The following is a 57,138-nucleotide window of genomic DNA, read 5'->3' on the forward strand; positions in this document are numbered from 1 at the left end:
ATAGCCGTCGTCAACCTGATCCAGGCCGTACGTTTCTGGAGCGACTGAAATGCCCAGACGCGGTTCAGCGAAACGGCCGGCAACATCGACATCATAGTTGGCGGCTTTGAGGGTATTTTTGAATGCTTCAATGGAGGGCGCGCACTCCAGCGACATCGCAACAAGTTGTTTTTCATCGATAGCTGCCGGTTTCGTGCAAAGGCCTGTCCGTTCACTGCTCGCCTGCAGCGTTGGCGTAACCAACGCAAACAGCAAGGCTATTACGCCTACGTTAAAGGGGATGTTCATCATTCTCACCTTGAGATTGGGTGTGGCGCGCTTTCTCCGCGCGCAGACAATCCGGCTGCGATAAGGCAGCCGTTTGGTGAGAAATGTTTAAATGCGGAGTCGAAGTGTCGTCAGATAGGTGCTGCGCCCACTTGGTGAATCACTTGGCTCGGGCTTGAGATAGGAAACCGCTTGGACGGCGCGGCTAGGCAACAGCGGAAGCGACGCTAGCGCAGTGGGAGGCAGCTTCAGTAAAGGCTGAATATCCAGAAATAACGCATCATAGCGGTCATCCGGGTCGCTCCCCGTCACCTGCCACTCAACGCCGAAATCGCAGCAGCCCGGCCCTGAGGACATGGCCTCCAAGTTATCGGCTTCACAACAGCAATGCTCCAAGGCGCCGCTGTGTGACTCGTCAATCTGACACGCAAACACGCCCTGTGCTTGAATCAGCAAGCTCAGAAAGAGGGATAATGTCAGTAAGAGCCGATTGCGTTTCAACTTTGCGCCTCAGTGTCCAAAGAAGTATTGATTTCTGTTTAAAGTAAACCCTTAACCTAGGTAGAGGGTCAACCCCGGAGGGCAGTAAATCGGCTTCTGGAAGTCGATGACCGCTTTGTGACTAATCCGGTCGGTCACGCTACCTCTAGGAAACGTCTTTTGCGCTTCATTATCCGAGTGCATACTCCAAAAGTCACGCTTCGTGAACCTTGTGGCAATAATGTTTTGCCGATTGGAGATGCCGACGTGCGTCAGAAGTTTAACCCGAGTGTCGATCTTTACTCGTTCGCCCACTGGATAAATGGCGAGTATCAATAAATACGTCCAGCCCTTCGTGTGGATCGACACCGAGCGCCTCGCAGTATTCTACGAACTCTGCGACGTCGATTCTTTTACGATTCTGCTCGATCTTCCCAATGATGCTGTGATGTCGATCGAGGAACCCAGCAGCCTCGCGCAACGTAATACCCTGCTCCTCACGTTTGGCCTTCAGCCATTTGCGAAGCTCGGAATACTGATTTGAGTACGACGATGGTTTCATTGTCTCGATGCTAGAGACAATGTATACTTGCGCGAAATTCGCGACAGACTCCCGCCAGCAGCACTCGTCATGAACCGTACACGTCATTTTCACCCAAGCCTGTTGAGTTGCATCCAAAACTGACCCACTAATCCCCCGGATTTGCATCGAATATTGACCCACGTATAAACCTCTCCCTGCCGATTATTTGAGCAGGGGTATTCAGGAGTGATAGACGTGGCATTAGTCAGTGTTATCCGGCGTTGGCACTTGCGCGAAGGTGTTTCCATTCGCGAAGTTGCCCGACGCACCGGTTTATCAAGAAATACCGTCCGTAAGTACCTGTCCAATCCGGGCCTTGAGCCGAGCTACCCGGTACGCAAGAGCCCGAGCAAGCTCGACGACTATGAGGAGCTGCTGACCAATTGGCTGTTCCAGGAATCGCGGCGGCACCGCAAGCAACGGCGCACGGTAAAGCGCCTGTATCGCGATCTTGTTGTACTGGGTTACACCGGTTCCTACGACCGGGTAGCAGCCTTTGCCCGGCAGTGGCGCGAGGCCCAGCAGGAGGCAAAGCTGCAGGCCAGTAAGCGCACTTATGTACCGCTAGAGTTTGCACCCGGCGAGGCCTTCCAGTTCGACTGGAGTGAGGAATGGCAACCCATCAACGGTGTGCGTACCAAACTTCAGGTTGCCCACTTCAAACTCAGTTACAGCCGCGCTCCGTACCTGCGAGCCTATCTCACCCAGACTCATGAGATGTTGTTCGATGCCCACTACCATGCCTTCTCGGCCTTTGGTGGGATTCCCGAACGCGGTATTTACGACAACATGAAGACGGCTGTCGACAAGGTCGGCCGAGGCAAGCAGCGACAGGTGAACAAGCGCTTCTATGCCATGGTGAGTCACTATCTGTATGACGCCGAGTTCTGCAATCCAGCGGCAGGCTGGGAGAAGGGCCAAGTCGAGAAAGCGGTACGTGATGCCCGGCAGGGCCTGTGGTATGACGCCCCGACCTTCAAGTCTCTACAGGAACTCAACCACTGGCTACATAACCGCTGCATCGAACTCTGGCAGGAAACCGCCCATCCGGAGTTCAAGGTGCGCTCGCTCGCGGAATGCCTGGAGGATGAACGGGCGCAGATGATGCCAGTGCCCGCCGCCTTCGATGGCTTCATCGAGACCAACAAGCGGGTAACATCCACCTGTCTGATCAGTCATGAGCACAATCGCTATAGCGTGCCGGCCAGCTTTGCCAACCGCAACGTTAGTCTGAGAGTTTATCCCGAGCGGCTAGTCATCGTGGCAGAAGCGCAGGTGGTTGCAGAGCATGTCCGTGTGTTTAGCCGCGACAAGCAGGGCCCGGGTAAAACAATCTACGACTGGCGTCATTACCTCAGCGTCGTACAACGCAAGCCCGGTTCCCTGCGCAACGGCGCGCCGTTCTCGCAGTTACCGGAAAGCTTTAAGCGTTTGCAAACCATTCTGCTCAGACGTCCCGGCGGCGACCGTGAGATGGCGGATATCCTCGCGCTGGTCTTGCTGCATGACGAACACTTGCTTGAACGCGCGATCAGTGAAGCGCTGGCGATTGGCGAGCCCTCCAAAGCCCACGTGCTCAACTGTTTGAGTCGATTGGAGCAGCCTCAGCGACCACAGCCTCTGCGGACACCGCCGGCACTGAAGCTAGTCACCGAACCGCTGGCGGATACTGCCCGCTACGATCAACTGCGGAGAGCGCGCCATGAAATCTGATGCAGTGGTCTCCACCCTCAAAACCCTGAAGCTACATGGCATGGCTGATGCGGTTAAAACCCTGGCCGAGCAATCCTCTCCAGCCTATCAGCAGGCACTGCCGATTTTAGATATCCTGCTCAAAGCAGAATCCTCAGAGCGGGATGTCCGTTCGATCAACTACCAGATGAAGGTCGCCAAGTTCCCTGTGTATCGAGACCTGACGGGCTTCGACTTCACACAGAGTCTGGTCGATGAGTCACTCGTCCGATCGCTGCACCGCTGCGAGTTTGTGGAAGATGCTCATAACGTCGTGCTGGTGGGTGGCCCCGGAACCGGCAAAACACATCTGGCGACAGCCATTGGCATCCAAGCCATACAGCACCACCGGCTGCGAGTCCGGTTTCTCGCCACTATCGAACTGGTCAATGCATTGGAGCTGGAGAAGCAGGCGGGACAACAGGGCCGCTTGGCGAATCGTTTGATCCATACCGATCTGGTGATACTCGATGAGCTTGGCTACCTGCCGTTCAGTCAGAGTGGTGGTGCCTTGCTCTTCCACCTGATCAGTAAACTCTACGAACGCACCAGCATCATCATTACCACCAACCTCAGCTTCGGCGAATGGTCGACCGTGTTTGGTGACGAGAAGATGACGACGGCTTTACTAGATCGGCTCACTCATCACTGCCACATTCTGGAAACAGGCAATGACAGCTTCCGATTACGAAACTCAACGACTCAACAGGAGGGAAACAACACAGGCAAAAAAGGAAAAGCTGCGCCATAATCTGGCGTAATCGGGTGGGTCAATTTTAAATGCAAATCCCGGGTCAGTTTTAAACGCAAATCAACAAACTGATTAATCAATGCCATGAAGGCCGGCAACTTGGCTTTGGCTCTGCTTCTGGTCAGCGTTTTGAGCAGCATAAAGCGAACCAGGCGGCCTGACGCCCGGCTTTGCCCAAACCTATATACCTTGTGTTCGTACTACCCGTTCAATCTCTGGGCCGGGTATGCCTATAATCCTCTTTACGTGGGATATCGGTAGCTCCATTAAACTTGTCATCGCAAAATCAGTCTAATGAATGCGGGTTTCTCCCTTTAAAGATTAAGAGCCATTCCCGATGCTGAAAAGCGGATCACCGAGGTGGTATAACCAGTGGTTTCCGGCAGGATTACCCTTTACCCGAGCCAGCATCGCAAGGAGGCGATATGAGCACAGATAAGCAAATTGAAATTTACCAGTCCGACGACGGCCAGACTCAGATTGAGGTGCATCTGCAGGCCGATACCGTCTGGCTAAATCGGCAGCAACTGGCTGAGCTGTTTGGCCGTGATGTGAAAACCATCGGCAAGCACGTTAATAACGTCTTCAGTGAGCGGGAGTTGGAACGTCTGGTAAATGACGCAAAATTTGCGACAGTTCAAACAGAGGGGGGAGAACGGTCGAGCGGCACGAGGAGCACTATAGCCTCGATGTGATTATCTCGGTGGGTTACCGCGTCATCTATCGGCATTTGGCATTGTTTAGCCTGACTGCGCCTGGTAAGGGCCGAGTTGTTCCGCCAAAATCTGATGAAAATCGATAATGCTGGATTCATAGGTGCCGAATAGCAGTTTCTCATTGGCGCCGGAACTCATCCCGATTTGTGCCTGTTCACAAACAAACAGATCTTCAGCCTGAAACACACCGTTTTCAATAATACTGTAGGCGCGCTCCCAGTGTGCAGCGGCTTTTTCATCCTGAGGTGGTTCTGGAATCAGGCAGCCGTGCACGCAAACGGTTTTGCTGGCGCTCTGTGGAAACAGTGTTAGGTAGCTGATGTAATCCGGGTGAACAATTAGTGTAGTGTTCGGGTACAGAAAAAAAGCGCAGCTTGCATGATGCCGTAAATCCCAGTCTTGTTCTGGCAGTGAGAGAGCATCGCTAAATTCCTGACGGGCAACTACTGAAATGATGTTGTCACCTTTGCGTTCACTTTTGGCAACGCAATCCAGAAACAACGGACCAACGGTTTTACGGTGCAGGCGAACAACGTGATAGCCGTCGAGAAAGGCCTCGATAATCAGCTTCCAATTGGCGTCTTTTGTGGTCACCGACTGTCTGAAAAAGGTATGTTCGGCTAGTCCAAAAGCGCGAAAATCTTCCTTCAGTTCGGCCATACCATTTGGTAGTGCGGCGCTGCCCGTCGGTGTGCCAGATACCAGAATCAAACCTTCAAGAATGGTGAGTGGTAATTCGGTGAGTCCAAGGCAATCTTTGTCTAATTCATCGAAACACTCATCCTTGAGTGGAATTTTATGCAGGCTACCGTCGAGATCGTAAATCCAGTTATGGTAAGGGCACACAAAAGTCGTCCGATTTTCAACCTTATCGGCGTTGCTAAGGCGAACGCCTCGATGCCGGCATACGTTTAAGAAAGCGCGTATTTTCTGATCTTTGCCGCGCACGAGCAGTATGGGCTTGCCGCTGTGATCATGCACAAGGTGGTCACCACTATTCGGCAGCATCGACACATGTCCGACGACAAGCGGCGTGTCTGCAAAAAGTTTACGTTGCTCTGCCTGAAACCAGCGTTCGTCGGTGTAAAACGCTGGGTCGGCCGTGCCCTGACGCGCTTGGGGTGGTCGCGATTCGCGAACATCGTCGAGTAGCGAAGCAAACACGCGGGTCTGTGCAGGTGGTTGCATATTAAGCCTCCAGTGCGTCGATGAACTGTTGCCAGAGTTTTCGGCCCTTGGCGTCGTAATCCACCATGGCGGCCACTAGCGCGCGACGGTTGTCGTGGTTAACCAGTTCTTCTGGCAGCAGTGGGTCCATTAAGAGGAAGCGGACGGTGTCGCTGCCCAGTTCCATGGTTTCGGAAAGCAGAGCGGGGCTAGCGCTCGTCAGGCGCTCGTTGGCGTCTCGCAATTGCACCAAGCGCTGCTGGTATTCCTTATCGAGGACGAGGCTGTCCCAAAGCGAGATAAGCTCGCGCTGGCAGCTATCGTCGGCCTGTTCAATACGGAAGCTGCCTTGAATGGCGTCTAGATCAAGTGCCTGCAGATCAATCACTAGCTGTTCCAGGCCACCGTGCAGGTTGTCGGGGCGTACCCAAATGCCCGGGCGCCAACGCTGCAGGCCACGCAATGCCAGTGCGCGTTGCTGACGACGAAAATGGGCGCTGCTGTCTGCCGCGAGGTTGCCGCAGGCGATAGCAAGCCAGTTGCCGTGCCATGGTATGAGCTGTTGCTCGAGGTGGCGCCAGCGCTGAATTTCTGTGCGCAGTCTGGCTGCGCGCTCGCTCAATTGGTAAAGGCCGCGCGAGGGCTTTTCAAGCAGGCCATCACTTACCAGGCGCGATAGAGAGACCCGCATCTGGTTGCTGGTGAAGTTGAAAACACCGCCGGCCGCTAGCAGACGACGACTGAAAGCCATGGCCTGAGGGTCGGCATCAAGTAAGTCCAATATCAGACGCTGAGGCGTCAAGCAGCTACTGGATGGCTGTATCGACAGTGATAGCATGTCAAAACATTACACGCATTGATGTAGGGGTGTCAATTTATGTAATGTTTTGTGCGGCACTAATACTGGGGTACCCCCGGGGAGTTAATTGGCCGGTTTTCAGTCCAGCGAGGCTTTTACCAAAGGCAGAACGTTTTCCAGTATTTTGCGCTGAGCCTGCTCATTGGGATGGATGCGGTCGGCCTGCATCAGGGCGGGATCAAGCGCGATGCCCTCTAGGAGGAAAGGCAGCAAGGGCACGTTCTTGGCGGCCGCGACAGTATGGAAAGTCTGGTGAAAGGCATCTGTATAGGCCTTGCCGTAATTCGGGGGAATATGCATGCCCAGCAGAATGACATCGCTGCCGGCCTTTCGGGCCAAATCAATCATTGTCTTGAGGTTCTTCTCCAGCAGGGCAGTGGGTTGGCCACGCAGGCCATCGTTGCCACCGACTTCCAGTAGAATCAGTTCTGGCTGATAGTGTGATAGCAACGCGGGAAGCCGTGCTTTTGCACCGTTGCTGGTATCACCGCTGATACTTGCATTTATGACCTTGCGAGGGGCAAGCTCCTGCTGCAGCAGGGAGACCCAATTGCGGTTTTCGGCGACGCCAAATCCGGCGCCAATGCTGTCACCCAGTACCAGTATCTGTGCTTGGGCAGCTGCGGCAATTAGCGTCAGGTACGCCAGCATTACGCGCCTTGAATATAGCGATAATCCGGTGACGAGTGCTGCGGTAAATCTGGTTTTCATCTAACGTGTTTTCCGTAAAATTTATTGGGCCTGAGGGTTGTCTGCTCGGACGTGCATCGGTCAGTCTGGTGACCGCTATAGAGTGAAACCATCAGGCTGGTTTCGAATATTACTGCATAGTGTAAGGCCGGTGCGGCGAAATCAAGGGCCTGTCGAGCACTGGCTTTGTAGCACCGCATTTGTACGGCAGTGTGTCGCTGTTATCAGGCGGGAAAATTCGGGGCCAAAGCGCGCCTTGCAGCACTGATTCGCGTATTCTTACGTAACAAAGACAATTCAGATTTTATGGGGCCGACGCTACTGCGCGGCCCAACCTTGGGGTGGTCATGATACGCGCAGAAAATGTGAGTAAACGAGTTCAGGTAGCCGATAGTGAGCTGAGTATCCTGAAAGAAGCGAATCTGACTATTGAGTCTGGTGAATCGGTTGCGATTATCGGTCCGTCGGGCTCGGGGAAATCCACCTTGCTCGGCCTGCTGGCTGGGCTGGACGAGCCTAGCAGCGGCGATATATGGCTCGGTGGTGAGCATCTCAATGGGCTCAATGAAGATGGAAGGGCGGCATTGCGGGCCCGGCTGGTGGGCTTTGTATTTCAATCTTTTCAATTGTTGCCCGGTCTGACTGCGCTGGAGAATGTGATGATGCCGCTGGAGCTGCGCGGTGATCGCAAGGCAGCGCAGGTATCTCGTGAGTATTTGGAGAAAGTGGGGTTGTCACACCGGCTGGATCACTATCCCCGTCAGCTATCTGGTGGAGAGCAGCAGAGAGTAGCACTGGCGCGCGCTTTTGCACCGCAGCCGGGCATCCTGTTTGCCGATGAGCCTACGGGGAATCTGGATGCGGCCACGGGCGCCAGTGTGAATGATTTGTTGTTTAGCCTGAATAAGGAAAGCACGACTACTCTGGTGCTGGTTACGCATGAACCTATTCTTGCCCAGCGATGCGAGCGGCGCATAACGCTGGAGGCGGGTGCGATTGTGGCTGACAGTCTGGAGCCTAGCATTGCATAACACAGTGAATGTAGCGCAATCGAATGCGAACCGTGCCCCGAAGAAACAGGCCAGCGTGAATCACCTGAAGTGGTTGGTGCGTGAATGGCGCGGTGGAGAGTTAGCGCTGCTTTTGGTGTCCCTGATTCTGGCGGTGACCATTGTCAGTGGTGTGGCGGGTTTTGCGGATCGTTTGCAGCGAGGCATCGTGGGTGAGAGCAATAAGTTCCTCGCTGCGGACCTGGTATTAAAAACGCCGCGAGCCTTGGCGCCTCAGGTGGTAAGTCGGGTGCCGGATTCGGTGTCGCAGGCACTCGTTGTTGAATTTCGCTCGATGATCGTGGCGGGTGAGTCACTGCAGCTGGCGTCGATCAAAGCGGTTTCCGCTGGCTACCCGCTCAAGGGAGAGCTGGCAATCAGTGATATGCCTTTTGGAGATGTCTATAACACCGACGCTGTTCCAGTATCCGGTGAAGCCTGGTTGGACTCCCGACTCTTTCCTCTAATGGGTCTGCAGGTAGGCGATTCGTTCCAGCTGGGTGAATTGACATTGCGCGCAACGCGGGCACTGGTATCGGAGCCAGACCGTGGCAGCAGCTTTTATGGTATGGGGCCGCGTGTGTTGATTAACGTCGACGATATGGCGCGCAGCGGCGTAGTTCAGCCCGGAAGTCTGGTGGATTATCGTTACCTGTTTGCGGGCGAGCAAAGCGCACTGGCAAGTGTCAAGGCACGGCTTGAGTCGGCGCTCACACAGAGTGATCGTTGGGAGCAGCTCGATGAGAGCCAGCCACGCATCGCCAAGACTCTGGAACGCGCAGAGCGTTTTCTGCTGCTGGCTGGCAGCTTCGGCGTTGCCCTGGCCGGTGTGGCGGTTGCGTTGACGGCGCGGCGCTACAGTCAGCGCCATCTCGATACCGTGGCCGTGATGAAGGCGTTAGGGGCGGTGAGCGCGCAGATCACCCGGCTCTATGTGGGGAATATCGTGCTGCTGGCCTTGTTAGCGACAGCGCTGGGCTGGGGGCTTGGTATGGCGGTGCAAAACACGCTATTTGCCTTGATCAAAGATTTGGTCGGTTTTACGCCACCCGCAGGAACCCTGCGGCCGCTGGTGGCGGGTGCGGTCACAGCGACCCTGTGTGTGTTGGCTTTTGCGCTGCCGCCGATTCTGCGTCTGCGTCATGTGCCGCCGCTGCGGGTACTACGGCGCGATATTGGCAATGAAAACCTCAGTGCCGGCGTCAGCGCACTGCTCGGGATTGGTGGCCTGTTTCTGTTAATGCTGTGGTACACCCAATCGCTGGTGCTGGTTAGTGCCGTGTTGGCGGGTATCGTGGTGGTGTTGGGGCTGGCAGGAGCATTGGTGCTGCGTCTGTTTTCAAATTTGCGGCGTTGGGCGGCAGGGGCCGGCGGCGTGGTGCGTCTGGCCTTGTCAGCTATGTATCGGCGGCGGCAGGCCAATGCTTTCCAGGTGGTCAGCTTGGCGCTAGCGTTGATGGTTTTGCTGTGCATCATTGCGGCGCGATCGAGCTTGCTGAAAGAGTGGGAACTGCAGTTGCCTGCGGACACGCCGAACCATTTTCTCGTGAATATAGCGCCCGATCAGGTTGAGTCTGTGGATGAGTGGTTTACCCAGCAGGGTATTCGCAGTGCCGGGCTCTACCCGATGGTGCGCGGGCGTCTGGTTGAAATTAATGGCGAGGCGCTGGAGAAGATTCCGGATATTGATGCCAATCGCAGCAGTGTAAACCGGGAAATCAACCTGAGTTGGAGCGACGCGCTGCCAGAAGACAATGAGCTGGTGGCGGGGCAATGGTGGGAGTCAGCGCCGGCTCAGCTGCCCCGGGTGTCGGTAGAAATTGAATTTGCTGAACGCCTTGGGCTTGAGCTGGGGTCTCGCGTTTTCTTCAAGATTGGCGGTCTGCCCCTGGAGGCAGAGGTAACCAGTTTGCGGAAATTAAGTTGGGACAGCATGCGGCCCAACTTTTTCTTGCTGTTTGAGCCGGGGGTGTTGGAAAACTATCCCTCGTCGTCTATCACCAGCTTTCATCTCGAGAAAGCAGACAAGGTGGTGCTGAATGATCTGTTACGCCGCTTTCCCACGATTACGCTGATCGAAATGGATGCGGTGATTGAGCAAGCCCGCACGGTAGTGGCGCAGGTTAGTGCTGCACTGGAGCTGGTGCTGACACTGATTATTGCTTGCGCGTTGCTGGTGGGGGTGGCGAATATTCAGGCCAGCCTGGACAGCCGGCTGCACGAAAATGCGATTCTGAGAACGCTTGGCGCTTCCAGGCAGTTGATACGAAGTTGCCTGCTGGCAGAATTTGCATTAATTGGCGTCAGTGCGGGTGTGTTGGCGGCAATTGGGGCGGAAATTACCTTGTATATCGTACAAACCCGATTGCTTGATATGAGCGCTAATTGGCACCCATTGTTCTGGGTGGTGGCGCCTATCGGGGCAGGTTTGGTGGTAGCTGTGTCAGGGTGGTGGTTTTGCCGGGCGGTGATAGCGTCACCGCCCTTGCAGGTATTGCGCAGGCTCTAGCGTTACGCCGCCGGAGCGGATACGGGAGGGTGATATTTCAGGCCTTCTACGATAATGCGCAGCGATTTCTCGGCTTGGCTTTCTAGGTCGTGGTAATAACCAAAGCTATCGCCGTGATCCAGGATCAGTGTAGCCACGCCGTGTACGCCCGCCCACGCTGTGTGAGCCATACTGGGGATATCGTCTTTGCCAAACACGCCCATTTTTGCGCCGCGCTCAATAATGCTCTGTACGTGATAAAACGCTTCTCGGCCAGCGGCAAACAGCTCGGTATACTGTTTTCGTGGTAGCAGCACAGGGCCGAACATCAGGCGGAAAATCTCGGTGTTTTCCTGTGCGAAATGCACATAGGCGATGCCGAGTTTCATGAGATCGTCAATTGGGTCGTCAGTGCTGGCGGAGTTCAACACCTCGAGCAGTCGGCTAAAGCCTTCTGTTGCCAACGCAGCCAGCAGGGCATTTTTGTCTTTGAAATGGCGATAGGGCGCTGTTTGGGAAACGCCTATTTCTCGTGCCAGTGCGCGCAGACTGAGTTCGTTGACGCCGCCATCTAGCAGATGTTTTTCGGCCTGCGTGAGTAATTCTTCGCGCAGGTTGCCGTGGTGATAATTTGAACTGCTGTTATTGCTCATAGTGAAATATCGGTTTCGTGTCCGTCGAATTGAGCGATGTTTTCGCTGAGTATATATGCTGGCGCTATTGCTGTCTTCAGTGTGGACGCAAGAATGGATGCCAAGCCCTTCGGCAGGCATAAAATCGAGCGTTGGTGGCTGTAATTAGCGACAAGTGCGCCATTTTTATTGAAAAGACGCCGCAAGGCAAGCAGCGTGTCAACATTGAACAGGAGAATAGTAAATGGAACTGGATTTAGCCGGAAAAACCGTCATGGTGGCGGGCGCCAGCCGAGGGCTGGGCTTTGCCATCGCCCGCTGCCTGCGCGATGAGGGAGCCAATTTGAGTATTGCCAGCAGTGATCCTGCTGCCATTGCAGAGGCTGGCACCATTCTCGGCGATTGTCTGGCCGTAAAGTGTGACGTTAAAAATCCGGTTGATATCAAAGCCTGGGTAGCGGCCACTGGAGAGCGATTCGGGGCTATTGATGCCCTGGTGGTTAATGCCGGTGGTCCGCCGCCTGGCGGTTTTGATGATTTCGATGATGAGGCTTGGCAAGCTGCTTTTGAGCTGACGCTATTGAGCGCTGTGCGACTGGTACGTGCTGCCTTGCCGGGACTGAAAAGCCGTCACGGCAATATTCTGTTTATGACATCATCATCGGTAAAGGAACCTATCGACTTTCTGTTGCTGTCAAATGTAATGCGTTCCGGTGTGGCAAGTCTGGCAAAGAGTTTGTCGCGTTCGTTGGCGCCGCAAGGTGTACGTGTCAACACCATCGTGCCCGGGATTGTTGAGACCGACAGGATTAAAGCGCTGGTTGCAAACCAGGCTAAAGGAAAAGGCATATCTGGTGACGAGCAGCGTGCACAGATGGAAGCGCAGGTTCCGATGGGGCGATTTGGTGAACCTGAAGAATTTGCCCGGGTCGCAGCGTTTCTGCTATCGCCGGCAGCGAGCTACATTAACGGTGAAACGGTCACGGTCGACGGCGGCACCATGAAAACCCTGTTTTAACAAAAATAAAACCGGGGTCGTAACGCGTATTTTATGATCGATCTGGTTAAAAAATACTCGTTACGACCCCGGTTTTTGGTGTTAGCTGGTGGTGATGCGGATTAGCCATGCCAGTAGGCGTGCGCCGAGATCGGTTACCGTGTTTTTCAACTCGGCCCACCAGCCGCGTTCCTGTCGCAGCGCGTGATCTTCATGGGCGCGCTCTATCACGTAGGCATGTACCTTTTTAACCTGTTTCTCGTCCAGTACCTCGTCAAAGCGCGGCATTCCGGCTTTTTCCATCAGGCCTTTAAGCACGACGGCTTCAAAATTTTCGTGCCAGACAGGCTCCAGATAACGCAGGTCGGGTATGGAACCATCGCCCACGACCGCAGCGCCATGGCAGCGCGCGCAGAAACGGTCAAACAGCCGGCGGCCTTCTTCAATATCGGCTTCACTCATGCCTGTTTTGGGAGGCGGCACCGGTCGCTTGGGTTGGCTCACCGGGGGTAGGGTAGCCGTAGCGTTGAGTTTGAAGGCCATGATGCGGTTGTTCGGGTTCGTTGTGGGGTAACTTTTGCCGGTATTCATGGTCAGAGCGCCACCGCGACCAACGGCGACGGCGATGTACTGTTCGCCATCGACTGCATAGCTGACCGGGCCGGGCAGAATGCTGTTCTGCGCGTGGAAGGTCCACAGCACTTCACCATTATCGGCGCGCACCGCCAAAAAACGCCCGTCTGAGGTGCCCTGAAATACCAGATTGCCAGCGGTGGCTACAATGCCGCCGTTGTGAATATTGGGATGTGGAACTTTCCAGGCAACTTTGGCCTGCTCTACATCCCACGCCAGTAAGTGGGATTTGGGCAAGTATTTCAGCAGTGCCTGGGTGAAACGTTGAGAGGCGGCATCTTGTGTAAGTTCGTAGCCGGTATTGAAGTGACGCTTGAGGTGCTTGTAGTCGGGTGCTTTGATTTCCTCAAAGGGCATCCCCATATCCAACTCCGGGATATAGAGGTATTTGGTTAGCGGGCTGTAAGCCATCGGCTGCCAGTTGTGGCCGCCGATAGCGGAAGGGTAAACCATGGCGGGTTTGCCATCGTAATCCTGGCCGTCAACTTCCACCGGGCGGCCGGTTTTCATGTCGTAGTGGCTGGCCCAGGTGACCGTGGTGAATGGCTCAGCCGACAGTAATTGTCCGTCGAGGCGGTCAATCAGGTAGACAAATCCGGCTTTGGGAGCGTGCACGATGACCTTGCGCGGCTCACCCTGCCACTGAATGTCGGCGAGGGTAATCTGTTGTGAGGCGGTGTAATCCCAATTGTCGGCGGGCACCTCCTGGTAGTGCCAGAGGTAGTCGCCGGTGTCCGGGTTGAGGGCGACAACGGAGCTTAGGTACAGGTTGTCGCCACCGCCGGGGCTACGGATGCGCCGGTTGTGGGGGGCGCCGTTACCAACACCGATATACAGTTGGTCCAGCTCGGGGTCATAGACGATGGCATCCCATACAGTGCCGCCACCGCCAAATTGCCACCATTGGCCATTCCAGGTTTTGGCGGCACGGGCCATCGCTTCATTTTCAAAGCCCTCCTCCGGATTGCCAGGAATGGTATACCAGCGCCAACGCATTTCGCCGGTATCTGCATCGTAGGCGCTGACGTAACCACGGGTGCCGAATTCACTGCCGCCGTTACCGATAAATACGAGACCTTTGGCGGCGCGGGGAGCACCCGTTATGGAGTAGGCTTGGGCGGGGTCGGTGGTTTGTGAAGACCAAAGTGGCTTGCCGGTGTGCTGGTCGAGCGCTATCAGGCGGCCGTCGACGGTGCCAAGGTAGAGCTTGTCTTCCCAGGCGGCCATGCCGCGGTTCACGACGCCACAGCAGGCGGTGATGCTTTTTTCCCTTGGTACCTCAGGGTCAAAGTGCCATAACAAAGCGCCAGTCTTGGCATCGATAGCGTAGGCGTTGCTCCAGGCGCCGGTGAAATACATCACGCCATCTATCACCAGCGGTGTGGTTTCTAACCCCAGATGTGTGTCAGTTTCGAAATACCAGGCCAAGCCGAGTTGGTCGGCATTACTGTCGTTAATTTGCTTGAGCGGTGAAAAGCGCTGCTCGTGGTAGGTGCGGCCATGGCTTAACCAGTTGTCGGCATCGCTGTCGGCGTCCAGGAGCCGCTGCTGGCTAACGGGTGCCCCATACGTAGTGTTGTTCAACGATAGCAGGGCAATCAGTGCGAGTGCGAAGCTGGCGGGGTATGTCATGGGTTGTCTGCGCTTTGTGGTTGTCATTAGGCGCCTAGTTAAGCATTTGGCTGTCCGATCGGCCAGTGAATTAATAAAATCGTAAGCATTACGGTTGGGCGGTACGCCCGCTGCCTCGGCGATAGTACAGCGCAGCACTCAAATCGGTATAATGGGCGCCCATTTTTTATGCGCTGTAGAAAACCATGCAAGTACAACAGGCCATCGAGCAGAAACTTAAAGCTTCCCTGTCGCCCAGCCTTCTCCAGGTCGAGAACGAGAGCCATATGCACTCGGTACCGCCGAATTCAGAAACCCACTTCAAAGTGGTGGCGGTTGCGCAATGTTTTGACGGCATGCGCAAAGTAGCTCGGCATCAGGCCGTTTATGGTGCGCTGCAGGTAGAACTGGCTGGTCCTGTTCATGCACTGGCGCTGCATACCTACACGCCAGAAGAGTGGTTGGCGCGCTCTGGTCAGGCGCCGGATTCACCTGATTGCTTGGGTGGCAGCAAGCGCGAGGGGCAGTAACGGTGGACAACAAGATAGTCGTTGCGGCCCTCTACCGGTTTGTGACGCTCGACGATTTCGAAGCGATACGCGAGCCGTTGCTGGAGCGCTGCCAGGCCGAGAATATCAAAGGTACCTTGCTACTCGCGAAAGAGGGCATCAACGGCACCATTGCGGGCTCTCGTGAGGGAATTGATGCGGTGATTGGGTATCTGCGCGCGGACCCGCGGATGGCTGAACTGCAGTGGAAGGAATCTTACGACGAAACACAGCCTTTCTACCGAATGAAAGTTAAGCTGAAAAAAGAAATTGTCACCATGGGAGTGGACGGTATTGATCCGAACGACGTGGTGGGAACTTATGTAAAGCCAAAAGATTGGAATGCGTTGATCGCCGATCCGGACGTGCTGCTGATTGATACCCGAAATGACTATGAGGTGGAAATCGGTTCGTTTAAAGGGGCAGTAGATCCGCGTACGAAAACCTTCCGTGAATTTCCCGAATACGTTGAGCAGAATGTCGATCCGAGTAAGCACAAAAAGGTGGCCATGTTCTGTACCGGTGGCATCCGCTGTGAAAAAGCATCGTCGTACATGAAACAGCAGGGTTTTGAAGAGGTGTACCACCTGGAAGGCGGTATTCTCAAATACCTGGAAGAAGTGTCGCCAGAAGAAAGCCTCTGGCAGGGTGAGTGTTTCGTTTTTGATAATCGGGTAACCGTAAAGCACGATCTATCAGCCGGTAGTTTCGACCAGTGCCACGGCTGCCGCCGTCCGATCAGTGATGAGGACAAGCAGAGCGAGTTTTATGAAAAAGGCGTGGCATGTCCGCATTGCTTCGACGAACTAACGGACGATCAAAAAGCCCGGTTTCGTGAGCGCCAAAAGCAGGTTGAGCTTGCCAAACAGCGCCGTGAAGCGCATATAGGTGCGCCGCCGCCTGAGCGTCAGTTGCGCGGCAAAGCATCGTCACAATCCTAGCCGTAGACGCAACCCGTCGCCACGGCGGGTTTCGGTAAATCGGTATAGCCATTCGCTTAAACTCCACTATCATAAAGTTTTGCACGAGCTTGCGAGGCGGTGGATTGAATTTCTTGCGCGGTGGGACTCACTCGATAGCGGCACGTTACAGCGCGGCGTTTTTATTCGCGGTACTGCTCTGTGCTCCTGCACATTCCTCCGAGACCGTGCAGTTATGGGTGCAATCCATCTTTGGCGCTCAGCAAACCCACAGCCATTTAAAGCCGTTTTTTGACGAATTTTTTACGGCGGTTGGCCGCAACTACCGGCCAAAGTATGGCAACAATTTTCCCGCGTTGAGCAGAACTTGCGCCAGCGAAAAGTATGATGTGGTCATGGGCAGTTACGGCACTGCCATGCGTCAGTTTGAACGCGAGTGTGGTTACCATGTGGTTGCGCTGACGGATCAGAGTATCTATTTGTACACACGCGACCGCAGTTCACTGGAAAACATACGGCGGGTAGGGGTGATCCCTGGCGTGCGTGCGTCCGAGGTTGATCTGAGAAAGGTCTTGCCGGGTGGCTTTGTGGTGATTCCCTACCGAGATCATATTCAGGCCACCGTGGCGCTGCTCGACGGCGACATAGATGGGTTGACCAGCTCGTCGGTTGCGATCAAGAGGTTGGCGCCTGTGTTGCAGGACAGCATTCATATCGCGCATACTTTTGACGAGAAAGGGCATGGTGTGGCAATGCTGTCACCGCGCTTTTACGCTACACCTGAGGGGCAGGCATTTCGTCATTTTATCCTGGCAAACGGCGAGACCAGTGTGCAAATTTACGTAGAAGAAATGGGAATCAGTCGTTGGCGTTCTCCAGATAAAGAAAAGCCCGCAACAACGGCGGGCTCTGAGTAGCTGGCGTTAGTTCAGACTTTTTTCTCGTGTCCTACCCAGTAGGGGTCACGCAGCCGTCTTTTATAGAGCTTACCATTCGGGTCTCTGGGCAGTTCGTCCAGATAATCGATGGTCCGGGGCAGTTTCATGCGTGCCAGACGCTCTTCCAGAAAGGACATAATTTCAGCGCTGAGTTCATCGGAGGCTTCAACACCGGCGATCGGCTGAACCACGGCTTTGATTTCTTCGCCCCAATCTTCATTGGGTACCCCAAAGACGGCACAGTCGTTCACCTTGTCGTGCAGGATCAGTACATTTTCGATTTCTGCCGGGTAGATGTTGGCACCGCCGGAGATGATCATGTCTATCTTGCGGTCGCTGAGAAACAGGTAGCCATCTTCGTCGAGATGGCCAACATCGCCTAGGGTGAAGAAGTTGCCGATACGGTTTTTCTTGGTTTTTTCCTTGTCACCCTTGTATTCAAAATCGCTGTTATCCATCAACTTCATGTAGATGGTGCCGGTTTCGTTCGGACCGAGCTCGTTGCCTTCGTCATCGTATATTTTTACTTCGCTGCCCATCCAGGCGCAGCCAACGGAGCCAGGGTGCGCGAGCCAGCCCTCCGGTGTGCACAGCGTACCGCCACCTTCAGTGCCGGCGTAGTATTCATAAATACTATTGCCCCACCATTCGAGCATCTGGCGTTTAATGTCGGGTGGGCAGGGGGCTGCTGCGTGAATCATATGTCGGGTAGACGACACATCGTATTTCTTGCGCACGTCCTCGGGCAGTTTCAGCATACGGGTAAATTGCGTAGGTACCATATGGCTGGTTGTTACTTTGTGTTTTTCGATCAGCGCCAGGTTTTCTTCCGGATCCCATTTGTCGACGAGTACCACGGTGTGGCCCATGTGCAGCGAGTTGCCCGAGAACTGCAAGACCGCTGTGTGGTAGAGAGGAGAGCCACAGAAATGGACGTTGCCATCTTCCGGTTGTATGCCAAACAGCATCAGGAACATGGCCATCAGACCGTAGAGATCTTCAGGTGACATGTCGGGCAAGGGGCGTTTTACGCCTTTAGGCTTGCCGGTGGTGCCTGAAGTGTAGTTCATGACCTGACCGGCACTGCGATCTTCCGGGAGGGTAGTCGGTTGTCCGTCGATCAAGTCAGCAAAGCTGCGGAAGCCGTCAATATTGCCCACGGCAAAAGCATTCGCGGTGTTAAAGCCGGCCTCGCGCGCCGCAGTGGTGGCAGCTTTTGCAACACGCTCGTGGGTGATGAAGACTTTGGATTCCGAATCTTCAAGAATGTAGGCGACTTCCGGTCCAGCCAAGTGCCAGTTGATGGGTACCATGTAAAAACCGGCCTGGGTTGCTGCCAGGTAAATGTGATAAAACTCGGCGCAGTTTGGCAGCATCATCGCAACGGCATCTCCGCGCTGCATGCCCAGTGCACGCAGGCCGTGAACCACCTGGTTGGCGGTGTTGAGCAGATCGCCACGGGTGTATTGCTTGCCGTCGGGTGCGACCAGAGCCAGTGGTGAGGGGTCTTTGCGGGCAAATGACCAGAATCCCAGTTCAGACATGCGGTTTCCTCCCTTCCTTATGGTTTGTTGGCCGAAACTATAGCACCACCATGCAGTGTCGCCATCGCCTCAAGCGGCGAGTTGCATTATCAATTCAGGTCAGCAGCAAAGCGGCGGAGTACAGAGAGAGGGACCGTATCGAGAGCTTTCTGATGGGTGCGTTGCAGAAATACCCGTGGCGCCATGTTTTGCTCGTGGGCTTCCAGCCAGCGCGCAGCGCAAAGACACCAGCGGTCGCCGGGTTGGAGACCGGGAAAGCCAAATTGCGGGGCGGGGGTGGATAAATCGTTGCCGCGAAAGCGAGAATATTCTAGAAACTCTTGGGACATTTCCACGCATACGGTATGTGAGCCCAGATCTTCAGCGCTGGTATTGCAGCAGCCGTCGCGAAAGAAACCTGTTACGGGGTCTTCGCTGCAGGGAAGCAGGGGTTCACCGAATACATTGAGTGACTCTTCCATGGCCATTGCATCACTCCATTATTGAAAGGGTGAAACCATACCCTTGCGTGGCTACAACGTGCAAGCGTCACTGCTTTTTCAGTTCGTGGAGAGCCATTGATGTTGTTCGGTCACACTGCAGGCTGGGTCGATTTTCTTCCATTTCGGGAAGCGGCGCGACCGCTTCGAAGCTGCCAAAGTAGCGATCAGTCAGATGCTGGTATTGCTCGGTGCCGTGAGTTTTCCAGCCAATTTCCTCGTTGGTCAGTGTGCGCACAATTCGCGCGGGTACGCCGGATACCAGCGTTCGAGGCGGGATTTCGAAACCGGCTTTGACAAAGGCGTTGCCGCCTACAAAAGCCTCTTCGCCTACGACCACCCCGTCCATCACTGTGGCATTGATGCCCACTAATGCATTACGTTTTACGATGCAGCCGTGAAGCACCGCGCCGTGACCGATATGGCCAAGCTCTTCCACCACGACCTTTTTTTCGGGAAAGCTGTGCAGCATGCAGTGATCCTGCACATTGGCACCGTCGTGGACTTCCACAATGCCAAAGTCGCCGCGCAGGCAGGCAAACGGGCCGATAAAACAGTGGGCGCCGATGCGTACGTCACCAATCAACACCGCTTCGGGGTGTACAAAGCTGCTGGGGTGAACGACGGGGATAACCCCTTCCAGTGCATAGACCTTAGCCATAAATACTCCCGAAGCGCGGCGGTGGGTTGCAGAATCAATTGGTGGAGACAAGCATAGCATTGCGCAATTGCGTGAAAATCGTCCGTTTGATCAGCAGGTCTCTGGCACAACACTGATTTTTCGCCTCAACTCAGACATAATGGATGGGTTAATACCATCAATTTGAGGTCAGTAGAAACCCTTCATGCGCAGAACGAAAATTGTCGCAACCATCGGCCCAGCTTCCGACAGTGTTGAAACCCTCTCAGCCCTTATCAAGGCGGGCGTTAATGTGTTTCGGCTTAATTTTTCTCACGGCCTGGCCGATGAGCAGCGCCAACGCGCTCACCGGATTCGAGAGTTGGCGGCCGAGCTGGGGCGGCACGTGGCGCTGCTGGGTGACTTGCAAGGCCCCAAGATTCGATTGCGTAAATTGCCTGACGATGCAATTGCCTTGAAAAAAGCCCAGACGCTGGTGCTCGATACCGATCTTGAGGACGGTGCCGGCGACAGCGGGCATGTTGGGGTGGATTATCCTCCTTTGCCGGAAAGTGTATCGGCCGGTGATATTCTGCTGCTTGACGATGGCCGGTTCCGGCTAGTGGTCGAGAAGGTGGAAGGCAATCGCGTGCACACCCGCTCCGAAAGCACAGGCACCCTTAAATCGCGTAAGGGGATTAACAAATTGGGCGGTGGTCTGTCAGCTCCGGCGTTAACGGCAAAAGATCTGCAGGACGTCAAAGTGGCTGCCGAGTTGGCGCTGGATTACGTGGCAATCTCATTTCCCAGCGGTGCCGCAGATATCGAATATGCTCGCAGTGAATTGACCAAGGCCGGTTGCATAGCCGACGTCATCGGCAAAGTTGAGCGGGCGGAAGCGGTGGCGGATCCAGCAACCCTTGATGCGTTAATTGAAGCCTGTGACGGCATTATGGTGGCGCGGGGAGATCTTGGTGTCGAGATTGGCGATGCTAATCTCATTGCCTATCAGAAGCTGATGATAAAGCGGGCGCGGCAGCTTAACCGGGTGGTCATCACCGCGACCCAGATGATGGAATCGATGATTTCCAGCCCGCTGCCCACTCGTGCAGAAGTGTTTGATGTGGCCAATGCCGTGCTCGATGGTACCGACGCGGTTATGCTTTCGGCTGAAACTGCTGCCGGCCAATATCCGGTAGAGACGGTCGAGGCCATGGCAAGTACTTGTGTAGGTGCGGAGCAGTCGCCATCGATAAGGCGTTCCGGTCATCGCATGGATCGTGAATTCGTCAGCGCTGAAGAGGCCGTTGCGATGGGTGCCATGTACACGGCAAATCACCTGCAAGGGGTGAAGGCCCTTATTGCACTGACGGAATCTGGCAAAACGCCTTTGCTGATGTCTCGCATCAGCTCCGGGCTACCGATCTACGCGGTGAGTGGCCATCAGACCACCTGCAATCGAGTATGTTTATATCGGGGTGTCCGACCGGTCTATATGGAGACAGCAAAATATACCCCGGAAGAGTTGATTCCGGCGGTGGTGGCACACTTGCGCGACAAGGGGCTGGTAAACACTGGCGACACGGTATTGTTTACACACGGCGATAACGTCGGTGTGGGGGGCTGTACCAATACGCTCAAGATACTTAATGTGTAAGCGGATGAGGCTTCCCCCATTGGGGTGAGGCGGGAAAGCGCGGGGGCTTCTAAGCTATGACTTTATGTCATGAGTAATCATAATAAAGGAGCCGCCGTATGCTGTCCCAACAGGAAATCTCAGATCGTTTTGAAATTCAGGATCTGCTGTTCCACTACGCTGATATTATAGACCGCAAGGCCGCTGATGAATTGCGGGATGTCTTTACGGAAGATGCCCATATAGATTACAGCGCCTTTGATGGCTCGGTCGGCGACGTTAATACCACCATCGACTTCCTGAAGCAGGCACTGCCCGCATTCCCCAACTCCCAGCACCTTAACGCCAATATTCAGATCAAGCTCAATGGTGACGAAGCCGAAGGTCGGGTGATGTGTTTCAACCCCATGGAAATGTCGATGGGCGACGACCAGCCAACCCATGTGTTTATGCTGGGGCTATGGTATGTCGACAAATATGTAAGAACGGATAAAGGCTGGCGGATTAAGGAAAGGGCGGAAGTAAAAAGCTGGAAATTCAATACGCCGGATTTTATGACGTTCTAGTGGCTGTATAGGCCAGCAAACTCACCAGCCCGCGTTAAAAAAAGCCCGCGCTAGGCGGGCTTTTCAAGCTTGCTCAGTAAACGGCTTACGCCACTTCCTGAATCTCCACCGCTGCAATGCGGGCGCCTTCCTCGGCACCTTTCTGGAACTCTGCAATCTGATCAAAGTTCATGTAGCGATAGATTTCGCTGGACATGGAATCGAGATCTTTCGCGTATTGCAGGTACTCTTCCGGCGTTGGCAGTTTGCCCAGAATTGCGCCAACCGCTGCCAGTTCGGCAGAGGTCAGGTAGACGTTAGCGCCATCACCGAGACGGTTGGGGAAGTTACGGGTTGAGGTGGACAGCACCGTGCTGCCTGGGGCTACTCGTGCCTGGTTACCCATGCACAGTGAACATCCAGGCATTTCCATGCGCGCGCCGGCGCGGCCGAAGATGTTGTAGTAGCCTTCTTCCATGAGGGTGTGCTCGTCCATTTTGGTGGGCGGAGACAACCACATGCGGGTGCTGATGCCACCTTTGTGCGCGTCCAGCAGTTTGCCGGCGGCACGGAAGTGACCAATGTTGGTCATGCATGAGCCGATAAAGATTTCGTCAACCTTGTCACCAGCCACTTCAGACAGCTTTTTGGCATCGTCCGGGTCGTTCGGGCAGCAAACAACAGGCTCGTTCACGTCGGCCAGATCGATTTCGATCACAGCGGCGTATTCGGCGTCTTTGTCGGCTTCCATCAGTTCCGGGTTGGCCAGCCACTCTTCCATTTTACGGGCGCGGCGCTCAAGGGTGCGCGTGTCACCGTAGCCTTCGCTGATCATCCAGCGCAGCAGGGTAATGTTGGAGCGCAGGTACTCGGCAACAGACTCTTCGCTCAGTTTGATGGTACAGCCAGCGGCAGAGCGCTCGGCAGAGGCATCAGACAGTTCGAATGCCTGTTCGGCCGTCAGGTGATCCAGGCCTTCGATTTCGAGAATACGGCCAGAGAAGATGTTCTTCTTGCCTTTCTTCTCTACGGTCAGCAGGCCTTCCTGAATGGCGTAATACGGAATGGCGTGAACCAGGTCGCGCAGGGTGATGCCAGGTTGCATCTTGCCTTTAAAACGAACCAGTACCGATTCGGGCATGTCCAGCGGCATTACACCCGTAGCGGCGGCAAAGGCCACCAGGCCGGAACCCGCCGGGAATGAAATACCCATCGGGAAGCGAGTGTGTGAGTCGCCGCCGGTACCCACAGTGTCGGGCAGAAGCATGCGGTTCAACCAGCTGTGGATGATGCCGTCGCCGGGGCGCAGCGATACACCGCCACGGGTCATAATGAAGTCGGGCAGGGTGTGCTGGGTGTCGATATCCACAGGCTTGGGATACGCGGCAGTGTGACAGAAAGACTGCATGGTCAGGTCGGCAGAGAAGCCGAGGCACGCCAGGTCTTTAAGCTCGTCGCGGGTCATTGGGCCGGTGGTGTCCTGAGATCCCACTGTAGTCATGCGCGGCTCGCAGTAAGTGCCGGGGCGAATACCTTCGACGCCACAAGCCTTGCCGACCATTTTCTGAGCCAACGTGAAGCCTTTGTTGCTTTCTGCTGGTGCTTCCGGCTTGCGGAACAGGTCGGTCTCGGGCAGGCCGAGCGATTCGCGGGCTTTGCTGGTCAGGCCGCGACCGATGATCAGATTGATTCGACCGCCAGCCTGAACTTCGTCCAGCAGTACGTCAGATTTCAGTTCGAATTCGGAGATTGTCTCGCCGGCTTCGTTGAGAATCTTGCCGTCGTAGGGGCGAATTTCAACGATGTCACCCATGTTCAAATCGTCAACGGGTGCTTCAAAAACCAGTGCGCCAGCATCTTCCATGGTGTTGTAGAAGATAGGGGCAACCTTGTTACCGATACAGATGCCGCCAGACTTCTTGTTCGGGGTGCCCGGCATGTCGTCGCCGAAGAACCACAGTACGGAGTTAGTGGCGGATTTGCGTGAGGAGCCGGTACCGACAACGTCACCAACGAAGGCAACGGGCAGACCTTTATCTTGGATTTCCTTGATTTGAGCCATCGGGCCGCGTACGCCATGCTCTTCCGGCTCAAGACCGTCGCGCTTCATTTTGTACATAGCCAGAGCGTGCAGGGGGATGTCCGGGCGGCTCCAGGCATCAGGGGCAGGGGACAGATCGTCGGTGTTGGTTTCGCCGGTGACCTTGAAAATAGCCACTTTAATGGACTCGGCTACTTTGTCACGCTTGGTGAACCATTCGCCGTCGGCCCAGCTTTGCATTACGGCTTTGGCATACTCGTTGCCAGCTTTCGCTTTTTCTTCCACATCGTGGAAGGCGTCGAACATCAGCAGAGTGTGCTTGAGTTCTTCGGCTGCTTGGGCTGCCAATTCGCTGTCGTCCAACAACTCAACGAGCGTCACAATGTTGTAACCGCCGTGCATGTTGCCCAGCAGGGTTACAGCTTTGGAGCGGTCGATCAGAGGAGAACTGGCTTCACCTTTAACAATGGCGGCAAGGAACCCGGCTTTTACGTAGGCCGCTTCATCAACGCCCGGCGGTACACGCTCGGAAATCAGTTCCACCAGAGTGGCTTCTTCGCCAGCAGGGGGATTTTTCAGCAGTTCCACCAAGGCGGCAACTTGCTCAGGGTTCAGGGGTTTCGGGGGAATACCCAGTGCAGCACGCTCGGCAACGTGTTCACGGTAGGCTTCAAGCACAGTTAAGCTCCTCTGGTCGCTATTTCGGTACCCTAAAGCCGCCAGGATCGCTAGCAGCCGGGGCTATCGATGCCCATCATCGACGTCGAAAGGTGCGTAATTATACTGTAAATCAACCAGTTCGCTAAGAGGTAAAGGCAAGACTTGTCTCTGTAAGCGGGGGCGGTTACCGTTATACCCGCCGTTTTTGCCGTGAATAAACCGGAGAAGTTCCATCTGTGAGTCCGCCCACCCTGAGTCAAAATGTTCTGCCACGAGTTACCACCCCCTGCATTGGGGTGTGCTCAACAGCCCTGGGCGACAGTGTTTGCCGGGGCTGCAAGCGTTTTTCCCATGAAGTGATTGACTGGATCAGCTACACCGAAGACCAGAAACGGGTGATTGATCGGCGGCTGGATGACTTTCTAGCTCAGGTGGTGAAGAACAAGCTGCAAGTGGTGGATGCGGGCTTGCTTGAGTGGCAGCTGCAGGCCCAGCAAATTCGCTACAAGCCCCATAAATGCCCTGAAATTTGGGCCTTTGCGCTGCTTAAGGCCGGGGCCGCCCAGATCAGTGATCCCGCCGACTTCGGATTGGCTATCGATGCGCAATATCGCGATGTGCCGCTGCCGCAGTTGCGCGACATGATCGACCGGGAATTCTATATCCTGTCGGAAGCCCACTACGAGCGCTATATGAAGGTCGTGGTCTGACTTGGGTCTGGTATACTTGCGCGCCTTTCACGTAGCCACTGACCAGCCGTAGCCATGAAGACTGTAGATATTCAGCCCGTTAACGATTTTCTTGCTTGTGAAACGCCTGAAGCATGGCTTGAAGCTGCCGTAGAAAACCTTTCTATCTTGTTGATAGATCACGCAAACTGTGAAAAAAAAGCAGCCTCTACTGCGCTAAACCTGATGTACCGCTACGTGGACAAACCGGATCTTTTACACCGTATGTCCAAGCTGGCGCGCGAGGAGTTGCGGCACTTCGAGCAGGTGCTGGCGATTATGCAGCAGCGCAATATCGACTATGTTCAGCTCAGTTCTGCGCGATATGCCGGGGGGCTGCGCGAGCATATGCGCACATCTGAGCCGGGCAAGCTGATTGATGTGTTGATCGTAGGCGCCTTTATTGAAGCGCGCTCCTGCGAGCGTTTTGCGCGACTGGCACCGCGTCTGGATGATGAGCTGGCTGACTTCTACCGTTCACTGCTGCGCTCCGAATCGCGCCATTTTCTCGACTATCTCAAATTGGCCAAGCAGTACGCCAGAGATGCGGGCGTTTCAGCAACTGACGTTGACGATCGAGTGGCATTTTTTGCCGCGAAAGAAGCCGAGCTGATTCAGGCGCCGGATGCCGAGTTCCGTTTTCACAGTGGGCCTATGGCAGCCGCAGCCTGATACCGCGCTGGGCAGCTCAATGAACGGCTACGTCCCGTGGCTGAGCCATCATTGCCAATGCAACTTCTCTTCGCAACACCTCAATGCTGTGACAGTGACTGATCGTGAGATCAATCAGTGCCTGCAGCAGGGCAGGTGTTACCCCGTCGCCAGCGTAAAGACTGATGCCAATATCACCTGCAAGTCGCCGCAGGCTTATTTGCAGGTCGCCGTCGGCACTGACCACAGGTTGCGGCAGGTCTCGGTGGGCTGACACCGCGTGTTCGAGGGTATCGCGGGCGGGTGAATTGGCATCTACAAAAATCAGGTCTGGCTGGAGGGATTCGATCAGGCTGTAGAGGCTGCCCTCGGACGCGCTGCGGGGTATCAGCACCATACCAAGGCTTTCCAATAGTTGAAATAGGTCTTTAGCGCCATCGCTCTCCACCCCGATCAGCAAGGCACGAAGCGCATTTGTGTTATCCATGGGTTTCATTGCTTTGCCTTAATTCGACAATATTGGCGTGGCTGAGATCGTGTTGTTCGAGATAGCTTAATACCTTGCCGACATCGAAGCGTTTACCGTCAAGAAACTGGTTCGGTCCCATATGCGGTGCGAAATTCTGTAGCATTTGTGGCGTAAGATTTCCCTCTGTTTTGCGGTTGATGGCGGGGCAGGGTACCCCGATCTCATTCGCAACTTTGCGGTAGAGTTCTGGCAGGTATACCTGTTCTGCAATGGCGCTGATACTTACCGGATTCTTGAGCTGTCCCCAGCGGTACATCTCAGCGATAAACCACTCAGCCTGATTCAGCCAGGGAAAATTAGCACAGTAGCGGTTGAAAACATGAAAATCCGGAGCGTCCTCGGGGGCGCGGCCGGGGTGGCGCTGACTGATACCGCACAGAGACATGGCGACAGTTTCCAGGTCTTGATCGATATAGCCATGCGCAGTGAGCAGCTCCGCCGTAACCAACCGGTTCTCGGGCTGGTCCAGCCAGGCGCAGGCTTTCATCAGTGCGCGCAGCAGCGCACGGTGGGAGTGGGGGTGTTTTTCCGCCCAACCTTTGGCAACGGCGAAAACCTTTTCCGGGCTGTTATTCCACAGTTCGTACTTGGTCGCGACCACATGGCCCAGGCCGCCGAGTACGGCTACGGTATTCCACGGCTCACCGACACAATAGCCATCGATATCGCCAGATTTCAGGTGGTCCACCATATCCGGCGGCGAAATGACGACAATGTCGATATCCGTGTCGGGATTGGTGCCACCGCAGCCTAACCAGTAGCGCAGTTCATAGTTTTGTGTGGACACAGGAAATACAACGCCGAACCGAAATTTCGGTCGCTTGTTTTGGGTGTTCGCTTTGATGACTAGGTTAAGGGCCTGGGTAGCGGCGAGCGGTGAGAATTCCGCGTCGGGGTCCGTCGCCACAACCGCGTCGTAGAGCCTGTTGCTCAGGGTAATGGCGTTGCCGTTTAAATCCAGCACGAAGCCGGTCACCATATCCAATCGTGGGCCTGCAGCTCCCAGGCGCGCGGCCACCGGCATGCTTGCCAGCATCTGAGCGCCGTCAAGCACGCCCAACCCTACCTTGTCGCGAATACTGGCCCAGGAATGTTCCCGTGACAGCGAAACATTCAATCCTTGTTCCTCGAAAAATCCCTTTTCTTTAGCAACCGCAAACGGAGCGCAGTCGGTCAGCGGAATATAGCCGAGTTTTATATCTTTCTTTTCCAGCGTTGTCATGGGGGTGACTCTCATGCGGCCTCGTCTACGGCTTCGGGATTTTCGGTGCTGGGACGATCCGGCGAGGGCCGGGATTGGGCAAGCGCGGGGTTGGACTGCTTTTGATGGAGGAAGCGCAACACCGCGGCGCGGTACGCGTTGTACTGAGCATCGCTAGCGAGAGTCAGGCGGTCGCGTGGGCGTTCCAGGTTGATGTCCAGCACTTCCCCGATGGTGGCGGCCGGGCCATTCGTCATCATTACAATTCTGTCTGAGAGGAGTACGGCCTCGTCCACGTCGTGGGTGATCATGACAACGGTATTGTTCAGCTCTGTCTGTATTTCCATCAGCGAATCCTGCAGGTGCGCACGGGTCAGTGCGTCCAGAGCGCCAAAAGGTTCATCCATCAGTAACACTTTGGGTTCCATCGCCAGTGCGCGAGCAATACCAATGCGCTGTTTCATGCCGCCGGAAAGCTCCGAGGGGTATTTGTGAGCGGCATGGCTCATGTGTGCGAGCGCCAGATTGTGTTCCACCCATTGCTTGATTTCGGCTTTAGATTTTTTGCCTTTGAATACCTGCTTCACGGCGATCTCAATATTTTCGTAAGCTGTCAGCCACGGAAATAATGAATGATTCTGGAACACAACCGCGCGTTCCGGGCCGGGGTCGGTTACCTCTTTGCCTTCGAGGACCACTGCGCCTTGAGTGGCCTGGTAGAGACCGGCAATGATGTTTAGCACTGTGGATTTGCCACAGCCGGAATGCCCTATCAGCGAAATAAATTCGCCTTTCTGAATTTTCAGGTTAACTTTTTCCAGCGCCCGAAACGGACCCTTGGGCGTTGGAAAATCCATGGTCAGTTGTGACAGATCAACATAGGGGTTCATGATGGGCTCCTTGGATACATCAACTTTTCACGTCTTCGTGAGAGATCATTTTCTGCAGGGTTAGCATCAACCAGTCGAGCACAAAGCCGATAAAACCGATGGTCACGACGGCGAACATGATGCGGGCGAGTGATTGAGAGCTGCCGTTCTGGAATTCATCCCAGACAAACTTGCCGAGACCGGGGTTCTGGGCGAGCATTTCAGCGGCAATCAATACCATCCAGCCAATGCCGAGGGAGATTCGTAAGCCGGTAAATATCATGGGTAGTGCGGCGGGAATCGCAATTTTCCGTACGCGGGTAAACCACCCCAGACGGATAACACGGCCGACGTTGATCAGGTCTTCGTCGATATTGCCAACACCCACTGCGGTGTTTATCAAGGTCGGCCACATGCAACACAGGGTTACCGTTATTGCAGAGTTCACAAACGATTTGGCTAACAGTGGGTCGTCACTAATGTAAACCGCGCTGACCACCATGGTGACGATGGGCAACCACGCTAGGGGTGATACGGGTTTTAGAATCTGAATAATGGGAGATAAGGCTGTGTTTAGTCCGCGGCTAAGTCCGCAGGCAATACCGATGGGAACCGCGATTAGCGAGGCCACAACAAAGCCGGTAAAAACCGTTTTCAGGCTGGTGAATATCTGGTCGATGAAGGTTGCGTTTCCGGTGTAATTGCGCCACTTAATATTGGCGTCAGGGTTGCGTTCCAGCTTCTTGGCGTTACGTTTTTGCTGGCGCTCATAAAAGGCCGCTTCCTTGGCGCGCTCTTCTTTATGCTCGGCATAGAGGGTTTTCCCCGCGTCGAGTACCGCTGAAGGTCCCGGCAATTTCCCCAGGCTGGTATCCACTTGTGCCGCGCCGGCGGCCCATAAAAACAGAAATAGTGAAATGGCCAGTAAGGGCAGCCCAATGAGGTTGCCCAGCAAGCGCGATTGTTCTTTCGGGTCTTCCCAGAAGGCCAGTTTGACCATCGGGACCATCCAGCGAAAGCCTGCGACTTCGAAAAATCCGATGGTTTTTTGCTTGAACATGGTGTCTCCCTAGAGCGTTTTGCCCTCTCCCGTTGGGAGAGGGCGGGCGTTACACTTCGTCTTTGCCTTTCAGGCCGATTTTGAACTTGCCGAGGTAATCATTCGGCTTGGTACCGTCGTAGGTCACACCGTCGATAAACTCTTTCTGCGGCGGTTTGAAGCCGCTTTCTTTAGCAAAGTTCGGGAATTCGCTGGCTTGCATGACGCCGTCGGCAATCAGTTCTTCGGCCGCTGCGCGATAGATGTCAGGGCGATAAACCTTTTTGGCGGTCTCCATATACCAGCTGTCCGGCTTGTGATCGGCGATCTGGCCCCAGCGTCGCATCTGCGTGAGATACCAGATGGCGTCGGAGTAGTAGGGGTAGGTCGCGTTGTAGCGAAAGAAAACGTTGAAATCTGGAACCGGACGTTTGTCGCCTTTTTCGTACTCGAAGGTGCCCGTCATGGAATTGGCGATAACCTCTTCGTCTGCCCCAACATAGTAGGGTTTTGACAGGATTTTCACGGCTTCTGGACGGTTGGCGTTGTTGTTGGCATCCAGCCATTTAGCGGCGCGGATCATGGCTTTCACAACGGCAATATGGGTTTGTGGATATTTGTCAGCCCAGTCCTTGCTAACACCGAACACCTTCTCGGGGTTGTCTTTCCAGATTTCGTAATCGGTGATTACCGGAACGCCGATACCTTTGAATACGGCTTGCTGGTTCCAGGGTTCACCCACGCAGTAACCGTAAATAGTGCCGGCTTCCATGGTGGACGGCATTTGCGGAGGCGGGGTCACAGACAGTTGCGCGTCGGCATTGATCATGCCACTGGTATCACCTTTTTTGGGGGCGTAGTAGCCCGGGTGAATGCCGCCGGCTGCCAGCCAGTAGCGCAGTTCATAGTTGTGGGTGGAAACTGGGAATACCATTCCCATTTTGAAGGGCTTGCCGTCGGCCTTGTATTTATCCACGACCGGTTTGAGGTAGTCTGCCTTGATCGGGTGCACCGGTTTGCCGTCGGCCTGTTTCGGGATATGAGGCTTCATTTGCTCCCAGATATCGTTGGATACGGTGATGCCGTTGCCGTTCAAATCCATACTGAAAGCGGTGATGATATGGGCTTGGGTGCCAAAGCCTATGGTGGCGCCCAGCGGTTGTCCGGCGAGCATATGGGCGCCGTCTAGCTGACCGTCGATAACGCGGTCGAGCAATACTTTCCAGTTGGCCTGTGCTTCGAGTGTTACGTAGAGCCCTTCGTCTTCGAAGAAGCCCTTTTCATAGGCAATGGCTAGCGGTGCCATATCGGTGAGTTTTATGAAACCGAACTTCAGTTCCTCTTTTTCGGGCTCTGCAGCCTGGCTGAAAGAGGTGCTGCCGAGCAGCACGCTTGCTGCTATCGACTTGAACCACTGTTTGTACCTGAGCGACATAACGATCTCCTTGGTGCTGGTTAAATGGGCCGTCGGCTGCAGTCCTGGTGCCCGGGCAAAATGCCAGCTGGTTTTGCTATCACGTACAGCAATGAGTGTGCCAAGGTTAAATAATATAATTAAAACAAGTAGATAGGGTTGTTGTGCGCTAAATCGGGCAATGTGTTGGTTTTCTTTGTGCGCGCAGTTGGTGCTAAAAGGTGGAGGGGTGCATTACGGAGAGTCGATCAAAATGCCCCTGGATGGGGCGGTTAGCCTTTGGGTTTTATAGGGCGATAGCGCGCTGCTGCAGATCGATACCGTCGGCGCTTGCGTGTAGATACCAAAGATTTGTATCCCAATCGCCAAGAACAATCCGCTCGGCGGGTTTGCCTGCGACGGTCAATTGATGGCGTGCCGGCCGGTGGGTATGCCCGTGGATCAGGCGGGTGCAATCGTGGTCTTGCAGGACCTTGACCACTTCGTCCGGCGTGACATCCATAATATCTTCGGCCTTGTTGCCGGTAGCCTCAGAGCTCGCCATACGTAATTGCTGAGCCAGCTCGCGCCGCGCCGCCAGCGGTTGAGCCAGTAGTTGCTGCTGCCACTGTGAAGAGCGCAATTGCTGCCGAAGTTGCTGGTATTCAGTATCCGCCGTACAGAGGCTGTCACCGTGCATCAGCAGGGTTGGAATACCAAACAGATCGATAGTGCAGGGGTCGTCGAGCAGGGTGCCGCCGGTTTGGTTGGCGAAATCCTGACCCAATAGAAAGTCCCGGTTGCCGTGCATAAAAAACAGTTCTGTGCCGGAATCGCTCAGCTGCCTGAAGGCGGCAACACTTTGTAAGGCAATGTTCGAATCGTCATCATCGCCCACCCAGGCTTCAAATAGGTCGCCCAGTACATAAAGGCTATCTGCGCGGCATGCGTCCTGCTCCAGAAAATGTAAAAACGCCCGGAATATGTCCGGGCGTTTTTCATCCAGATGCAGATCTGAGATGAACAGTACGGTCATTGCTTACTCGGCGACGTAGGCTTTCTCGATGATCACGTCTTGTGCTGGCACATCCTGGTGACCGGCGGCCATAGTGGTGGCGACGCCTTTGATCGCGTTGACGGTATCCATGCCTTCGACAACCTTGCCGAACACTGCATAGCCCCAGCCTTGGGAGGTTTTACTGCTGTGGTTCAGAAATTCATTGTTCTTTACGTTGATGAAGAACTGTGAAGACGCTGAATGGGGGTCCATGGTGCGAGCCATCGCCAGCGTGCCCAGCTCATTTTTCAGGCCGTTGTCAGCTTCGCATTCAATCGGGTCGCGAGTTGCCTTTTGCTGCATGCCGGGGGTAAAGCCGCCGCCCTGGACCATAAAACCGTCAATGACGCGGTGAAAAATGGTGCCGTCGTAAAAGCCATCCTCAACATATTGCTGGAAATTGGCTGCTGTTTTCGGTGCCTTTTCAAAGTCCAGCTCGATTTTGATATCACCATGATTTGTTTGAAGAATAATCATTTTACCGCCTGTGTTGATTGGTGTTGAAAGCCGCTATAATACCCGCCTTTTGCGCCGGACGCGAAATCCGTGTCTGAATCGGCAATCCCCCCCATTGGAAGAGTGCATGAGCAAACCCGAAAGTCAGGCTACTAACTTTGTTCGCGATATCATCAAGGCCGATATCGAGGCTGGCAAGATCAAGCCCGAAGCGGTGGTTACCCGTTTTCCGCCGGAGCCAAATGGGTATCTCCATATTGGCCATGCCAAATCCATCTGTGTGAATTTCGGTCTGGCCGAACAGTTCGGCGGCAAATGCAATCTGCGGTTCGACGATACCAATCCCGCCAAGGAAGAGCAGGAATACGTCGATGCAATAAAGGAGGATGTCCGCTGGTTGGGCTTTACTTGGGCCGGTGACGTACGTTTTGCCTCAGACTATTTCGATCAGTTTTACGCTTGGGCGCAGCACTTGATTCGCGAAGGGCGTGCTTATGTCTGCGATCTCAGTGCCGAGCAAGCCAGTGAATACCGTGGTTGGGCAACCAAACCGGGCAAGCCCAGCCCATATCGCGAACGCAGTGCAGAGGAAAATCTCGACCTGCTGGAGCGGATGAAAAACGGCGAGTTTGATGAGGGTAGCAAGGTGTTGCGGGCCAAGATTGATATGGCTTCGCCCAATATGAATCTTCGCGACCCCGTTCTCTACCGAATTCGCAAGCAGTCTCACCATCATACCGGCGATAAATGGTGCATTTATCCGAGCTATGATTTTGCCCACGGTCAGGAAGATGCTATTGAGGGCGTGACCCACTCTATCTGTACGCTAGAGTTTGCCGATCACCGTCCGTTGTACGACTGGTTCCTGGAGAACCTGCCAGTGCCTTCGCGCCCGCATCAGTACGAGTTTGGTCGGTTGAATCTGGACTACACTGTCACTAGCAAGCGAAAGCTCAAGCGTCTTGTTGATGAAGGCCATGTGGATGGCTGGGATGATCCGCGCATGCCCACCATTCATGGTATGCGTCGCCGTGGCTTTAGCGCTCGAGCCATCCGCAATTTCTGTGACGCTTTACCGGTGGCCAAATCGGATGGTGTGGTGAGTATTGCGCAGTTCGAATCGGCGGTGCGGGACGACCTTGATAAACACGCGCCGCGTGCGATGGCGGTGTTGAATCCGTTGAAACTGGTGATTGAAAACTTTGCTGAAGGGGCTGTAGAAAATCTGTCTGCACCGCGCCACCCGAAAGAAGATATGGGCGAGCGTCGTTTGCCCTTTACTCGTGAAATCGTCATCGATGCCGCGGATTTCACTGAAGATACATCGCTGTCGCGCAAAAAGTTCAAGCGTCTGGTGTTGGGTGAATTTGTACGATTGCGCGGTGCCTATGTCATTAAAGCCTGCCGGGTAGAGCATGACGCCAACGGCCAGCCAGCTACGGTGTTTTGCGAGCTGGTTGAAAACACGGTGGGAGAAGATCCGCCCGAAGGTATCAAGCCGCGTGGGGTTATTCACTGGGTTTCCATGAGTGAAGGGCGCAAGGCGACCATTCGCAAGTATGACCGACTGTTTCTGGATGCGGCGCCGGATAAAGGTGAGGCTGATTTTCTGACCCACATTAATCCAGAGTCCAAGGCTGTGCTGGAAAACTGCTGGATAGAACCTGAGCTGGCCGAGGCGCTACCCGAAAGCTGTTTTCAGTTTGAGCGCGAAGGTTATTTCGTGGCGGATCGTTTTGACCACACGTCTGAGCATCCGGTGTTCAATATGACCATTGGTCTGCGTGATACGTGGTCCGCAAAGCAATAGATGAGATAGGCGTAAGCATGTCCTTAACTTTATATAACACCCGTACCCGCGCCAAAGAAGCCTTTGTGCCACTCAATCCGGACAGGGTGACGATGTATGTCTGTGGGCCGACGGTCTACAACTACATACATATCGGCAATGCGCGCCCTGCGGTTGTGTTTGATACGTTGTATCGGGTGTTGAAAACGCTCTACCCGGAAGTGGTTTACGCGCGCAATATCACCGATATCGACGATAAAATCATGCAGGCGGCTAAAGATAATGGCGAGTCCATAGCAGCTGTATCCGAGCGCTATACTCAGGCCTACCTCGAAGACATGGTTTCATTGAATACCCTGTCGCCAGATATGACGCCCAAAGCCACGGAGAATGTGGATGCGATGCAGGCCATGATTGGCGAGCTTATTGAGCGCGGTCATGCCTACGAGGCTGAGGGGCATGTGCTGTTTGCTGTGCAGTCGATGGCAGATTACGGCAAGCTTTCCAACCGCTCACTCGACGATATGTTGGATGGGGCTCGGGTTGAAGTGGCGCCCTATAAAAAATATGCGGGTGATTTTGTATTGTGGAAACCATCCACCGCCAGCGAGCCGGGTTGGGACAGCCCTTGGGGTTATGGTCGTCCTGGGTGGCACCTGGAATGCTCCGCAATGATCAAAGCGCACTTGGGGGACCAGATTGATATCCACGGCGGTGGTCGCGATCTGATCTTTCCTCACCACGAGAACGAGCGCGCGCAAAGCTGCTGCAGTCAGGACGGCGAGGAGTTTGTGCGTTATTGGGTGCACAACGGCTACCTCAATATTGATGGCGAGAAAATGTCCAAGTCTCTGGGCAATTTCCGGACTGTGCGCGACTTGCTGGGGCAATATCGTGGAGAAGTGCTGCGCTTTGCTTTGCTCTCTGCGCAGTATCGTTCAGAACTCGATTTCTCACGGGAGTTGCTCGCGCAGGCCAAAGCCAGTCTTGATTCGCTCTACACTGCCCTGAAAGATACCGCCGACGTAGAGCCGGTATATGGTGCGGTAGAGGAACAGCCGGCTTACAAGGCCTTGCTGGATGATCTCAATACACCTATCGCCATTGCTGAATTGCATCAGTTGGCAAAAGCCTTGAATAAAGCAGAGCCAGCGGCCAAGCCGGCGCTCAAAGGGGCGCTGGTCCATTGCGCTTCACTTATGGGCTTATGCCAGGAATCACCGCAAGCGTGGTTCAAAGAAAGCGTTGGAGCAGCATCCATATCGGCGGAAGAAATAGAAGCATTAATCACCGAGCGACAGCAAGCAAAGCTCGATAAGGCGTACGCTCGCGCTGATGAGATTCGTGAGGAGCTCAAAGCTAAAGGCGTATTGCTGGAGGATAGCCGCGACGGGACCAGTTGGCGCCGCGAGTAGCGATTCTGCCTATGGGACAGGTCAGTCGATCTGACTGATCACCCGATTCCGGCCTAGCCGTTTGGCTTCGTAGAGGTTATTGTCGGCGAGCTCTATCGCTTTTTCTATGCGGTCATACCGTATGGCTTCGGCGACGCCGAAGCTTGCGGTTACCCCTTCGTTTAGTTCACGGAACTCGCAGTGTTCGAGTTTCTTGCGAAGCTTCTCGGCGATTTGGTGGCCGCTCTCCCGATCCGCCTGCTGCGCCAATATTAGAAACTCTTCGCCGCCGATGCGGCTCACTACGTCGTCAGCACGAATGTTCTCGGCCAGCAATCGGGCCACACGTGTCAGTACGGTATCGCCGGCCTTGTGTCCCTCCGTGTCATTGATGCGCTTAAAATGATCCACATCGCATAGAATGACCGCCATTGGGAATTTTCGCATTTCGTTGCGGTGACAATCTGGTAGGTAGAAGGCATCCAGAAAGCGCCGGTTGGTCAGCCCTGTCAGTGGATCCGTCACCGCTTCAATCAGTTTGTCTGTATGTTGTGAGCTCAAGTCCTGATGGCTGCGGTGTCTGAAAAACTCGCTTATTGTGCATAGGGTAATTAGCGTGAGTATCGAGGTGAGTGCACGGGCGATCTCAGTTTGCTCATAATTTGCTGGAATGGCATGTTGATTGCTCAACATGACGGCTATAAGGGTCGCAAGTGTTAAAGAAGCAGCGGCGCCGAGAAAAGGGCCGAGAAAGATAAATTGAATGACGAAAAGTGGGAAAACCCAGTATAGGCCGGTGTTTGACTGACCGCCAGTATACGTTAGAGCGAGAATCAGGCCGCAGATGACGGCGCTGCCTATATATGCCCCTAGCTTTACCTTGCCGGAGCAGTAAACGTAAAGAAATACACTCCAAACACCAAATGCTGTGGAAAACAGCGAGTATTTTAAGAGCTGGCTGTCACCGTTAAGTTGGCGCCAGGCAAAGATCATAAGAATAAGGCCGCCAACGGCTGTCGAGAAATTAAAGACGTAGCCTAGCCGACGGTTTTCAATCTCCTTTCCGGCGGAGTTGGAATGCGACAGTGCGGGCTTGTGTACGCTCATTGAGTTCTGCACTTTATTTTAATTCTTGTGGCGGCGCTGCGACCAGCTAGGCAGGGCGCATTTCCCGTTTGGCTTGTTGCACGGATTGAACGTCAAGACCTCTCGATGCTTTGCAAGCAAAACTGGCTTGTAGCATACCGGATACTGGCCGGAATTTCGCGCCGGCGTTTGCCTGCGATCAGGGGCTAGCTTGCTAGGGTTTGGATACAGCATGGCTCGACAGCCTACTGCGTTGTAAGGACGGTTTGTCGTGATAGGCAGTGGCATTCTACTGCTATGCGATGATTGGCTGGAAAATGTTGGTAGGTGTTATAGCAAGCTGTTTGCGCGACGCCAATAGTGGTTTGCCGCAAGCCATGCCAGTAGCAGGCCGCATCCATTGGCGAGTGCGTCGAGAAGAGAGAGTTCGCGCTGCCCGGACATCCCCTGAAGGACCTCGATGCCCAGACCATAAAGGAACAGAAGCCCAAAGAAAGCTGGGCGCCGACCGAACGACATGGCTAGCACGCCGAGCACAAAATAGGCTCCTAAGTGGGCAACTTTGTCATTGTAGGAAACTGACGGCAGGTCGCTGCCGGGAACCAGTGACGCTATTGTCAGTGCGATGAGGTAACAGGCGAACAGCAATTGGCCCAAGCGCTGGCGCGGCATCAAGATTTTCCCAGCGTCTTTAGGCGCTGGTTGCATTCAGTTAACAGCACTTTCATCGTTCGCCTGTCTTCGCGACTGCCGAAATCGACCGCCTCCACATTCACCTGTACTTGTGCTCCTGGCAGCGGAATTACAAAGCGATCCCATGTGGGCAATCGCAGACCAGCACATTGGCAGCGCAGCAGGTACAACGGTACGCGATTTTTTCGGGCTAGCATAATAGCCCCGGGTTTCATTTCGTGGCGGGGGCCACGAGAGCCATCAACGGTGAATATGACAGACTTACCGCGTTGCAGGGCATCGTTGAGTTCGTAAAATGCTTCTTTACCGCCTTTGGTTGCGGAGCCATACACCATTTCAAACCCTGCGCGGCGGGCGATTACCTGCGCGACCGCATAGCCATTGTGGTTCAGCGAGGCAATCGAAGCGATGGGCTGCCCTGTAAGCAGGGCAACGGTGGCGACCATTTCATCGTGGTATATCGCAATCACGCTGGGTTCGGGCGGACAGAAGGGCTTGCTGAACCTCAGGGTTGGTACGCTGACAAAGCAGGTTTCAAAAAACGCTTGCAGAATCTTGCGCGCTACCTTTTGCGGTGTTGTTAGTGGGCGTTTTCTCTTGGCCATTAGGGTTGTTGGGAAATTGCCTTTTCGCCGGATTCAACGCTCTGCATGATCAGGGTGTTGATGGTCATCGGGCCAACGCCGCCAGGAACCGGTGTGTAGGCTGCAACGCGATCCGTCAGTGGCGCCAGCTCGATATCGCCTACGCCGCCGGGATGGTAACCAGCGTCAACGACGACTGCGCCGTCTTTGATCCACTCAGCTTTGATGAACTCGGGTTTGCCGACGGCGCCCACCACGATGTCGGCCTGCTTGATATGGTCTGCTAGGTTGCGTGTGCGCGAATGACAGGTCGTGACCGTCGCGTTGGCTTCCAGCAGCATTGCGGCCATGGGTTTGCCCAAAATGGCACTTCGCCCAACGACCACTGCATGCTTGCCTTCTATATCGATCTGGTAGTGATCGAGAATGCGCATGATGCCCTTGGGGGTGGCGCAGCCGTAAGCGTCTTCGCCCATGGCCATACGTCCGTAGCCCAGGCAGGTAACCCCATCCACATCCTTGCTCAGTTTTATTGCGTCAAAGCAGGCGCGTTCGTCGATCTGCTCCGGGACCGGATGTTGCAGCAGAATGCCGTGCACGTCCGGGTTGTTGTTGAGCTCGTCGATTTTGGCGAGCAGTTGTTCAGTGGTAGTGGAAGAGGGCAGTTCGACGGCCAGTGATTCCATGCCCACCCGGCGACAGGCATTGCCCTTCATCTTTACATAGGTGGCAGAGGCAGGGTCGTCGCCAACAAGAATGGTTGCAAGAATCGGGATTTTACCGCCGGACTGATCTTTAAGACGAGAAACTCGCTCGCTGAGCTGTTGTTCGCTTTGGGCGGCCAGAGCCTTTCCGTCCAGAATGAGTGCCGACATGGAGTCTCCCTGTTTATACTGTGCTGGCGGGGTGAAAAAATAGGGCGCTATTGTCGCACCTCGTGCGCAAATGGCCAAGCATCTGAGGGGATTGAACAAAACATCGCCAAGTGCCGGAATTCATTACGCTTTGCGACAAAAAAATAAGGCAAAAGCGGGTAAATAGCGATTGACGTCCCCAGGGGTGATGCGTATTATGCGCAGCTCCTCTTGCGGGGCAATATAAAGCTTGGTTTGTCGGGGTATAGCGCAGTCTGGTAGCGCGCCTGCTTTGGGAGCAGGATGTCGGGAGTTCGAATCTCTCTACCCCGACCATTTCTTTGCTTTGTGTTCGCTTGGAGGCGCCGTGCGCCCGTAGCTCAGCTGGATAGAGCAACGGCCTTCTAAGCCGTCGGTCGCAGGTTCGAATCCTGCCGGGCGTGCCACCGCATAGATACACCGCAATGGTGGCCGTAGCTCAGTTGGTAGAGTCCAGGATTGTGATTCCTGTTGTCGCGGGTTCGAACCCCGTCGGCCACCCCATTATTCCCTTCGTGTCATTTTCTTTTGAGATTCCGCCGTTCGGCGCAAATTCTTCGTAATTGTCTCGTTGCTGTGACAGGTTTCCGTGAATAAAGCACTTTCAGGTGTATTCCGGGGTGGATACTTCAAAGTTCTTGCAGTAAATTGTTTTCAAAATGAAGTGCATAGCGTGTATAACGCTTGGCAATAAGGAAAATTACTTACTTCTGGAGAACCTGAATGACCACACTGACTCGTGGCTTGGTAACGGCTTTTTGTGCGTTGCTGTTTTCGATCCCCTTGGTTTCTCATGCTCAGCTCGGCTTGCCGGTCGGTGGCGGCGGTGCCGCAGCGCCAGGTGCTGACCTGAGCTGTACCGGCCGGGGTACTGACGGCAAAATGGCTTGTGGCGACATCGGCCTTGAGGAAACCATGGAATTCTGTGATGACGTAGACGGTGATTTCGTCTGCGATAAGCAGGATGAGTGTCCCGACACGCCAAAAGGTGTGCCAGTATTTATGAATGGCTGTCACGAAATGGAGCTGCGTGAAGATCGCCCCTGGGTGTTGCGCGGCGTAAACTTTGAATTTGATAAAGCCGTACTGCGCGAAGAGTCCATCCCGATTCTTGAGGCTGCGGTCAATGTGTTGAACGAGCACTCCGAATTGCTGGTGTCCATCGATGGACATACCGACAGCAAAGGCAGTGATCTGTACAACGAAATCCTTTCTCGCAACCGTGCAGAAGCTGTTCACAATTACTTCATTCGTCATGGTGTCAACGCTGACCGCCTGGTATTCCGCGGTTTTGGGGAGTCCCGTCCGATCGCGCCAAACAGCTTTGATGACGGTAGCGACAACCCTGAAGGGCGCTTTGAAAACCGCCGTGTAGAGCTCAATGTGCTCGATATGGAAACGTTCAACGCGGCGAAAGCGGAAATTGCGCAGCGTGAGGCACAAATGGAGGCCGAGCGTGCACGCCGTGCGGCAGCCCGCGCCAAAGCTGCGGCGGAAGCAGCCAAGAAAAAAGCCGCGCAAGAGCAGGCCGCTAAAGAGCAGGCAGAAAAGAAAGAACAGCCCACAGAGTCTGCCGAGTCTTCAGTTGATGAATTCGATGCCTCGGAGTACCTCGACTTTACTACCGAAGAGGACTCCTCTGCTGATGACGCGTCCGGTGGTGATACCGCCGAGGCTGGCAGCTCAAGTGCTTCTGACAGCAAGAGTGCAACAGAGGGTGCCTCATCAGACTCGAGCAGCGATTCCGAGTTCGACGAAAGTCAGTATCTGGATTTTCTCGAATCCTACGACAGCGAAGACAAGTAATAAGGTGCCGTTTGGGCGGCGAGTTTCCCTGCCGCCCACGTTATAACGACAGACAAATTTTCGACATTTAGGATCAAACGACTATGGCTATCGATTTACCACCCGCAGTACCGCCTACCCTAGTCAATACAAGCTATATTTCTGACTACGCAGCGGGCGCATCCGCCTATACCGGTAAAGTTGGCAGTTTTGAGCTTCATGTAACCGGTAATCACCATCTCAGCAGTGCTGAGCTGGATAAAATTTTTGAAGTCGCAAAATCGGCTGATCAGGCGATTTTGCTGATCAGCTCTGCGACGAATCGCAAGGGGCATCTCCTGGTTAACACTCTGTATGCGCGGCAACAGAACGTTGTTCATGTGCATGCGCTGCAAGCTCGGGTTGGCAATGTCAGTGGCGACGAGGGCATCGTACCGTTTTTTGACGGACTGGAAGGCGACGCCGATCTGAAGCGCAGCGAGTTTGACAAGGCGCGCGCTATGGCCAACGTCAAATCTGAGCGAACTGGTGTTGACTACAGCGTCAGCTATCAGGTGTCAGAAGAAGATCCCGGCGTGGTCGGTATGGTGTTCGAAGGCAAAGAAAAAGCGGATGCCGACCGCACAGATCTCAAGTTTAAGCTAAGCAACGAAGGCAGCCGTTTTGCGGGGCGTTATTATGCCGATGCCGGTGTTACACACTCCACTCTGGGTGGTACTAATCTGTCGTTAGACTACCAGAAGGCGTTTCCTGATCTTGGTGAGTCACGTGAGGGCGACGAGTACGATCAGATCAGTGTAGGTGTTAACAAGCCGTTTTCTTTTGGCTTGTATGGGCTGCGCGCCAGCGTTGCCGAATACACCCAGGATTTTACACCTGAGTCGGTGGGTGCAGGTGCTGGTCAGACCTGTGATCCTTTATTGGGCTTGCTGTGTCTGCCGGTAGGCGGCGCCGCCACGTCTAATTCGGTTTTCGATGCCGAGATCACGCAGATTGCCTTCACCGGTGAGCAGGTGTTGAGCAGCGACATTGATCGCCGCTTCAGTCTTTATGAAGAGCTCGAGCTGGTCGACTCCCAGATTGAAGATCAGTCTGGCGCAAACCTTCAGGACGAGGTTTATACAACCCTCGAAGTGGGGGCGCGTTACAATCGCCAGTCACGGCTGGGTGATACGCACCTGCTGAAATATACCCTGACGGCGTCAGCCAAAGCGGGCATCGATGACGATGGTGGTTCACTTGAGAGCACACCGGATGCATCAGGCGTTGCGGTCGGCAAGCGTGCGGGTGACTTTATTGTATTCAAGCCACGTGCCGCGGTGCAGATTAGCAACCGCAAGCGTACGACCGTCGATGTGGACTTTGCCGCGCAGATGGCGGATGACCAGCTGCCGCAACAACAGCAATGGGTGCTCGGTGGTGTAAATGCCATCTCCTCATACGTGCCGGGTGTGCTTGTTGGTGATTCGGGTATGTTTGCGCGCCTGGGGCTGAACCATAAACTGGTGGATCTCGATAACTTTGACCTCGTTGCCGGTGTATTTGGTGAATACGGTGAGGCCAACTTTGAAGATGCCAGCGGTGACGCCGGTGACACGGCTGCGATCTCCGATATCGGTGTCCGCATCAAGGCGACCTATGCCGAGACTCTGGAAGTTAACCTGGTGATTGCGGATTCAATTTCCGAGAAAAACTTGCCGGATGCCTTCCTGGAAGGTGCCGAGGCAGACTTCTTTGCCAGCGTTAAGTTTGTGTTCTAAGTTAAAGAGCTATAAAAAAACCGCGCCATGGCGCGGTTTTTTTTGGTCTGAAATCTGGGGACTGAAAACCGGGAGCGTGTTGAATATTAAATAGGCAATTCCTGGGTTCGCTGGATAGCGGGGCGTAAAAAAGCCGCCGGACCGAAAGGGCAGGCGGCTTTGCAGTGAGCGCTAGGCAGTTACATGTTGGGGTAGTTGGGGCCGCCGAAGCCTTCCGGTGTTACCCACACAATGTTTTGCGCCGGATCTTTAATGTCGCACGTTTTGCAGTGGACGCAGTTCTGGCCGTTGATCTGGAAGCGTTTGCTGCCATCTTCGTTGTCTACAACTTCGTAAACACCGGCAGGGCAGTAACGCTGCGCCGGCTCGTCGTAGGTTGGCAGATTGTCGCGAATTGGCAGCGCAGGGTCTTTCAGCGTCAGGTGGCAGGGTTGATCTTCTTCGTGGTTAGTGTTGGAGAGAAACACTGATGCCAGTCGGTCGAAGGTGAGCTTGCCATCGGGCTTCGGATAGGTGATCTCCTTGCTCTGTGCGGCCGGCTTCATGGCTGCATGGTCTGCCTTCTTGTCTTCAAAGGTCCACGGGAGGTTGCCATTGAAGATATTGATATCGACAAAGGAGTAGGCCGAGCCCACGAGGTTGCCCCATTTATGCTGCGCAGGGCCAAAGTTGCGCTGCTGGTAAAGCTCTTTGTACAACCAGGAGTTGTTGAAGGCTTCGGTGTATTCGGTCAGGTCATCGCTGCCGCGTTCCTGTTCGGTGATCGCCTTGTGCACGACCTCTGCCGCCAGCATGCCAGATTTCATCGCGGTATGGCTGCCTTTGATTTTGGCAAAGTTCGGGGTGCCGGCATCGCAACCGATCAGCAAGCCACCTGGGAAGGTCATTTTGGGCAATGACTGCAGTCCGCCTTTGGCAATGGCGCGAGCGCCATAGGAGATGCGTTCGCCGCCTTCCAGGAAATCCTTGATGACAGGGTGGGTTTTGAAGCGGTTAAATTCTTCAAAAGGGCTCAGGTACGGGTTGTCGTAGCACAGGTCGGTGATCAGGCCCAGTGCAACCTGGTCGTCCTCGATGTGGTACAGGAAGCCGCCGCCGAAGGCGCCGTTTTCAGAAAGAGGCCAGCCGGTAGAGTGCACCACCTTGCCCTGAGAGTGTTTCTCGGGGTTGATTTTCCAAAGCTCTTTGATGCCGATGCCGTAGTGTTGTGGGTCTTTGCCCTCGGCAAGGTTGAATTTTTCAATAAGTTGCTTGCCCAGGTGACCGCGACAGCCCTCGGAGAACAGGGTGTACTTGGCGTGCAGCTCCATGCCAGGCATGTAGGAGTCTTTCTGGGAGCCGTCAGCGGCAATGCCCATGTCGCCGGTGGCAATGCCTTTTACGCTGCCGTCTTCGTTGTACAGCACTTCTGCGGCGGCAAAGCCTGGGTAGATTTCTGCGCCCATGCCTTCGGCTTGCTCGGCCAGCCAGCGGCACAGGTTGCCCAAGCTGATGATGTAGTTGCCTTCATTGTGCATGGTTTTCGGAACCGCGAAGCCGGGAACCTTAATGGCCTTTTCCTCGCTGGTCATATAGTAGATGTCATCGCCAGTGACTTCAGTCTCAAGCGGTGCGCCTTTCTCTTTCCAGTCCGGGAAGAGTTCGTTCAGTGCGGTGGGCTCAAAAACCGCGCCTGACAGGATATGGGCGCCGACTTCAGAGCCTTTTTCAACCACGCAAACGCTTATATCTTTACCGGTGCTTTCGCTGAGTTGTCTGATCTTGCAGGCCGCTGAAAGTCCGGCCGGACCAGCACCCACGATCAGTACATCAAATTCCATCGATTCGCGTTCCACGATTGAACTCCTCTTCTGAATCAGTAAATACAGCCAAATCAAGGGGAAAGCTGCATTTGGAAGGCCGCAGAGTATACTGACTGAGGCCGTAAAACACCACCGGTCTACAATGTCTGGTTGTGCAAATGCGAGCTTTGCTGGTCGCTGGCTTGGAATATAATATCGCTTCGCAGTCAACAACTTAGCGTGTTTTCTTTGATTTTTCAGCCCGCGACGAAAAAATGCCGTAGATACCCCCCGAATAAAGGTTATAAATCCGCTAAATGCGTCGCGTTTATTGACCTTGACTGTCAGAAACGTCAAGATACCTCCCGATTTTTACACCGGTGCCAGGGTTCCACCAGCTGGTCATGGCATCACTTTCTCACCTTAGATGAACAGAAAATGGGGAATCCATGAAGGTTCTTGTTGCTGTCAAACGTGTCGTTGATTACAACGTCAAGGTTAGACCCAAGTCCGATGGCTCTGGTCCAGACCTGAACAACGTTAAAATGTCCATTAACCCGTTCTGCGAGATTGCGGTCGAAGAAGCCGTTCGCCTGAAAGAAAAGGGTATTGCCACGGAAGTGGTTGCCGTTTCTCTGGGCGCGAAGAACTGCCAGGAACAGATTCGCACAGCGCTGGCGCTGGGCGCAGATCGCGGTATTCTGGTTGAGTCCGACGAAGACCTGCAGCCTTTGGCAATTGCCAAACTGCTCAAAGCTGTTGTCGACAAAGAAGAGCCGCAGCTGGTTATTCTGGGCAAACAGTCAATCGACGGTGACAACAACCAGACTGGCCAGATGCTGGCTGCGCTGGCCGGTATGGGTCAGGGCACCTTTGCCTCTGAAGTGGCGATCGATGGCGACTCTGTAAGCGTTACCCGTGAAATCGATGGCGGCTTGCAGACTGTTAAATTGAACCTGCCAGCAGTTGTTACCACAGACCTGCGTTTGAACGAACCGCGTTACGCTTCTCTGCCCAACATCATGAAAGCCAAGAAAAAGCCGCTTGATACTCTCACGCCGGCTGACCTGGGCGTTGATGTGGCTCCCCGTGTGAAAACCCTGAAAGTTGAGCCGCCGGCCGAGCGCCAGGCTGGTATCAAGGTTGAGACCGTGGCTGAGCTGGTAGACAAACTGAAGAACGAAGCGAAGGTGATCTCATGAGTATTCTGGTAGTTGCTGAACACGACAATGCAGAAATCAAGGGCGCCACGCTGAGCACTGTTGCTGCGGCGAAAGCTATCGGTGGAGATATTGCCGTACTGGTTGCCGGTGAAGGTTGCGGCGCCGCAGGCGATGCTGCTGCCAAGATTGACGGTGTTGCCAAAGTACTGGTTGCCGACAATGCAGCATACGGACACCAGCTGGCAGAAAATCTGGGCGATCTGGTCGCCGAGCTGGGCAAAGACTACAGCCACGTTCTGGCACCAGCGACCACCACAGGCAAGAACTTCATGCCGCGTGTGGCAGCGTTGCTGGATGTAGCTCAGATTTCTGAAATTATCGCTGTTGAAGACGCAGATACATTCAAGCGTCCGATTTACGCTGGTAACGTTATCGCCACTGTGCAATCTGCAGACGCTATCAAAGTGATCACTGTGCGTACCACGGCCTTTGATGCGGTTGCCGCAGAAGGTGGTTCGGCAGCGGTAGAGGCTGTTGATGTTGCGAAAGACGCTGGCAAATCAGAGTTTGTGAAGGAAGAGATTGCGGAAAGCGATCGTCCTGACCTGACTGCAGCCAGCATCGTTGTTTCTGGCGGTCGTGGCATGCAAAACGGTGACAACTTCGAAATGCTGTACAAAGTTGCCGACAAGCTGGGTGCTGCTGTAGGTGCTTCGCGCGCTGCGGTTGACGCCGGCTTCGTACCTAACGATATGCAGGTTGGTCAAACGGGTAAAATCGTTGCCCCTGATCTGTACATCGCGGTAGGTATTTCTGGCGCAATTCAGCATTTGGCTGGCATGAAAGACAGTAAAGTCATTGTTGCGATCAACAAAGACGAAGACGCTCCCATCTTTCAGGTGGCAGACTACGGTCTGGTTGCGGATCTGTTTGAAGCAGTACCCGAGCTTGACGCTGCCCTGTAAACAGCGACCTGTCTCACAAAAACCCGGCCTAGTGCCGGGTTTTTTTATGGTAGGATTTTTACTTATGCTGATTGCTGGAGAATTAAAATGAAAAAACGCCTGCTTCCCTTGCTGCTCGTCAGTTGCACCGCCGCGGCTGACCTGACCTTGGATAACAGTGTTTCGCAACTCAATTTTGGCAGTATCAAAAACGAGAGCGTGGCGGAATTGCACCGTTTTACCACCCTTGGCGGCACTGTCGACAAGGCCGGAAAAGCAGAAATAACGGTCGAGCTGGGCAGCGTCGATACCCGTATTGATATTCGCGACAAGCGCATGAAGGAGCATCTATTTGAGGTGACGTCCTTCCCGAAAGCAACCTATACCACTAGCGTTGACCTGGATGCGATCAATGATATGGCGGTGGGTGATATTCAGCAGCGGCGCCTTAAGGGTGAGCTTGATCTGCACGGCAAAAAGGCGGGGCTGGAATTGCTGGTAAGGATAGTGAAGGGTACAGGAGGTGCTTTCACTGTTTACACGGTCGAGCCCGCCTTTATTCGGGTGGCTGATTTTGGTCTTGGCGCCGGCGTGGACAAACTGCAGGAAATTGCCGGGTTGAAATCGATAACGCGAGCAGTGCCAGTGACGTTCTCGGTGGTATTTCGAGAGCAGGGTGGCGACGATGATAAGCCGAAGGATGGCGATTCACCATTGAAAAAAGTGCTGCCGTTCTAGCGGCGGCCGTCAGTCCCGGCGCAGTTTGTCAGAAATGGCGATCGGCGTCGGGTAGTTCAGGATAACGATGTAGGACGATACAACGAAGGTGATGATAGTGGTGGCCTGGATCAGGTGAGACGCCTCCCGCCCAATGATAGACGCCCCTGCAGCCATGTAAGCAATCAATAGCGAAAACTCGCTGACCTGTCCTAGTCGAAACCCCAAATCCCATGCCAGCGTGTTGCGCTCACTCAGCCCGTGCAACAAATAGCGGAATGTCACTGGCTTCATGCAGAGCATCACCGTTGCCAGGACTAGCGCTGCTGCCAGCACTTCGCGGATCAAGCTCAAATCAAAACGCGCGCCTAGGGAAAAGAAAAACAGTATCAGGAAAAAGTCACGCAGCGGTTTCAGGTTTACCGCAATGTATTGAGAAATCGGGCTGGTTGCTAGGCTGATGCCAGCCAAAAACGCCCCAATTTCTGCAGACAGTCCCAACGCATGGCCGGCCTCGGCCAAGCCGAGACACCAGCCCAGCGCCACCAGAAAGATGTACTCGTGAAATCGGTCAAAGCGACGTAGGAGTGGTAGCACGACCCACCGAACAGCGCCGAAAGCAAAGGCTATTAACAGTGGTAGTGACAGCAGCGTCAGGCTGAAGTCAGCGACATTGAACTCGCCCAGGCTCAAGGCCATCAATAGCAGTAAGACGAAAATCGCGATCAGATCCTGCAGCAATAGCAGGCCAATCATCAGCTCGCCGGTGTGCTTGTGGTGCAGTACGGTGGTAGGCAGCAGCTTGATACCAATGATAGTACTGGAAAACATCATGGCAGCGCCTATGACCAGGCACTCCATAAACGTAAAACCGAACGCATAGGCAATGCTGAACCCGGTGGCGGCAAATAGAAGAGAGGACAGCAGAGCAACCACGGTAGATTTCTGGATGGTGTCTATCAGTGCGCGTGGCTGCATGTCGAGCCCGAGCAGGAACAGCAGGAACAGAATGCCAACATCGGCAATATCGGCAAGCAATTTCAGGTCTGTGACCCACTCCATGCCGTAGGGGCCGATCAGTGCGCCAAGAACGATATAAGCAATAATCAGGGGTTGGCGGGTGTAGAGTGCAAGTGACGCGACTACTGCAGCGCCGGCGAAGATCAGGAAAAACGATGTGGTAATGCCGCTCACCGGGTAAACCCCGAGGTCGCGCACCGTGTTATATGAAGCCGCGCCATCAAATATTGTCCCCAAAAAAACAACACTTTGGATGATACGGCAATTGCCGGGGCAGCGCAGCCCTGACTGGGGAGGAATGCGGGCGCGTCTACTATGCAGTAGAAACCGCGCCCGATACAGGAGGTGTTAGCTGCGAGCGCGAAACAACGGCTGGGGGTTGTCTATCGACGTTTGGTAATGCACTGAAAAGTCTTTCAGGCTTTTGAGGGCGGCATCGACATCAGTGTTTTGCAGGGCAAAACTGTTAAAACCGCAGCGTCCAAGGTAGGCCAGTTGGTCGCGCATAAAGTTACCAATAGCCCGCAGTTCGCCAGTAAAGCCGTGCTGTTCGCGCAGCTCGCGGCCATAGCTGAAACCGCGGCCATCACCAAAAGCCGGAAAATCGACGGCAATCAATTCAAAGTGACCAATGGTGTCGCCGAGTATTTTGGGCGACTGGTCACTCGCAAGCCACACTGCGACGTCGCCGCGCGCGTCTAGAGAGCTTTTGTTGTCGAGCCAGTACTGGGCAGGAACAATAATTTTGCCCTGGGGCAGATCTTCGCTGGTGTCCCGGATAACTTGCCAGTCATCGGCTACCACGGCGCCGTCCTTGATGATCTTGATGTCAGGCATATACACGCTCCTTGAATGGCTCAATCCCTATACGGCGGTAGGTGTCCAGGAAGCGCTCTTCCTCGGTTCGGTTGGCAACATAGGTTTCCAGCAGTTTGCTGATCACTTCGGGTACTTCGTCCTGAGCAAAGGAGGGGCCAAGAATCTTGCCTATCGCGGCATCATTGCTCTGGCTTCCGCCAAGCGATACCTGATAAAACTCCTGACCTTTTTTGTCCACCCCAAGAATGCCTATATGGCCGATATGGTGGTGGCCACAGGCGTTCATGCAGCCGGAAATGTTGAGCTCAATTTCGCCGAGGTCGTAAAGGTAATCCAAGTCGTCAAAGCGGCGTTGAATGGCTTCGGCCACGGGAATTGACTTGGCGTTCGCCAGCGCGCAGTAATCGCCGCCGGGGCAGCAGATCATATCATTGAGCGTGCCAATAACCGGCGTAGCAAGTCTCAGGGCATCCAGTTTTTGCCACACCGCAAACAGGTCGGTCTTGCGAATATCGGGCAATACCAGGTTCTGTTCGTGGGTGCTGCGCAATTCACCAAAACCGTATTGCTCGCTCAGTTCGGCAACGGCCTCCATCTGTTCAGCGGTAATGTCTCCTGGGGCAAAGCCAGTTTCTTTAAGTGATACATTAACAATGGCGTAGCCAGGCTGTTTGTGGGCAACCACATTGTGGCTCAGCCATGCCGCAAAGCGTGGATCAGTCAGTCGCTGGTCGTCGAGCGCCGATTGTGCAGCGGCGGCATCAATTGCCTCGTAGGCCGGCGGTTGGAAAAAGGTAAAAGCATGGTCGATGGCTTCTTGGGTCAAGGTCATTGGGCCATCCTTGATGTGTGCCCATTCTTCCTCAACCTTTTGTTTGAACGCTTCAGCGCCCATCGCTTTAACCAGTATTTTGATGCGAGCTTTGTACTTGTTGTCGCGACGCCCCAGCTGGTTGTAGACGCGCAATATGGCATCGAGATACGACATGACATGCTCTTTAGGGAGGCAGTCGTGTATCAGTGCGCCAATGACGGGGGTGCGCCCCAGGCCGCCACCAACAAATACCTTGAAGGCCGTTTCGCCTTGGGCGTCCTTGATAATTTCCAGCCCAATGTCATGAAAGGCAACAGCGGCGCGGTCACGCTTAGAGCCGCAGATGGCAATCTTGAATTTACGCGGCAGGAATGCGAATTCGGGATGGAAGGTTGCCCACTGACGCAAAATTTCACACCAGGGGCGGGCGTCTTCAATTTCATCCTGGGCGACACCGGAAAACTGATCAGCTGTGAAGTTGCGAATACAGTTGCCGCTGGTTTGAATGGCGTGCATTTCAACCGTCGCCAGATCCTCGAGAATATCTGGAACTTCTTCCAGTTTCGGCCAGTTCAACTGAATGTTCTGCCGGGTGCTGAAATGCCCGTAGCCCTTGTCATATTTGCGGCTGATTTCAGCCAGCTTGCGCAGCTGGGTGGCATTCAGCGTGCCGTAGGGAATACAGATGCGAAGCATCGGGGCTAGTCGCTGTATATACAGCCCATTCTGCAGGCGCAGCGGCAGGAATTGTTCATCCGTGATTTCGCCAGCCAGATAGCGTTGGGTCTGATCCCTGAATTGGGCGACCCGCTCGTTGATGATCTGACGGTCGTATTGATCGTATCTGTACATCGTTGTCCCGAAAATATCCCGAAAAATGCGGTGGAGCGGTGTTAGAAGGCGCGCAATTCTACACTAAATGCCTGTGCCAGCGCGAGTTTAGCGACATTGCCGCCAATTCAGGGCGCCATGGTACCCAAGTGCCGGGAAAGGGGGAAAGATTTGTTCCTTATAAGCTTATTAACACAAACAGTAGCGACGAGATAACGTCGCTGTCGGGTAGATAAAAGGCCTTAAGTGGCAGATCAGGCCGCCAGGCGGCCAAGCTGGCGCAATATCACCGACAGGCTCATATAGTCTGCCTGATGACCGCTTTGAACTTCAGTGATCAGATCGCGCAGGTATTCAGTCTGTACACGGTGTTGCTCAATCCACAGATCAATCTGTTCGACAATGGGCTCTTTGAGGGCCAATTCTCCGGATACTTTGGCGCACAGATCGCGGTGCCGCTGATAGAGGTCGTCGCGCAGAGCATTGCGTGCCAGAGCATGCCAGCGGGTTTCTGCCTTCAGGGCGTCAATCTGACGGCGCACCCAGGTGATCTGCAGGCTATCTGCCAGCCTGAAGTAGATTTGGGCCAGGGTGTTGGCGTTACCGCCGGTTTGCTCCTTCAGCCAGGTAATGTCGGGGGCGGCGTAGAGCGCTTTGAGTAGCACGACGGGGCGGGCGATTTTCTCCGGCACGCCCTGCGCAAAAAGCTGGCTCAGTTTTTCTTGCATAAGTGCCAGTTCATGCTGGCACAGGTAACTGTCCATGTTGTCGCGCAGCAGCTCAACCTCGGGGCGGTAGCGCTCAATCAGGCAGCGAATATCGGTAAGGCTCTGTTTGCTGTTCAGTAGCCACAACGTGATGTGTTTTATCAGGCGGCGGATTTCCAGCATCATTCTCAGCTGCGAGGCATCATCGACTTTATTGTCCAGTGTTTCGATAGCGTCCCACAGTTCGCGTACCTGAAACAGGTCTCGCGCTATGGTGTAGGCGCGCGCCATATCTTCAAAGCTGTTGCCGAGCTCGTCATTGAGACGATGCGCAAAGGCATTGCCCATTCGATTAACCAGACTATTGGTTACCACGGTACAGATGATTTCGCGCTTCAGCCGGTGCTTGGGCAGGGCACTGCCATAGTGTTGTCCTAATTGTGGGGGAAAGTAACGTTCGAGCTCCTGTGACAAGTAAGGATCTTCCGGTACGTCGGATTCCAGCAGCAGCTTGTTGATGTGAATTTTCGCCCAGGACATCAGGTTGGCCAGTTCAGGCCGGGTCAGGCCTTCACCTGCGGTGCGTCTAGCCTGCAGTGTTTTTTCATCGGGCAGGTTTTCCAGTTTGCGATCCAGCCCAGCGTCGCGCTCCAGAATGCGGATCAGTTCCGCCTGCTCACCAAGACGCTCCGGCGCCTGGGCAGATAACATGCTGATTGCCTGGGTTTGCAGGTAGTTGTTGCGCAGCACATTGTGTTCTACATCGCGGGTCATCTTGCGCAGCAGGGCATTGCGCTGCTTGGTGTCGAGCTTGCCCTCGGCGATCAGCTGATTTAGGAGAATTTTGATATTAACCTCGTTATCGGAGGAATCGACACCGGCTGAGTTGTCGATAAAATCGGAGTTGCAGCGACCGCCATTGCGACAAAACTCAATGCGCCCGGCCTGCGTCAAGCCAAGATTGCCACCTTCACCGACAACAGCGCAGCGCAGCTCATTGCCGTTGACGCGAATGGCATCATTGGCGCGGTCGCCTACCTGCTGATGGGTCTCGTTTTCGGCCTTTACATAGGTGCCGATACCACCGTTCCAGAGAAGATCGACGGGGGCTTTCAGCAAGGCGTGGATCAGCTCATCAGGGGTGTAATCACGCGGTTCCAGTGCCAGCGCTTCGCAGGCTTCCCTGCTGGGGGTGACTCGTTTGTCCTTGCGCGAAAAAATGGCCGCGCCTTTCGACAGTACTCGGCCATCGTAATCTTCCCAAGTTGAGCGCGGCAGGGAAAACAGACGTTTGCGTTCTTTCCATGATGTAGATGGGTTGGGGTTGGGATCTATAAAGATATGCAAATGGTTGAACGCGGCTTTCAGGCAGATATGCTTTGACAGCAGCATGCCATTGCCAAACACATCCCCAGCCATATCGCCTATACCCACAACGCTGAAACTTTCCCGTTGGATATCGCGTCCCATTTCGCGAAAATGACGTTTCACCGCCTCCCAGCCCCCTTTGGCTGTGATGCCCATTTTCTTGTGGTCGTAGCCGTTAGACCCGCCTGAGGCAAAGGCATCGCCTATCCAGAAATTGAATTCCTCCGAGATGCTGTTGGCAATGTCTGAAAACGCTGCGGTGCCTTTGTCTGCTGCGACAACCAGATAGGGGTCGTCATCATCGTGGTAGACCAGTTTAGAGGGGCGGGATATCCGGTTTTTCACCAGATTGTCCGTAATGCTGAGCATGCCTCGAATAAAGGCTTTGTAACAGGCGATCACTTCCTCTTGAATCGCGTTGCGATCTCCATTGACTGGCAATTGACGACAGACAAATCCCCCTTTTGCGCCTACCGGGACAATCACGGCGTTTTTTACCATCTGGGATTTCACCAAACCGAGCACTTCCGTGCGGAAGTCTTCGGGGCGATCAGACCAGCGCAGGCCACCTCTGGCGACCTTGTCTCCGCGCAGATGCACAGCTTCAAATTGAGGAGAGTGCACCCATATTTCGTAGCGCGGTCTTGGTTCTGGCGCATCGGGAATCTGTCTCGGAGACAGCTTCAGAACATAAACCGGGTTGCGAGGCTCCAGGTAGTAGTTAGTGCGCATTGTGGCCAGAAGACAGTGCTTGAGTGAGCGGAATAAACGATCTGCATCCAGGCTCTGCACGTCTTCCAGCGCAAAGTCCATCTGCTCGATCAGCTTTTGGCAGCGTTGTTCACGCTCTTTGACTGCGGGGTCGAAGCGGGAGTGAAACAGATCGATCAACAGTCGCGACAGGCTGCCGTGCTCTACCAAAAGTCGACTGAGATACTGCTGTTCGAAATTGTTACCAAGCTGTTTCAGGTATCGGCAGTAGGTGCGCAGCAGGCCCGCTTCGCGCCAGTTCACATCGGCGCTGATTAATAGTCGATTGAAATCGTCGTCGTCGCACAGGCCTTCATAGATGGCAACAAACGCCTGCTCGAACTGCGTGGCGTCATGCCAGAACAGCTGGTTCACATTCACCGCCACTTCGGCGCGGAAATCCTGCACCCAATAGCGTGTGCCATCACTTGCCTGAATTGGATAGAGATCTTCCAGCAGCAGACGCAAGCCCAGATTGTTTAGCCTTGGTTGAATGTCTGATAGTGGCAGGGGATGGGTTTTGAAATAGCACCGTAGCTCTACCCGGTTTTCTAGACGGGAAATATCGCGATGAAGACGTACCGATACCGGTGATTCTGAGTGATGCAGGCGCTCCAGATGTTCAATGTCGGTCAGCGCTTTGGCAACGTCCGTTTTGGCCATATAGGACGGGCTGAAACCCTCGTGATAGTAGCGATAGATCGATACTGCCTCTTTGCGAGAGTATTTCTCCAGCAGTTGGCTTTTCAGTTTACTATGCCAGCTTTCTGTTATGCCGCTGATGAGTTCTTCCAGCGCCTTTCCGTCTACCCGTTGCGGTGATTCTGGTTGCATCCTGACGATTAAATGCAGGCGAGCCATCCGTGAGTCGGTGAAGTAAATATTGAATTCGCAGCTTGCGGCGTTAAGCACGGTAGAGACGACATTTTGTATTTTTTCGCGCACGGCCTGACTGTAATATTCGCGCGGAATATAAACCAGAATCGAATAGTAGCGATGGAAGGGGTCGGAGCGGCTGAACACCCGTACGCGATTGTGTTCTTCAATGGCGAGAATTCCCATCGACATGGAGAACAGGCTGCGGGTGCTGCTCTGGAACAGTTCGTCGCGGGGGAAGGTTTCCAGTATCTGAAGCAGCATTTTGGCGTTGTGGCTGCCTCTGGGGAAATGTGCTTTTGCCATGACCGCTTCAATGCGGTCTTTGAGCAAGGGAATGTCGAGCGCCCGGCTGTTGTAGGCCGCGCGTGTCATCAGACCGTAGAATCGATGCTCACCTTTGAGTTTTCCTTTTTCGTCGAAATCCTTGATCGCGATATAGTCCATCGGTACAAAGCGACGTACCGGAGACAGTTCAGTCGATTTGGTAATGGTTAAGATGCGTTCGCTGGCCAGGTAGCGCTCCAGCGTGCGCTGGCGTTCTTCCGGGTCTGCGATATGCTCCCACGGAGCTGCGTCCAGTGGTAGGCCGAGTCTGCTTCCGGGATCGACATTGAGGGTTGGCCGGCTGCCGCTGCGCAGCGATAAATGCACGTAGGCGATAAAAGTAAGGTTGTTGCCGGCAATCCACTGCAGAAAATTGCTGACCTGGCGCCGGGCTCGCGGCGCCAGTGGAGCCTTGGTCGCGTTGTAATGCGTCTGTAGCTCGAGGGCTTTGTCGCACATTGCCTGCCAGTCCGCCACCACCACTTTGATATTTGCCAGGGTTTCCTTTACGCGTGCTTTCAGTTTGCTCGCAGGAAGGGCGTTGGCGCCGGGTTCCAGCTCGTAGCGTACGAAGGATTCGGCCTGATAGTCGGTAGTTTCCTGATCTTTCTTATCGAGGGCGGTAATGTCCTGCAGTTGTCCCCGCCCGTTGCGCTTCACCCAGAGAATGGGGTGGTTTGACTGCAGGGGGATATAACCGCTGTCGTAGACCAGATTAGACAGGGAGTCGAAAATAAATGGGCGATCTTCGGCCACCATCTCAAAGAGCAGAATGCCTCTTTCGGGGTCTTCCCTGATATCGAGTTTGAGGGCGTCACCGCGACGGGTGGCGGCCAGTGCCAGATGGCGCCGGGTGATGTCGAGCAAATCCTTTGCGGCGCGCTGCCGAAATTCCTCGCGGTCAATGATGTCCCAGTAGCGCTCGGCTATATTGAGTAGCTGTTGTCGTTCTTGTGGGTCGTTCACAGACTGCTTGATCTGGCGATAGAGTCTGTTTAGTTTTGATTTCATTGCGAGCCCAGAAAAGTCGTTGACTTACTTGAGCTTAGTCAATGTCTACGCTATTTCAACCCGCGGGTGAAATGCTGCCGAACACGCGCTTTTCAGCGTGTCCGGCGCACTGGATTTCACGCGGTTTCGGGGTCGAATGTGATGGGCATTGTTTTCATGCTGTTCAGGAAGGCGGAGCGCATGTAATTGGGTTTCTCGGCAAATCTAGGGTTGCGCAGCCGTGGGATGATTTCCTCAAACATCACCCGCAATTCCAGACGGGCCAGGTGAGAGCCCAGGCAAAAGTGCTCGCCAATTCCGAATGAGCGATGCTCTTTGGCGTTGTCACGGTGGATATCGAATACATCCGGGCTGTTGAAGTAGTCTTCATCTCGGTTTGCCGAGGTGTAGTACATGACGACCTTGTCGCCTTTTTTCATCTGCTGGCCACCCAATTCCACATCCGATTTCGTCGTGCGACGAAATTGCATCACTGCAGGTTCATAGCGCAAAAACTCTTCGATGGCATTGGGAATCAGGGAGGGATTGTCAATCAGCTCCTGATGCTGTTCAGGGTGCTCGATCAGTAGCTTCATACCGTTGGCCGTTACGGTACGGGTCGTTTCGTTCCCCGCGACCAGCAGGAGCAGGAAAAACTGGGCAAATTCGTCGTCGCTGAGCTGTTCGCCGTCCACCGTGCCGGTGACCAGCATATCTATCAGGTTGTTGCCCGGATGTTTGCGATGGTTTTCAAGAATCTTATAGCCGTAGGTGTAGATCTCTGCGGCCGCCATCATGCCCTCGTCGGCGGTTGTGGACAGATCCGGGTCGTCGGCGCCGATCATGATGTTGGTGTTGTGGAATATCATGTGACGATCGTCGTGGGCGACACCCATTAACTCGCAAATGACCTGGAGTGGCAGCTCTGCAGCCACTTCTGACACAAACTCGCATTCGCCGCGCTGGGCTACGGCGTCAACTATGGTTTTGGCCATGTCGCGAATATGGGCCAATTTCTCTTCTACTACCTTGGGAATGAAGGCCTTATTGACGATGCGTCGATACTTCAAGTGGTCTGGTGGGTCCATGTTCAGCATCATGATACGTTGCATGGCAACTTCTTCCTCGGACATTTCTGTTGCCAGCGCAGTGCGTTCTGCCGACGAGAAAATCTCCGGATGCTTGGAAATATACTGGAGATCATCGTATTTGGTGACCACCCAGTAGCCGACCCCTGTAAGGGGATCATCCTGCCAATAAACCGGTCGCTCTTTGCGCAGTTGGGCGAAATGATCGTGCGGAATGCCATCCCGGTAGACGTCGGGATTGAGTAGGTTGAGATGAGGGCAGCTCATGATGTGGCTCCAGATATGCGCTGATTATTATTGCCCTGATATTGACTAATAGTTATTAGTTTTGCAATCGGGGGCCGCCGGCAATTTTTCGCGCGCGGTCTAGCGAGTTAGTCCAGGAACTGCTTTGGTTTGCAGGCAGTCATCACCACTCGCCGATGTTGGGTGCAGAAGCCCAGGGCTCTTGG

General features: G+C 54.4%; 50 protein-coding genes and 3 tRNA genes (1 of these 53 only partly in view). 23 read left to right on the forward strand and 30 right to left on the reverse strand.

Annotated features, from left to right (window positions below):
• From AC222A_RS03835 to AC222A_RS03845, 3 genes are all read right to left on the reverse strand, one after another.
• The coding region (locus AC222A_RS03835; protein ID WP_486774646.1) for a hypothetical protein at positions 1 to 291 on the reverse strand (291 nt) is incomplete at its 3' end.
• Between the two features lie 84 nt (positions 292 to 375).
• Entirely contained in the window at positions 376 to 768 is a 393-nt protein-coding gene (locus tag AC222A_RS03840) for a hypothetical protein (protein WP_372748912.1), read from the reverse strand.
• 259 nt (positions 769 to 1,027) lie between these two features.
• Positions 1,028 to 1,309 (reverse strand): helix-turn-helix domain-containing protein, encoded by a 282-nt coding sequence (locus AC222A_RS03845; protein WP_372748911.1) that lies wholly within the window; start codon positions 1,307 to 1,309, stop codon positions 1,028 to 1,030.
• A 207-nt stretch (positions 1,310 to 1,516) separates the two neighbouring features.
• On the opposite strand from AC222A_RS03845, the gene istA reads away from it, so the two are divergent.
• The 3 genes from istA to AC222A_RS03860 all read left to right on the forward strand — a co-directional run bounded on the left by istA (position 1,517) and on the right by AC222A_RS03860 (position 4,507).
• On the forward strand, positions 1,517 to 3,043 hold the full coding sequence (gene istA / locus AC222A_RS03850; RefSeq protein WP_372750077.1) for an IS21 family transposase: 1,527 nt from the start codon (positions 1,517 to 1,519) through the stop codon (positions 3,041 to 3,043).
• Positions 3,033 to 3,812, forward strand: coding sequence for an IS21-like element helper ATPase IstB (gene istB / locus AC222A_RS03855; protein ID WP_372750076.1), 780 nt, complete (start codon positions 3,033 to 3,035; stop codon positions 3,810 to 3,812). The genes istA and istB overlap by 11 nt, the downstream gene beginning before the upstream one ends.
• 425 nt (positions 3,813 to 4,237) lie before the next feature.
• Positions 4,238 to 4,507 (forward strand): virulence RhuM family protein, encoded by a 270-nt coding sequence (locus AC222A_RS03860; protein WP_486774647.1) that lies wholly within the window; start codon positions 4,238 to 4,240, stop codon positions 4,505 to 4,507.
• Between the two features lie 45 nt (positions 4,508 to 4,552).
• Here the strand turns inward: AC222A_RS03860 and AC222A_RS03865 are convergent, their stop codons facing one another.
• From AC222A_RS03865 to AC222A_RS03875, 3 genes are all read right to left on the reverse strand, one after another.
• Entirely contained in the window at positions 4,553 to 5,716 is a 1,164-nt protein-coding gene (locus AC222A_RS03865; protein WP_372750365.1) for an aromatic ring-hydroxylating oxygenase subunit alpha, read from the reverse strand.
• Between the two features lies 1 nt (position 5,717).
• Positions 5,718 to 6,476 carry a hypothetical protein gene (locus AC222A_RS03870; RefSeq protein WP_486774648.1) on the reverse strand — a complete coding sequence of 253 codons (759 nt, stop codon included), beginning with the start codon at positions 6,474 to 6,476 and terminating at the stop codon, positions 5,718 to 5,720.
• A gap of 156 nt (positions 6,477 to 6,632) precedes the next feature.
• Positions 6,633 to 7,205: an arylesterase gene (locus AC222A_RS03875; RefSeq protein ID WP_372750366.1), complete on the reverse strand. Its 573-nt coding sequence runs from the start codon at positions 7,203 to 7,205 to the stop codon at positions 6,633 to 6,635.
• A 386-nt stretch (positions 7,206 to 7,591) separates the two neighbouring features.
• On the opposite strand from AC222A_RS03875, the gene AC222A_RS03880 reads away from it, so the two are divergent.
• Positions 7,592 to 8,275 (forward strand): ABC transporter ATP-binding protein, encoded by a 684-nt coding sequence (locus AC222A_RS03880; protein WP_372758982.1) that lies wholly within the window; start codon positions 7,592 to 7,594, stop codon positions 8,273 to 8,275.
• A gap of 55 nt (positions 8,276 to 8,330) precedes the next feature.
• Complete coding sequence (locus tag AC222A_RS03885; protein WP_372809842.1) at positions 8,331 to 10,802, forward strand: ABC transporter permease; 2,472 nt, start codon at positions 8,331 to 8,333, stop codon at positions 10,800 to 10,802.
• Between the two features lie 2 nt (positions 10,803 to 10,804).
• Here AC222A_RS03885 and AC222A_RS03890 read toward each other — a convergent pair whose 3' ends face one another.
• Positions 10,805 to 11,434 (reverse strand): TetR/AcrR family transcriptional regulator, encoded by a 630-nt coding sequence (locus AC222A_RS03890; RefSeq protein WP_372748750.1) that lies wholly within the window; start codon positions 11,432 to 11,434, stop codon positions 10,805 to 10,807.
• A 223-nt stretch (positions 11,435 to 11,657) separates the two neighbouring features.
• On the opposite strand from AC222A_RS03890, the gene AC222A_RS03895 reads away from it, so the two are divergent.
• Positions 11,658 to 12,431 (forward strand): SDR family oxidoreductase, encoded by a 774-nt coding sequence (locus AC222A_RS03895; protein WP_372748749.1) that lies wholly within the window; start codon positions 11,658 to 11,660, stop codon positions 12,429 to 12,431.
• An 81-nt stretch (positions 12,432 to 12,512) separates the two neighbouring features.
• On the opposite strand, the gene AC222A_RS03900 is transcribed toward AC222A_RS03895, so the two are convergent.
• Positions 12,513 to 14,675 (reverse strand): PQQ-dependent dehydrogenase, methanol/ethanol family, encoded by a 2,163-nt coding sequence (locus tag AC222A_RS03900; protein WP_486774649.1) that lies wholly within the window; start codon positions 14,673 to 14,675, stop codon positions 12,513 to 12,515.
• Positions 14,676 to 14,860: 185 nt separating this feature from the next.
• Here AC222A_RS03900 and AC222A_RS03905 point away from each other — a divergent pair, with 185 nt between their 5' ends.
• The 3 genes from AC222A_RS03905 to AC222A_RS03915 all read left to right on the forward strand — a co-directional run bounded on the left by AC222A_RS03905 (position 14,861) and on the right by AC222A_RS03915 (position 17,039).
• Positions 14,861 to 15,184, forward strand: coding sequence for a BolA family protein (locus AC222A_RS03905; protein WP_372759389.1), 324 nt, complete (start codon positions 14,861 to 14,863; stop codon positions 15,182 to 15,184).
• Positions 15,185 to 15,186: 2 nt separating this feature from the next.
• Entirely contained in the window at positions 15,187 to 16,143 is a 957-nt protein-coding gene (gene trhO, locus AC222A_RS03910) for an oxygen-dependent tRNA uridine(34) hydroxylase TrhO (protein ID WP_372748746.1), read from the forward strand.
• 104 nt (positions 16,144 to 16,247) lie between these two features.
• On the forward strand, positions 16,248 to 17,039 hold the full coding sequence (locus tag AC222A_RS03915) for a hypothetical protein (protein WP_372783194.1): 792 nt from the start codon (positions 16,248 to 16,250) through the stop codon (positions 17,037 to 17,039).
• An 11-nt stretch (positions 17,040 to 17,050) separates the two neighbouring features.
• On the opposite strand, the gene AC222A_RS03920 is transcribed toward AC222A_RS03915, so the two are convergent.
• The 3 genes from AC222A_RS03920 to AC222A_RS03930 form a co-directional block, all read right to left on the reverse strand.
• Positions 17,051 to 18,604 (reverse strand): acyl-CoA synthetase, encoded by a 1,554-nt coding sequence (locus tag AC222A_RS03920; protein WP_486774650.1) that lies wholly within the window; start codon positions 18,602 to 18,604, stop codon positions 17,051 to 17,053.
• A gap of 89 nt (positions 18,605 to 18,693) precedes the next feature.
• Complete coding sequence (locus tag AC222A_RS03925) at positions 18,694 to 19,071, reverse strand: DUF2237 family protein (protein WP_372747480.1); 378 nt, start codon at positions 19,069 to 19,071, stop codon at positions 18,694 to 18,696.
• A gap of 61 nt (positions 19,072 to 19,132) precedes the next feature.
• A complete protein-coding gene (locus AC222A_RS03930) occupies positions 19,133 to 19,744 on the reverse strand; it encodes an acyltransferase (RefSeq protein ID WP_372747479.1) in 612 nt (203 codons plus the stop codon).
• 184 nt (positions 19,745 to 19,928) lie between these two features.
• On the opposite strand from AC222A_RS03930, the gene pyk reads away from it, so the two are divergent.
• Positions 19,929 to 21,359, forward strand: coding sequence for a pyruvate kinase (gene pyk / locus AC222A_RS03935; RefSeq protein ID WP_372797742.1), 1,431 nt, complete (start codon positions 19,929 to 19,931; stop codon positions 21,357 to 21,359).
• Positions 21,360 to 21,457: 98 nt separating this feature from the next.
• Complete coding sequence (locus AC222A_RS03940; RefSeq protein ID WP_372747477.1) at positions 21,458 to 21,904, forward strand: nuclear transport factor 2 family protein; 447 nt, start codon at positions 21,458 to 21,460, stop codon at positions 21,902 to 21,904.
• Between the two features lie 85 nt (positions 21,905 to 21,989).
• Here the strand turns inward: AC222A_RS03940 and acnB are convergent, their stop codons facing one another.
• A complete protein-coding gene (gene acnB / locus AC222A_RS03945) occupies positions 21,990 to 24,602 on the reverse strand; it encodes a bifunctional aconitate hydratase 2/2-methylisocitrate dehydratase (RefSeq protein WP_372747476.1) in 2,613 nt (870 codons plus the stop codon).
• 218 nt (positions 24,603 to 24,820) lie between these two features.
• Here acnB and AC222A_RS03950 point away from each other — a divergent pair, with 218 nt between their 5' ends.
• Together AC222A_RS03950 and AC222A_RS03955 are read left to right on the forward strand one after the other, a co-directional pair.
• Positions 24,821 to 25,294: a DUF1289 domain-containing protein gene (locus AC222A_RS03950; RefSeq protein WP_372747475.1), complete on the forward strand. Its 474-nt coding sequence runs from the start codon at positions 24,821 to 24,823 to the stop codon at positions 25,292 to 25,294.
• A gap of 54 nt (positions 25,295 to 25,348) precedes the next feature.
• Entirely contained in the window at positions 25,349 to 25,984 is a 636-nt protein-coding gene (locus tag AC222A_RS03955) for a MiaE family protein (protein ID WP_486774651.1), read from the forward strand.
• A 16-nt stretch (positions 25,985 to 26,000) separates the two neighbouring features.
• Here the strand turns inward: AC222A_RS03955 and AC222A_RS03960 are convergent, their stop codons facing one another.
• From AC222A_RS03960 to AC222A_RS03990, 7 genes are all read right to left on the reverse strand, one after another.
• Positions 26,001 to 26,450 (reverse strand): ANTAR domain-containing response regulator, encoded by a 450-nt coding sequence (locus AC222A_RS03960; RefSeq protein WP_372747473.1) that lies wholly within the window; start codon positions 26,448 to 26,450, stop codon positions 26,001 to 26,003.
• Entirely contained in the window at positions 26,443 to 27,729 is a 1,287-nt protein-coding gene (locus AC222A_RS03965; RefSeq protein WP_486774652.1) for a CmpA/NrtA family ABC transporter substrate-binding protein, read from the reverse strand. Before AC222A_RS03965 ends, AC222A_RS03960 begins: the two co-directional genes overlap by 8 nt.
• Complete coding sequence (locus AC222A_RS03970) at positions 27,726 to 28,583, reverse strand: ABC transporter ATP-binding protein (RefSeq protein WP_372747471.1); 858 nt, start codon at positions 28,581 to 28,583, stop codon at positions 27,726 to 27,728. Before AC222A_RS03970 ends, AC222A_RS03965 begins: the two co-directional genes overlap by 4 nt.
• A 19-nt stretch (positions 28,584 to 28,602) precedes the next feature.
• Positions 28,603 to 29,622: an ABC transporter permease gene (locus AC222A_RS03975; protein ID WP_372747470.1), complete on the reverse strand. Its 1,020-nt coding sequence runs from the start codon at positions 29,620 to 29,622 to the stop codon at positions 28,603 to 28,605.
• Positions 29,623 to 29,671: 49 nt separating this feature from the next.
• The gene (locus AC222A_RS03980) at positions 29,672 to 31,036 is read right to left on the reverse strand and encodes a CmpA/NrtA family ABC transporter substrate-binding protein (protein ID WP_372747469.1); all 1,365 of its coding nucleotides are present in this window, start codon (positions 31,034 to 31,036) and stop codon (positions 29,672 to 29,674) included.
• A gap of 265 nt (positions 31,037 to 31,301) precedes the next feature.
• Positions 31,302 to 32,030, reverse strand: a complete 729-nt coding sequence (locus tag AC222A_RS03985; RefSeq protein WP_372759023.1) for a UDP-2,3-diacylglucosamine diphosphatase — start codon at positions 32,028 to 32,030, stop codon at positions 31,302 to 31,304.
• Positions 32,031 to 32,033: 3 nt separating this feature from the next.
• Positions 32,034 to 32,528 carry a peptidylprolyl isomerase gene (locus AC222A_RS03990; RefSeq protein ID WP_372747467.1) on the reverse strand — a complete coding sequence of 165 codons (495 nt, stop codon included), beginning with the start codon at positions 32,526 to 32,528 and terminating at the stop codon, positions 32,034 to 32,036.
• Positions 32,529 to 32,634: 106 nt separating this feature from the next.
• On the opposite strand from AC222A_RS03990, the gene AC222A_RS03995 reads away from it, so the two are divergent.
• Positions 32,635 to 34,317 carry a glutamine--tRNA ligase/YqeY domain fusion protein gene (locus AC222A_RS03995; protein ID WP_372747466.1) on the forward strand — a complete coding sequence of 561 codons (1,683 nt, stop codon included), beginning with the start codon at positions 32,635 to 32,637 and terminating at the stop codon, positions 34,315 to 34,317.
• Positions 34,318 to 34,334: 17 nt separating this feature from the next.
• On the forward strand, positions 34,335 to 35,711 hold the full coding sequence (gene cysS / locus AC222A_RS04000) for a cysteine--tRNA ligase (protein WP_486774653.1): 1,377 nt from the start codon (positions 34,335 to 34,337) through the stop codon (positions 35,709 to 35,711).
• A 21-nt stretch (positions 35,712 to 35,732) separates the two neighbouring features.
• On the opposite strand, the gene AC222A_RS04005 is transcribed toward cysS, so the two are convergent.
• The 4 genes from AC222A_RS04005 to folD form a co-directional block, all read right to left on the reverse strand.
• Positions 35,733 to 36,797: a GGDEF domain-containing protein gene (locus AC222A_RS04005; protein WP_372759176.1), complete on the reverse strand. Its 1,065-nt coding sequence runs from the start codon at positions 36,795 to 36,797 to the stop codon at positions 35,733 to 35,735.
• A 309-nt stretch (positions 36,798 to 37,106) separates the two neighbouring features.
• Positions 37,107 to 37,448, reverse strand: coding sequence for a VanZ family protein (locus AC222A_RS04010; RefSeq protein WP_372783593.1), 342 nt, complete (start codon positions 37,446 to 37,448; stop codon positions 37,107 to 37,109).
• Positions 37,448 to 38,074: a lysophospholipid acyltransferase family protein gene (locus AC222A_RS04015; protein ID WP_372783591.1), complete on the reverse strand. Its 627-nt coding sequence runs from the start codon at positions 38,072 to 38,074 to the stop codon at positions 37,448 to 37,450. The genes AC222A_RS04010 and AC222A_RS04015 overlap by 1 nt, the downstream gene beginning before the upstream one ends.
• Positions 38,074 to 38,928 (reverse strand): bifunctional methylenetetrahydrofolate dehydrogenase/methenyltetrahydrofolate cyclohydrolase FolD, encoded by an 855-nt coding sequence (folD, locus tag AC222A_RS04020; RefSeq protein WP_372783589.1) that lies wholly within the window; start codon positions 38,926 to 38,928, stop codon positions 38,074 to 38,076. Before folD ends, AC222A_RS04015 begins: the two co-directional genes overlap by 1 nt.
• Before the next feature lie 238 nt (positions 38,929 to 39,166).
• Between folD and AC222A_RS04025 the strand changes: the two genes are divergently transcribed.
• From AC222A_RS04025 to AC222A_RS04045, 5 genes are all read left to right on the forward strand, one after another.
• Positions 39,167 to 39,243 (forward strand) — tRNA-Pro (locus AC222A_RS04025).
• A gap of 33 nt (positions 39,244 to 39,276) precedes the next feature.
• A tRNA-Arg gene (locus tag AC222A_RS04030) sits at positions 39,277 to 39,353 on the forward strand.
• A 21-nt stretch (positions 39,354 to 39,374) separates the two neighbouring features.
• Positions 39,375 to 39,450 (forward strand) — tRNA-His (locus AC222A_RS04035).
• Positions 39,451 to 39,669: 219 nt separating this feature from the next.
• Positions 39,670 to 40,752: an OmpA family protein gene (locus tag AC222A_RS04040; RefSeq protein ID WP_486774654.1), complete on the forward strand. Its 1,083-nt coding sequence runs from the start codon at positions 39,670 to 39,672 to the stop codon at positions 40,750 to 40,752.
• Between the two features lie 83 nt (positions 40,753 to 40,835).
• Complete coding sequence (locus AC222A_RS04045) at positions 40,836 to 42,491, forward strand: ShlB/FhaC/HecB family protein (protein WP_486774655.1); 1,656 nt, start codon at positions 40,836 to 40,838, stop codon at positions 42,489 to 42,491.
• 179 nt (positions 42,492 to 42,670) lie between these two features.
• Here AC222A_RS04045 and AC222A_RS04050 read toward each other — a convergent pair whose 3' ends face one another.
• A complete protein-coding gene (locus AC222A_RS04050) occupies positions 42,671 to 44,326 on the reverse strand; it encodes an electron transfer flavoprotein-ubiquinone oxidoreductase (protein WP_486774656.1) in 1,656 nt (551 codons plus the stop codon).
• A 395-nt stretch (positions 44,327 to 44,721) separates the two neighbouring features.
• On the opposite strand from AC222A_RS04050, the gene AC222A_RS04055 reads away from it, so the two are divergent.
• The 3 genes from AC222A_RS04055 to AC222A_RS04065 all read left to right on the forward strand — a co-directional run bounded on the left by AC222A_RS04055 (position 44,722) and on the right by AC222A_RS04065 (position 47,117).
• The gene (locus AC222A_RS04055) at positions 44,722 to 45,474 is read left to right on the forward strand and encodes an electron transfer flavoprotein subunit beta/FixA family protein (protein WP_372799542.1); all 753 of its coding nucleotides are present in this window, start codon (positions 44,722 to 44,724) and stop codon (positions 45,472 to 45,474) included.
• Positions 45,471 to 46,400: an electron transfer flavoprotein subunit alpha/FixB family protein gene (locus AC222A_RS04060; RefSeq protein WP_372764786.1), complete on the forward strand. Its 930-nt coding sequence runs from the start codon at positions 45,471 to 45,473 to the stop codon at positions 46,398 to 46,400. Before AC222A_RS04055 ends, AC222A_RS04060 begins: the two co-directional genes overlap by 4 nt.
• A gap of 87 nt (positions 46,401 to 46,487) precedes the next feature.
• The gene (locus tag AC222A_RS04065; protein WP_372810462.1) at positions 46,488 to 47,117 is read left to right on the forward strand and encodes a YceI family protein; all 630 of its coding nucleotides are present in this window, start codon (positions 46,488 to 46,490) and stop codon (positions 47,115 to 47,117) included.
• A 9-nt stretch (positions 47,118 to 47,126) separates the two neighbouring features.
• On the opposite strand, the gene AC222A_RS04070 is transcribed toward AC222A_RS04065, so the two are convergent.
• The 6 genes from AC222A_RS04070 to gloA all read right to left on the reverse strand — a co-directional run.
• Positions 47,127 to 48,290: a cation:proton antiporter domain-containing protein gene (locus AC222A_RS04070; RefSeq protein ID WP_372799546.1), complete on the reverse strand. Its 1,164-nt coding sequence runs from the start codon at positions 48,288 to 48,290 to the stop codon at positions 47,127 to 47,129.
• A 174-nt stretch (positions 48,291 to 48,464) separates the two neighbouring features.
• On the reverse strand, positions 48,465 to 48,953 hold the full coding sequence (locus AC222A_RS04075; RefSeq protein ID WP_372750428.1) for a DUF934 domain-containing protein: 489 nt from the start codon (positions 48,951 to 48,953) through the stop codon (positions 48,465 to 48,467).
• A complete protein-coding gene (locus AC222A_RS04080) occupies positions 48,946 to 50,601 on the reverse strand; it encodes a nitrite/sulfite reductase (protein ID WP_372810463.1) in 1,656 nt (551 codons plus the stop codon). The genes AC222A_RS04075 and AC222A_RS04080 overlap by 8 nt, the downstream gene beginning before the upstream one ends.
• Positions 50,602 to 50,834: 233 nt before the next feature.
• On the reverse strand, positions 50,835 to 55,619 hold the full coding sequence (locus AC222A_RS04085; protein ID WP_486774657.1) for an NAD-glutamate dehydrogenase: 4,785 nt from the start codon (positions 55,617 to 55,619) through the stop codon (positions 50,835 to 50,837).
• A gap of 116 nt (positions 55,620 to 55,735) precedes the next feature.
• A complete protein-coding gene (locus AC222A_RS04090; RefSeq protein ID WP_372798642.1) occupies positions 55,736 to 56,953 on the reverse strand; it encodes a cytochrome P450 in 1,218 nt (405 codons plus the stop codon).
• A 142-nt stretch (positions 56,954 to 57,095) separates the two neighbouring features.
• Positions 57,096 to 57,138: the 3' portion of a lactoylglutathione lyase gene (gene gloA, locus AC222A_RS04095; protein WP_372758743.1), read on the reverse strand. 398 nt of this gene lie beyond the right edge of the window; the window shows 43 of its 441 coding nt (coding positions 399–441); its start codon lies beyond the right edge, outside the window; it ends in the stop codon at positions 57,096 to 57,098.

The organism is Litorivivens sp. (assembly GCF_057445395.1).

Excerpts from the sequence above, each read along its gene's own strand:
- AC222A_RS03845 (WP_372748911.1), bottom strand. The coding sequence starts at position 1,309 with ATGAAACCATCGTCGTACTCAAATCAGTATTCCGAGCTTCGCAAATGG.
- istB (WP_372750076.1), top strand. The coding sequence starts at position 3,033 with ATGAAATCTGATGCAGTGGTCTCCACCCTCAAAACCCTGAAGCTACAT.
- AC222A_RS03860 (WP_486774647.1), top strand. The coding sequence starts at position 4,238 with ATGAGCACAGATAAGCAAATTGAAATTTACCAGTCCGACGACGGCCAG.
- AC222A_RS03865 (WP_372750365.1), bottom strand. The coding sequence starts at position 5,716 with ATGCAACCACCTGCACAGACCCGCGTGTTTGCTTCGCTACTCGACGAT.
- AC222A_RS03875 (WP_372750366.1), bottom strand. The coding sequence starts at position 7,205 with ATGCTGGCGTACCTGACGCTAATTGCCGCAGCTGCCCAAGCACAGATA.
- AC222A_RS03880 (WP_372758982.1), top strand. The coding sequence starts at position 7,592 with ATGATACGCGCAGAAAATGTGAGTAAACGAGTTCAGGTAGCCGATAGT.
- AC222A_RS03890 (WP_372748750.1), bottom strand. The coding sequence starts at position 11,434 with ATGAGCAATAACAGCAGTTCAAATTATCACCACGGCAACCTGCGCGAA.
- AC222A_RS03895 (WP_372748749.1), top strand. The coding sequence starts at position 11,658 with ATGGAACTGGATTTAGCCGGAAAAACCGTCATGGTGGCGGGCGCCAGC.
- AC222A_RS03900 (WP_486774649.1), bottom strand. The coding sequence starts at position 14,675 with ATGACATACCCCGCCAGCTTCGCACTCGCACTGATTGCCCTGCTATCG.
- AC222A_RS03905 (WP_372759389.1), top strand. The coding sequence starts at position 14,861 with ATGCAAGTACAACAGGCCATCGAGCAGAAACTTAAAGCTTCCCTGTCG.
- AC222A_RS03920 (WP_486774650.1), bottom strand. The coding sequence starts at position 18,604 with ATGTCTGAACTGGGATTCTGGTCATTTGCCCGCAAAGACCCCTCACCA.
- AC222A_RS03925 (WP_372747480.1), bottom strand. The coding sequence starts at position 19,071 with ATGGCCATGGAAGAGTCACTCAATGTATTCGGTGAACCCCTGCTTCCC.
- AC222A_RS03930 (WP_372747479.1), bottom strand. The coding sequence starts at position 19,744 with ATGGCTAAGGTCTATGCACTGGAAGGGGTTATCCCCGTCGTTCACCCC.
- pyk (WP_372797742.1), top strand. The coding sequence starts at position 19,929 with ATGCGCAGAACGAAAATTGTCGCAACCATCGGCCCAGCTTCCGACAGT.
- AC222A_RS03940 (WP_372747477.1), top strand. The coding sequence starts at position 21,458 with ATGCTGTCCCAACAGGAAATCTCAGATCGTTTTGAAATTCAGGATCTG.
- AC222A_RS03955 (WP_486774651.1), top strand. The coding sequence starts at position 25,349 with ATGAAGACTGTAGATATTCAGCCCGTTAACGATTTTCTTGCTTGTGAA.
- AC222A_RS03960 (WP_372747473.1), bottom strand. The coding sequence starts at position 26,450 with ATGGATAACACAAATGCGCTTCGTGCCTTGCTGATCGGGGTGGAGAGC.
- AC222A_RS03965 (WP_486774652.1), bottom strand. The coding sequence starts at position 27,729 with ATGAGAGTCACCCCCATGACAACGCTGGAAAAGAAAGATATAAAACTC.
- AC222A_RS03970 (WP_372747471.1), bottom strand. The coding sequence starts at position 28,583 with ATGAACCCCTATGTTGATCTGTCACAACTGACCATGGATTTTCCAACG.
- AC222A_RS03975 (WP_372747470.1), bottom strand. The coding sequence starts at position 29,622 with ATGTTCAAGCAAAAAACCATCGGATTTTTCGAAGTCGCAGGCTTTCGC.
- AC222A_RS03980 (WP_372747469.1), bottom strand. The coding sequence starts at position 31,036 with ATGTCGCTCAGGTACAAACAGTGGTTCAAGTCGATAGCAGCAAGCGTG.
- AC222A_RS03985 (WP_372759023.1), bottom strand. The coding sequence starts at position 32,030 with ATGACCGTACTGTTCATCTCAGATCTGCATCTGGATGAAAAACGCCCG.
- AC222A_RS03990 (WP_372747467.1), bottom strand. The coding sequence starts at position 32,528 with ATGATTATTCTTCAAACAAATCATGGTGATATCAAAATCGAGCTGGAC.
- AC222A_RS03995 (WP_372747466.1), top strand. The coding sequence starts at position 32,635 with ATGAGCAAACCCGAAAGTCAGGCTACTAACTTTGTTCGCGATATCATC.
- cysS (WP_486774653.1), top strand. The coding sequence starts at position 34,335 with ATGTCCTTAACTTTATATAACACCCGTACCCGCGCCAAAGAAGCCTTT.
- AC222A_RS04005 (WP_372759176.1), bottom strand. The coding sequence starts at position 36,797 with ATGAGCGTACACAAGCCCGCACTGTCGCATTCCAACTCCGCCGGAAAG.
- AC222A_RS04010 (WP_372783593.1), bottom strand. The coding sequence starts at position 37,448 with ATGCCGCGCCAGCGCTTGGGCCAATTGCTGTTCGCCTGTTACCTCATC.
- AC222A_RS04015 (WP_372783591.1), bottom strand. The coding sequence starts at position 38,074 with ATGGCCAAGAGAAAACGCCCACTAACAACACCGCAAAAGGTAGCGCGC.
- folD (WP_372783589.1), bottom strand. The coding sequence starts at position 38,928 with ATGTCGGCACTCATTCTGGACGGAAAGGCTCTGGCCGCCCAAAGCGAA.
- AC222A_RS04040 (WP_486774654.1), top strand. The coding sequence starts at position 39,670 with ATGACCACACTGACTCGTGGCTTGGTAACGGCTTTTTGTGCGTTGCTG.
- AC222A_RS04045 (WP_486774655.1), top strand. The coding sequence starts at position 40,836 with ATGGCTATCGATTTACCACCCGCAGTACCGCCTACCCTAGTCAATACA.
- AC222A_RS04055 (WP_372799542.1), top strand. The coding sequence starts at position 44,722 with ATGAAGGTTCTTGTTGCTGTCAAACGTGTCGTTGATTACAACGTCAAG.
- AC222A_RS04060 (WP_372764786.1), top strand. The coding sequence starts at position 45,471 with ATGAGTATTCTGGTAGTTGCTGAACACGACAATGCAGAAATCAAGGGC.
- AC222A_RS04065 (WP_372810462.1), top strand. The coding sequence starts at position 46,488 with ATGAAAAAACGCCTGCTTCCCTTGCTGCTCGTCAGTTGCACCGCCGCG.
- AC222A_RS04075 (WP_372750428.1), bottom strand. The coding sequence starts at position 48,953 with ATGCCTGACATCAAGATCATCAAGGACGGCGCCGTGGTAGCCGATGAC.
- AC222A_RS04080 (WP_372810463.1), bottom strand. The coding sequence starts at position 50,601 with ATGTACAGATACGATCAATACGACCGTCAGATCATCAACGAGCGGGTC.
- AC222A_RS04085 (WP_486774657.1), bottom strand. The coding sequence starts at position 55,619 with ATGAAATCAAAACTAAACAGACTCTATCGCCAGATCAAGCAGTCTGTG.
- AC222A_RS04090 (WP_372798642.1), bottom strand. The coding sequence starts at position 56,953 with ATGAGCTGCCCTCATCTCAACCTACTCAATCCCGACGTCTACCGGGAT.